Genomic DNA, 55,149 nt, shown 5'->3' with positions numbered 1-55,149 from the left:
CGGTTTCAATCGTGCCGCTTGAACGCCATTGCCGACGAGAAACTTGGCGACCGCATCAGCCCGGCTTTTCGACAGTTTATCGTTGTAGCTATCTGCCCCCTTGGAATCGGTGTGGCCGACAACTCGGACGGTAGAATCCGGCATGCTGTCGAGTATCTTTGCAATGTCGGTCAGCGTCGCCTTGGCTTTGCCGGTCAGTTTGGCGCTGTCGAAATCAAACAGAATATCGCTCGTCACGGAAAGGACGATGCTGTCATCGGTTTCCCGCATGGTGATGTTGCCGCTTTTCTCGACAATCTCCTGTGCTGCCCCCGACAGACCGCGGGCCTTGCCATCGGTACTGCCTGAGGCTGAAACAAGATCGCGAATCTCGGGCACGAGATCACGGATATAGGCGCTGTTGTCGGTACTTGTGTTCTGCGCGATCGCGATGGATGGCAGACAAAGCGCGGCAAGGCTGAATGCGATGCCGCCTATGATCTGATTGGTCATGGCCAGCCCCTATTCGGCGGGAACGGCGAACGGTCCGAGCGGCTCTACCCCTTTTATATAGAGCGTCACCTTCTGGCCTTTCGGTGGCGCCGGAAAGACGCCATGCCATACACCGACGACATGGCCCGTGCCGAAAAGGGAAACCGATGCCGGAGCAAGCGGCTTGCCTTCGGAATCTTTCAGCAGAAGGTATTTCTTGTCGCCCGCGAGGAGATAGTAGTCATTCTCGTAATCTTCGTCCGACAGCGCGGTGTAAAGCGTCGTGGAAACACTTCCGCCTTCCCTGGCGTTGATGAAGCGAACCTTGACCGTCAGCTTGTCGCCGTCGGCCACGACACCGCTTACCTCCGCAGTCGCCTGACCGCTGCTGTGATAGCCGGTTGCTATCGGCTGGCCGGTTGTTTCCTGTGCATTTGCAACGTGGGGAAGCGCACTCGCCGAAAGTAAGGCAGCGGCAAGAACCGTACGTGAGAGAAACGCCATGAGTATCGCTTTCATTTGTTGGATGACCTTGAGTATAGCGAAGCCAGACGGATAACATCGGGCATTACGGGAAGGCGGCGAAAACAAATAAGCGGAGCAGTTCAGGGGATATGAGCGTAAAGCGAACCACTCCAGATGCGGCGCAGAAACCTAACAGGCCGAAAACAAAATTCATGTAAACTTTAAAGACCTTCATTAACATTTGCGCGACCGAAAATTTTTCTCATCTGGGCGCCGATGATCGCGATCGTGATCACAACCAGCACTTAATTTGGTACTTTCGGGTTGAGCTTGGCTTCGGCGGCTGCTAATTCGCCCGCTCCGCGATTTCCTCCAAAAAGGTGCAGTGATGACGAAGGCTGGCCAGAGCCGTTTTGACGGCGTGACATTGGGCATCGATTTTGGCACGACCAATACAGTTATTTCTGTCGCATCGCCTGACGGCACGACAGCGGTTTTGAGTGTGCCGAAGGATGGGGTCGACATTACCGGCTACCGTTCGATCCTTTGTTTCTGGCAGGATCGTGAAACCGGGGAGCGCACTGTTGAAAGCGGACCTTGGGCGATGGACGCATTCGTCAACGCGCCGCATTCCACGCGCATGTTGCAATCGTTCAAGACATTTGCGGCATCAAAATCCTTCACCGATACGCCGGTTTTCGGCAAGCGGTTCAAGTTCGAGGATATTCTGACGACCTTCCTCGAAACGGTCGCCGCACGGCTGGGCGACCGCCTTCCACCGAAAGGTAACCGCGTGGTCATCGGCAGGCCGGTAATTTTTGCAGGCGCTTCACCGGACGAGGCGCTGGCCATGCAGCGCTATGAAAAAGCGTTCCGGGCGTTCGGCTTCACCGATATCCACTATGTCTACGAGCCTGTTGCTGCGGCATATTTCTATGCGCAGGAGCTGAAAGCCGCATCGACCGTTCTGGTCGCCGACTTTGGCGGCGGTACGAGCGACTTTTCAATCGTGCGGTTCGAAGTGGGCAAGGATGGTCTCAGCTTCATGCCCCTCAGCCAGACGGGTCTTGGCATTGCGGGGGATACATTCGACTATCGCATCATCGACAATGCCGTGTCGCCGCTGCTCGGGAAGGGTACGGAGTACCAGTCGTTTGGCAAGCGGCTGACGATACCGAACCATTATTATGCAAATTTTGCGCGCTGGAACACGCTGTTCCTGATGAACTCTCCGGCGACTATTCGCGATCTGGACGAACTGGCCCGGCAAGCGGTTGATCCGAAGCCGCTCGAACATTTCATCAATCTGATCGAGAACGATTACGGCTATGAAATCTATCGCGCTGTATCGGACCTGAAAGTGCGTCTTTCTTCGCAACGCATATGCGAATTACACTTCAAGGCGGACGATTTTGAAATCCGCTCTGACGTCACACGCAATGATTTCGAAAACTGGATCTTTGATGATGTGCGCCAGATCGAACAATCGGTCCAGCAGGCTGTGGACAAGGCGGGCCTTGAAACTTCGGCCATCGACCGCGTTTTCCTGACCGGCGGCACGTCTTTCGTGCCGGTTATCCGCACCGTGTTTGAGAACCGCTTCCCCGACGCCGCGGTGACCAGCTCCAACCAGTTCGATTCCATCGCCAACGGCCTCGCATTGATCGGACAGAGCGCCGATATCGAACGCTGGGCAGTAAAATAGTAAGCATTGGCTGAGTAGTTTCCGTTCAAAGAAATGGAGATCATCGTGTCAGACAATACCGTCGAAGCCTTCTCTGAACGCCTGCGGCAAAGCACCGAACCATTCTGGTCGCAGGCTGTCAGCCATCGCCTTGTCGGCGAAATCTATGCGGGCACAGTCGCGCCCGATGTCATGACGCGCTATCTGGTGCAGGACCATCGCTTTATCGACTGCTTTTTGTCGCTGCTGGGTGGAACGCTCGTCAATTGCGACAGGATGGAAGCCAAGCTGACCTTGGGCCGTTTCATCGGCATGATCAGCAGCGACGAGAATTCCTATTTCGAGCGCGCCTTTGCAAAGCTTGCAGTCGCTGACACCGAGCGTTTCGATACGCCCGATGCGGCGCCAACCGCCGCATTCAAGGAACTGATGCTGGAAGCTGCACGATCCGGCTCCTATGCGACCTGCCTGTCGGTGCTGACGGTTGCCGAATGGCTTTATTTCGACTGGGCGGGAAAAGCGCCGAAGCCTCTGCCCGACGATTTCATTTTCGCAGAATGGATCGTGCTGCACGACAATCCACATTTCGTGGAGTTCGTGGGTTTCCTGCGCTCGGAGCTCGACCGGGTTGGCCCGGCAGCGGCAGAACAATGCCAGCAGTTCTTCCGGCGTGCGGTCGAACTGGAAAAGGCATTCTTCGATGCGGCCTATGAGGGCCGTAGCTGATCGGTTGGTGCTGATCAGTTGCTGGCGGAGGGGAAGGGGCAGTTGCTGTCACCTTCCTCGCATTTCAGGTATTTTTTCAGATCGTTGACGCGCTCCGTCGTCAGGTCGGACAGGCAGATCGAATAGGCCATACCGGAGATGCTGCCGCCGCCAACTGTCTGCATGTCGCATTCGGCATTGCGGAAGGCGATCCAGGCTCGTTGCGACTGAACCAGTTTTTTCTTCAGGTTCGCATCGTCGGCGCGGTTCTGCAAGGTCTTGAAGACCTTGTTCAGTTCAGCATCCGATTTCTTGTAGGCTTTGCCATAACACTCATTGAGTGCGGCCTGCGAACTGGCGTTCTGGCAGTCATCCGCCTGCGCTGTGGCAATAACCGCAAAAGAACTGAAAACCACTCCAATAATCGCGAACTTCAATCCCCGCATAAGTTCCCTCCCCGAAGCTTTGAAGACCAATATCATTATCGCAAATAGAACGGCTGTCACGAAAGAAAAGGCGCTCTAATCCTTTGTTTTGAACCGCGCATCTTTTCCGAAAACCGTTTCACACTTTTCGGGATGCGCTCTATCTATTTGTTTTCACGCATTATCCGACGCAAAACCGCTTCGCACTTTTGCTGGAAATGCTCTAATCCTCAAAGCGGCTCGACCCATCGCGGTCACGCTCGTATCCTTTCATGCGGGGGAAAGGCGGCAACCAGGATTCGCGACGGATCGTCCAGAGTTCATAGGTCGGTTTGAACTGATCGGGCGCATCGAGCGAGCCGAGATTGACCTCGACTTCATCTGCACTGCGCCCGAAAACCGGAGAGCCACAACGCGGACAGAAAAACCGTCCCGCATAGTCGCGGGTTGCCCCCTCGACCGTAACCGCAGCTTCAGGGAATATCGCCGAAGCGTGAAACAGGGCTCCGTGGTGCTTGCGACAGTCAAGGCAATGGCAGATGCCGACCCGATAGGGTTGTCCCGAGGCTTCAAAGCGGACGTTGCCGCACCGGCATCCACCTGTGACCTTACCCATGACGCACCTCCCTCTCCATAGCTATCCGGCATTCGTGAAGCCGAATGAGCTTAAACCCTGCATTAACCATATTCGTTCATGGTTAATGCGCTGCTGATAATGACTGTATTAGCCAAAGCTGCAAGCGTGTCCTCCCTCGTTGGACAAGGTTAATACTCCGTTATCACCGGTGTCAGTTAAGTCAGTGTGAGTGGAGTGTGCGGTGCGTCTTGTATCTTTACGAGCGCTGTTTGGTCGAAGGAAGGCCGTTGTCGAGCCGGTGTGGCATTACCCTGTCACGGGCTATTGCCCGGAAGAGGGGCGCTATTACGCGGTGCGGGCAAAGCCACGCCAGACAGTTCATAAACCGCACCGTCTGGTGCCGTTGGTTCTGGCGGCGGTGACATATCTTTTCAACCCCAATGCGATTGCCTTTCAGGACATGGCGAGCCTGGTGCCGTCGGCAGATCTGGGATCGCATCGCTGGACTGCCTTTGTCGCCAAGGCACCGGTCGGCTCGGTGCATCAGGCTGAAATGCCGTTCGTGGATGCAACGACGGTAACCGGCAGCATCGCCACCAACGGCATCGAAGTGCCAGGTATCGGCAGGGTTGCACTCTCTGGCGGACGCAAGACGGCAAAGCTCGGCCCGGACGATCCGAACCCGGATGAAAACCGCATCAATCGTGCGGACAAGACGGGCCGTCTCGTCTCAGTCAAGCCCAAGGCACCTGCCAAGGCTTTTACCGCCGGCAGCATGTTCGACAAGATCAGCATGATCACGCGTCCGCCGGAAAAGACGGACGCGAAAATGGCCTTCTCCAGCAAGCTGGAAGGTAAGGAAGTCGCCATCACCATGGCGTTCCATGCGGTCAAGCCACCAAAGCCGCGCTCCGAGATGCCGACCCAACTTGCCAAGCTCATTACCAATGACCAGCCGGATGCGCTGGCCCTTGGTTATGCGCCTGCGACGCCGGACTATGGCAAGACATCGCCTTTCGAGAGCATTTTGAAGCCCCAGCCGGACGAAGGCCGCTTCGTGCCCCCCATCGGCGAGAAGGACCATGAATGGGCAGCAACACCTTTGCCGCCTTCCGCTTTCAGCAAGAGCGAGCAGAAGTGCCTTGCGGAAGCCGTCTATTATGAAGCGCGCGGCGAAACGGTGAAGGGGCAGGTTGCTGTCGCTCAGGTCGTCCTCAACCGCGTGCGCAACCCCGCCTATCCGGGTTCGATCTGCGGCGTGGTCTACCAGAATCGCGACTGGCTCAATGCCTGCCAGTTTTCCTTTGCCTGCGACGGCCAGAAGCACCGTGTAACCGAAATGCCGCAATGGCGTATGGCGCAGCAGGTGGCAAAGGCGGTATCCGCAGGTCAGATCTGGCTTCCGGAAGTGGGCTCCGCCACCCATTATCACGCGACCTATGTTCGCCCGTTCTGGGCGCCGACCATGAAGAAGGTCGCCAAGATTGGCCTCCACATTTTCTATCGGACCTATGGCGGCGGGTGGAGCTGATCCTTCCGGTTCTTCGGCATGGCAGGATCAGGTCGATTTCAAGTCACGTTTTTGTTAGCGGACTAAAAGGTCGAACAGGCGCATAAGCCCGACTTTCGCCTTGAGGCGAATATGGCGCGACCATCCAAAATCGATTCCGTTTTTTTAGCCAATAATGTGACCAATCTGATCCTTTGGTCGGAAAATGAGTCGCACGAATATCTAACATATTGATATTTATTGATAAAAAACCTTTTGGAGCAATGCCTGCACCGCCTTGACTAGCGGGCGGCGTGTCAATATGTTGCGCGCAACTTGGAAATGGGATTGAAATCCTCGTATTTCTTGAAAAAAGGAGCTGCCAATGGCGCGCGGGACTGAACCCGGAAAGCCATCCGGTACGATCAAGAATGCGAAGAACGAACCCGCTTCCGGGGAGCTGGATCAGCGTTTGAACCGCCTGGAGGCCGAACTGGCCAAGAAGGGTGTGCTCAAGCAACCGGCTTCCGAAGAGGAGCGATCGGCGACTGCAAGCTCGGTCGCGCAGGCCATGAAGATTTCCAGCGAGTTTATCGCGGGGGTTCTGGTCGGTGCGCTGATTGGCTGGTTCATCGATCGTGTCGCCGGTACATCGCCCTGGGGATTGATCGTCTTTCTCCTCCTGGGGTTCGGTGCTGGCGTCCTCAACGTGCTTCGTTCTGCTGGATATGTTGCCGAACAGGGTAACATTAAATCTAGCGCGGAAAAGAACGACAAGAAATAGGGCTTGACGGACTTCACGGTAAAGTTCGTTCAAGTGTAAGTGAATAAGCGGGCCTTGTGCCCGAGACTGAAACGCCTTCGGGCAGGCCAAATTGCCTTCGGGCAGGGAAGACAGGCGAGGTTAAGGTGGCGAACGATCCGATCCATCAGTTCCAGGTTTCCCGGTGGATTCCCATCGATGTAGGCGGCGTTGACCTGTCGTTTACGAATGTTTCGGCCTTCATGGTCGCAACCATCGTGGTCGCTTCGGGCTTCCTCTACCTGACGTCTTCGGGCCGTGGCCTGATCCCGACCCGTCTTCAGTCGGTGTCGGAAATGGCTTACGAGTTCGTGGCCACCAGTCTGAGAGATTCAGCAGGGTCGAAGGGCATGAAGTTCTTCCCGTTCGTCTTCTCGCTGTTCATGTTCGTGCTGGTTGCCAACTTCCTCGGTCTCTTTCCGTATTTCTATACGGTCACCAGCCAGATCATCGTGACCTTTGCGCTTGCCATCCTGGTTATCGGCACGGTCATCGTCTACGGTTTCTTCAAGCACGGTTTCGGCTTCCTCAAGCTCTTCGTGCCGAGCGGCGTTCCCGGCATCATCGTGCCGCTGGTTGTCGCCATCGAAATCATCTCGTTCCTGTCGCGTCCGATCAGCCTTTCAGTTCGTCTCTTTGCGAATATGCTTGCTGGCCACATCACGCTCAAGGTTTTTGCGGGCTTCGTCGTTTCGCTGGCCGCACTCGGGCCTATCGGCATCGGCGGTGCTGTTCTGCCGCTGATCATGACGGTCGCGATCACCGCACTCGAATTCCTCGTAGCCTTCCTGCAGGCCTACGTGTTTACCGTTCTCACCTGCATGTACATCAACGACGCTGTACATCCGGGACACTGAGTTCAAACCGGCGGGCGACCGCCAGAACTGAAATCCGCACTTATTTCAATCCAGAAGGAGCTTAACATGGAAGCGGAAGCAGCAAAGTACATCGGCGCCGGTCTCGCCTGTTTCGGTATGGCCGGTACGGCTCTCGGCCTCGGCAACATCTTCGGCCAATACCTCTCCGGCGCTCTGCGCAACCCGTCCGCTGCTGACAGCCAGTTCGGCCGTCTGGTGTTCGGTTTCGCCGTTACGGAAGCTCTGGGCATCTTCTCGCTGCTCATCGCGCTTCTGCTCCTCTTCGCCGTCTAATCAACGGTCGCAAGAAACGGGCTGGCCGCGAAGCAGCTTTGGGAACGTCGCCGCAAGGTCTTGTTCCATAAAGAAATGCAGACGCGGCTGGCCTTTGCATATGTCGTCTGAGTAAGGCATGATCCTTCTCCATCAGGATCAGATCGTGCTGGATTAAAGGGGAAATCTGGATGTTCGTGTCCACGGCGTTTGCCCAAACCGCCACAGAATCGCAACCGGCACCTGCTGCTGGTGAGCATGGCGCAGCCGATGCTGTGCACACCGAAACCGGGGTCGCTCACGATGCCGGACACGGCAGCGGCGTATTTCCGCCGTTTGATTCTACCCATTATGCATCGCAGGTTCTCTGGCTCGCGATCACCTTCGGGCTTTTCTATCTGTTCATGTCGCGCGTGGTTCTGCCGCGCATCGGCGGCGTGATCGAAACCCGCCGTGACCGCATTGCTCAGGATCTCGAGCAGGCAGCCCGCCTCAAGCAGGATGCCGACAATGCTATCGCTGCCTATGAGCAGGAACTGACCCAGGCCCGCACCAAGGCTGCTTCGATCGCTGAAGCTGCGCGTGAAAAGGGCAAGGGCGAAGCCGACGCAGAACGCGCTTCCGCCGAAGCTGTGCTGGAAGGCAAGCTCAAGGAAGCCGAAGAACGCATCGCCGCGATCAAGGCCAAGGCCATGAACGACGTCGGCAACATTGCCGAGGAAACCACGGCAGAGATCGTCGAACAGCTTCTGGGCACCAAGGCTGACAAGGCTTCGGTATCAGCAGCCGTCAAGGCCGCTAACGCCTGAGGAGAGGACAATGGACGCTACATTCTGGGCACTGGTTGGCCTCATTATCTTTCTGGCAATTCTGGCCTATCTGAAGGTTCCGGCCATGGTCGGTCGGTCGCTCGACGAGCGTGCCGACCGCATCAAGAACGAACTGGAAGAAGCCCGCACGCTTCGCGAAGAGGCCCAGCAGTTGCTGGCCGAATATCATCGCAAGCGCAAGGAAGCCGAAAAGGAAGCAAGCGACATCGTTGCTTCCGCCGAGCGTGAAGCCAAGGCGCTTCTCGAAGACGCCAAGCGCGCAACGGAAGAATATGTTGTACGCCGCAACAAGCTTGCCGAGCAGAAGATTGCAACGGCTGAAGTCGACGCCATCAACGCGGTTCGCGCTTCGGCAGTCGATCTGGCAGTCGCCGCCGCTGGCAAGATCGTTGCCGACAAGGTCGATGCGAAGGTCGCAGGCAGCCTGTTCAAAGATGCTCTGTCGCAGGTCAAGTCGAACCTGAACTAATCTCGACTCACAGAAGTTTTGACGAAAACGCCGCCTCGAAAGGGCGGCGTTTTTTGCTGGCCTGGGTTGGGAAATCGATTTCAATACAGTCCGATCAGAGGCTGGCTGCCATGCCGCCCAGTTTGTCAAACAACGGTCGATATTCCTCCAAAGCAAGATCATCCAATGAACAGGCTTCCTGTGGCGTGAACCATCTGAGTTTCGTGTGCTCCCGGTCGCGAATGGTAGGGCGGCCGTCCCAAGCGGTGACGGTATAGAGGTGGAATGACGCTGCCGGATCTGCCACCTTTATAGTGGCGAGAAACGAAAACGCGCGAAGCGTTAGTCCGAGCTCCTCCTGGATTTCCCGTTGGAGTGCGGTCTCCATGATCTCTCCTCCCTCGACATGTCCACCCGGAAAACTCCACCGGTTGGGATAGGCGCGACGATCGGGGCTGCGACGTCCGAGAAGAATACCTTTGGGACTTAAAAGAACGGCTTTGACGATATCCGGCACAATAGATTCTCCGGTGATATGATATGAGATTAGTCCTTGAGGTTTGCGTGCAGCGCAAGTGGCAGTTCTCCCTGTGACTTGACCGTCTGAATGGCGAAGTTGCTCCGAATGTCGATCACGCCAGGAAGTCGCAACAGCGTGCCGGATAGAAAGCGCTCATAGGCTGCGAGGTCGGCCACAACGACCTGCAACAGGAAATCGGATTCTCCTGACACGAGGTGGCAGGAAAAGACCTCCGGCAGGTTCTGCACGGAGGTTCGAAACGCCGTTGCAGTTTCCTCGTGATGACGCTCCACCCGGATACCGACGAAGACAGTCAATCCAAGCCCGACCGCATTACGATCCAGCGCTGCGTGATAGCCTTGAATGACACCAGCCGCCTCAAGTATTTTGACACGCCGCAGGCATGGCGAAGGCGATAAGCCGACTTTCTCCGCAAGCTGGACATTGGAGAGCCGAGCATCTTCCTGAAGCGCCAAAAGTATTTTGCGATCAATTACATCAAGCTTGAGTTTTGGCATGATCTGACATTCGACATTAGAATTGTGGCAGATTGTATCATAATTTCCTGATCCTGCGCCACAAATCGCAAGGACATGCGCATCCAATACCGGATAGTTTCGGACATTCTGCTGCTTCGCGATCAGGCGTTCATTTTTCGGACGTTTCGCGTCGCGGTCAGGCAAGTGTCATTTTGTGGGCGATATCAATGAGCGAGATGTGGTTATACGCAGGCGCACTGGCTGCCGCATTTCTTATTCCGGGACCTGATATGATTCTGCTGCTCCAGACCGGTGCGGCACAGGGCAGGGTTCATGCGCTGGCGGCTGCTGCCGGGCTCGCAATCGCGCGCGCGTGTCATGTGGCTCTTGCCGCTCTTGGTCTGGCGGCGCTTCTGCACGCCTTTCCCATGGCGTTCCATTTCGTCCGGATCGTCAGCGCCTGCTATCTGGTCTGGCTTGCTATTGGCATTCTGCGCCACCCCTTGCCGACAATGGATGCGGTTGGCGGCGTGCGCGAACGCCGTTCCTATTTGACTTCGGCGCGCAAGGGCCTCCTCACCAATCTGCTTAACCCGAAAGCGCTGCTTTTTTGTTCGGTCTTGCTGCCGCAGTTCGTCCACCCAGAGAATGGCAGCATTACGCTTCAGTTCGCGTTGCTGGGAGCTATCATGACGGTGGTAGGATTGTCGTTCGATGCGATTTACGCTTTCACGGGATCGTCGCTTGGCAACCTGTTCAAACGGTATCCCGCAATACAGACGATCCAGCGCTGGGGTTTTGCAGCCCTGCTTTTCGGGTTCGCGGCCAAGTTGGCCACTGTTTAAGCGCTATAACGGCCTTTGATGGGCGCAAAAGTGTAGCGGTGGATACCGGGAACAGGACCATCCGTTTCGATGGCGGCGCGATGCTTCACGGTCGCGTATCCCGCATGAACTTCCAACCCGTAGGGTGGATGAGCAGCACCCGCTCGGATCATCATACGGTCGCGTGTTACCTTGGCGATTATGGAGGCTGCGGCAATAGAAATGGACCGCTGATCGCCTTTGACGAGAGCTGAGCCGGGGCAGAGAAGTCCCGGCGGAATATCGCGCCCGTCGATCAGTGCGTGGCATGGTTGCAAGATCAAACCGTCAGAAGCACGACGCATCGCTTCAAGCGCAGCCTTCCTGATATCGCTTCCATCTATGCTGCGTGCGCTGAGGCTTGCAACTGAAACGGTGACGGCTTTCGCCAGAATTATGTCGTAGAGTGCTTCGCGTTTTACCGCCGTAAGCCGCTTGGAATCGTCCAGTCCGTCCGGAAGGTCATCGATGTCCAGGACGACAGCAGCAGCAACCACGGGACCGGCCAAGGGGCCGCGTCCGGCTTCATCGATGCCGACAATATGTTTCAGTCCACGCGAAAGCAGCCTTTTCTCTTCAGAAAAGTCAGGCGCGAGTGGGATATCAAAGAGGAGCGGAGAATCAGAAGCCGAGCGTTTCATTTGGCGGCGATGCTCGCATTGCTTCCGATTCTCCGCAAGGGCCCTGCTCGAGGACGGTAGATGAAAGCAGGTAGCCCTTCCGTCTGAAGGACAAATCAGACGGAAACTGAATTGACGACTGACAGGGTATGCAGTTTGAAAATCGGCACCAGCCCAAGGTTAAGTTCACCTTTTGCTGCTTGCTGCGTGTCTTTCCTAAAACAGCGAAAGCTGCTTGCCTCCCTTTTCGACCGGTTCAAACAGGTCGGTGCGCAACTGAAGGCGGCGTGCATTGAAGCCGAGCTTGCGCGCAGTAATTTCGAAACGACGTCCGATCTGCCATGCGTAGGGGCCTGTGCCGCGCATGCGTTTGCCCCATTCGGCATCATAATCCTTGCCGTCGCGCATGGAGCGCACAAGCGACATGACATGGCGATAGCGATCCGGATAATTGCGCAGTAGCCAATCCTTGAACAAAGGCGCGACTTCGAGCGGCAGGCGCAGCAGAACATAACCCGCCTCGCGCGCACCTTGCGCATAGGCGGCATCCAGAATGCGTTCGATCTCGTGATCGTTGATCCCCGGAATGACCGGGCCCATCATGACGGAAGCTGGAATGCCCGCGTCGGTCAACTTGCGGATGGCCTGAAGCCGTAGTGTCGGCGTCGAAGCGCGCGGTTCCATCGTGCGGGACAGATGGGCATCGAGCGTCGTGACAGACAGGGCGACCTTGGCCAGCCCCTTCTCCGCCATGCGGCTTAAAATATCGATGTCACGCACGACCAGGGCGGATTTCGTCACGATGCCGACCGGATGATTTGCGGCCTCCAGCACTTCAAGAATTTCGCGCATGATGCGCCATTTCTTCTCGACCGGCTGATAGGGGTCGGTATTGGTGCCGATAGCGATGGTTTTCGGCTGATAATTGGCCTTGGCCAGTTCGCGCTCCAGAAGGCGCGCGGCATCCGGCTTCGCAAACAGGCGGGATTCGAAATCGAGACCGGCTGAAAGCCCCATGTAACTATGGGTCGGTCGGGCAAAGCAATAGATGCAGCCATGCTCGCAACCGCGATAGGGATTGATGGAGCGATCGAAATTGATGTCGGGCGAGTCATTGCGGGTGATGATCGTTCGCGGTTTTTCGATCTGCACATCGGTCTTGAAGGGAGGCAGTTCTTCGAGCGTGGTCCAGCCATCATCGAAGTCATGGCGTGTCGCTGGCTCGAAACGTCCGGTCGGGTTGATGCCTGCGCCACGTCCGCGCCGCCGGGCGTGGTCGATGCGCAAGCCAGCCTCGCCGATCATCGCATTGGCGTGATCCGCGCGCCCGCTACCGAAGGCAGCCCTGTCGGCCTGCTTGATGATATCTGCCTGCTGGATCACTTCCATCTTCGTCTCCCTGAATGGAAACATCTGGCGTTGTACAGTCACGACGTAAGCAAACTGGGAAACAGGATACCCTTTCGGGGCTGAAAACTGTTTTGTCGTGCGTGCCGTGCTGCCATGCGACTCTGTTCTGATGAATCTATTCCTATCGCAAGGACTGGAACAAAGCAAGAACATATATGCAGCCGCTTTCCGTTCACGTGTTCTTGATATATGAAGCGCGCATGTTGTCTGTTGTCATCGAAACCTTGAATTCAGAAAGAGCGCTGGCCCACACGCTTTCAGCATTGGTGCCGGCTGTCGTGGAGGGTTTGCTGCGCCGTGTCACGGTTATCGACAGAGGATCGTCGGATGAAACCGCTCTCGTTGCGCTGGGCGCGGGCTGTGCCTTTTATGCCGAGATGGATATTGAGACAGCGCTCGATGAAATACGCACGCCGTGGGTTCTGCTTTTGAAGCCGGGAGCGATCCCACAGGAAGGATGGGAGGATATCCTCCGCCGCCACATGGAAAACGATGATGGCGCCGCGCGTTTTTCACTTCCTGAAGATGGCGGCTTTGGTCCGGTCCGGAAAATCTTCGGTCACAAGGCGACACTGGATGCCGGACTTCTGGTTCGCCTGGACGTCGTAAAGCCGCTGCTGCTCGACGGCGTAGCGTTTGACCAGCTTCCGCAGCGCTTGCGACCAACTCGCCTCAAACATCTCATTTTGCCGCCCGGCGAAGACTGACCAAACAAAAAGGCGAAGCTGGAAGCTTCGCCTTTTTCGTCAGACATGCCGACTGGATTAGTTCTGATAAGAGGAAGGCGAAGCATCGCCGAAGCGGTGAGCCGAACCATCCTGATAGACCGGAGTCTTGATAGAGGCAGGAGCCGTGTAGTCGAGCTTCTGGCTCTGCGTTGCAACCGGCGTACGGTCGTTTGCATAGAGATCGGCAGGTTCGCCTACATGTGGGTTTTCAGCGAAAGCAGCACCGGCGCTAAGAGCAACGGCAACGGCAGCAAGAGCAAACTTTTTCATTTTCGTAATCCTTCTGGAGCGTTTTGCAGCCAAATGGAAACATTTGGCGTCGCATAAACGCAGTGAACAAATCGCCCCTTCGGATGGCATAGAAGCCTTTCCGGGGCTCCCGGGTGGCACCATGCCATCCATCGGGGAGATAACTGGGGGAAGCTGGATGATTGGGAGGAATATCCAGCTTGGGAATTCATCGGGGCGTCATCGGCTGGGAGGCTTTTGACGACGCCCTGCACTCATTCAATGCTTAGTTCTGGCAATGCTTAGTTCTGGTAGCTCGAAGGCGATGCGTCACCGAAGCGATGAGCCGAGCCGTCCTGGAATGAGGACTGGCCGATCGAAGCGGGGGCGGTGTAGTCGACCTTCTGGGAAGCAACCGGCGTGCGGTCGTTTGCATAAAGATCGGCAGGTTCGCCAACGCGTGGGTTTTCAGCAAAGGCAGCACCGGCGCTAAGAGCGAGGGCAGCGGCAGCAAGAACAATCTTTTTCATTTTCCTATCTCCTTGGAAAGTGGAGCGGCGTTTTGTTCGTCGTTCCGATGCACCTGAAATGGGTGACAGTGGGCAAAAGTTCCAGTCACGAAAATGTTTTCTTAATCACACATTTGTGCAGCCAATTTTTTGGATAATAGAAACTTCTTTTAAAATAAATAAATATAATCAATATGTTGGTTTATATATCAGCCTTCACAAAACTGTTGTAGAGGGCCTTTTGTTCAAAAAGCGCGAACAGTCTGTCCCAATATATTGTCCAATGAGAGTGAACAATAGGGCGATTTTTCGGGCTTTCGGATGGGAAGTCGTTCAGAATCTATTCTTGAGAGGAAACCGTGCGGGTTGCGATTGCAAACCAGTCCGGTCTTTTGGCGGAAACAATTGCCGCTGCCCGCTCTGTAGCGGCCATGTCTTCGAAGATCGCATAACAGGTTGCGCCTGAGCCCGACATCTGTGCGTAAAGCGAACCGCATGCACGAAGCAGATCGAGTTTATCGCCGATCCGGGGGGCGAGTTTCAGCGCGGGAGGCAGAAGGTCGTTGCGGGTTGTGTGCAGATAAGCACATAGGTGGCCGATATCTGCATGGGAAGTAAGCCTCAAGGCCGGATGATCGCGTTTGTCGAGCGCGCGAAAAACATCCGGTGTCGCCATAGCGGTTCCGTCATTGACGAGCAGCATGGGCAAGGCTGGAAGTCCGGTAACGGGGGTCAGGTCTTCGCCGATCCCGCGTGCGGCCAATGGTGTGCCCTTTGATGCGCCATGCAGGCACATGGGCAGGTCGGCACCAAGGCCAAGGCCCATCTTGGCGAGTTGCTCGAAACCGAGATCAAGTCGCCACAAAGCATCAAGCGCCAGCAGCGTTGCGGCGGCATCGCTCGATCCACCGCCTATGCCGGATGCAATGGGAAGGTTCTTTTCCAGATGGATGGCGACAGGCGGCAGAGCCCTTTGCACATGATCGCGCAATGCGTTGCGCGCCTTGAGAACCAGATTGCTGCCATCGAGCGGGATACGGGTTGCGAAAGGGCCGCCGATCGTGAAACTGTCCTTTTCGGCAAGTTCTATACGAATGATGTCGCCATAGCGCGCAAAGACCACCAGCATATCGAGCAGATGGTAGCCATCGTCGCGACGCCCCGTCACATGCAGCGCGAGATTGATCTTGGCTGGAGCCAGACGCGTCACCGCACTTGCAAACCCGGTATTCACGGGTGTTTCGGTTTTGGGGAAAATGGTCATTTCTGGTTACGGACCGGGAATAGAGCATTTCCAGCAAAAGTGTGAAACGGTTTTGCGCAGGAAAATGCGATGAAACAATAGTTAGAGCGGTTCCGACAATTCTGTAAAATCGACACCGCTTGAGAGAAAACATGGCGTTCGTGCTGCGGCGAGCGACCGCGCCGCTTCGTCGGCAACCTCTCTTGAAAGAAAGGTCAGTCCTTCTTGACGTAGTATTCGCCGGTTTTCGGGTCCTGTACGAGTGTACCGTGAGCCCGGTTCTGAGTTTCCTTTTCCGCCTGACGCACACGTTGGGACACGCGCGCGGCTTCACGCTTGAACGAGCGGTAGCCGTACCAGGCGGCGGCGATGATCAGCAGCAGAAAAATGAGCTGGGGCATGGCCTCAAGTCCTTAAGGGTTGCATCGCGGATTGCCGGATCGCAAAGGCCGAAATGCCGGATGTTCATGAAGGGGCGGGAAGCGGCCCGCCCCACGTTCTGATAGCATATCACGGTGAAACGAAGGAATTCAAAGCATTGGTTCGAAAATCGCCGCTGATTTTCGTTGGTATCGTCTTTTTAAAGGCCGTAGCGGCCCCAAAGCGCCTTCTCTTCGGCTACCAAAAGCAGCCCGTCGCCGAGATGTGCGGCAATGGAAGCCGGTTCAAGATTGCTCAATGCCATATTCATGGCCATATCCACGCCCGGCATCTTGCGTCCCAGAAGGCCGCGCTTTTGTTCGACCAGCTTGAGCTTGACCTTGTCGCCATAGGTCTTGCGCAGGACGCTGCGCATGTCGCCAAGCCCGTCAATCAAGCCAAGCTGTTGCGCCTTGATGCCGGTCCAGAACAATCCCGTAAACAGGTCTTTGTCCTCTACGAGCTTGCTGCCGCGCCGTTCTTTCACCATGTCGATGAAGGTTTCGTGGATTTCAAGCTGCAGAGATTTCAGCCGCTCGATATCGGCCTTCTTTTCCGGCTGGAACGGATCGAGTGTCACCTTGTTGGAACCCGCCGTATAGACACGGCGCTCGACACCGATCTTCTTCAGAAGTTCGGGGAAACCGAATGACGCCGATACCACGCCAATAGAACCGACGATGGATGACGGATCGGCGATGATCTCATCGCCGGCAAGTGCAATCATATAGCCACCCGAGGCAGCGACATCTTCGACGAAGATGAAAACCTTCTTTTGATGTTCGGCGGCAAGATCGCGGATACGCCGATAGATCAGCCGTGACTGTACAGGCGAACCACCGGGCGAGTTGAGCGAAATGGCGACGGCAGGCGCTTCCTTGTCGGTGAATGCCTTTTCAAGGACTGCTGCCGTCGACGCCAATGAAAGCATCGGACGGAACGCAGACCCACCGGACATGATGGCGCCATGCAGTCGCACGACAGGTATCTCGATGGAAACCGGGCGGAAGCGGCGCGGGACGAGGCGCGTCAATAAACCGGGCAAGGCAAACTCCTGAATATAGAAATAATTCCAGCCAAATGTAGGAAGCAATATGGGAAACACAAAGAAAACCGCCCGGAATTTTTGTTTTCCGGGCGGTGGTGTCGTTTCTGTCAGGCGTTTTTCGGCTTCGTAACCAGCCGCAGCAGAATATAGCCGCAAATGGCCGACAGGCCCGAACCGGCCAGCACGCCGATCTTGGTTTCCGCTTGCATGAGTTCGGACGGGAAGGAGAGGAGGCCGATGAAGATGCTCATCGTAAAACCGATTCCGCACAGGACCGCCACGCCGTAAAGCTGGATCCATGTCGCGCCAAGCGGCTTTTGCGCCAGCCCCGTCTTGATCGCGAGCCAGGCCGCGCCAAAAACGCCTAGCTGCTTACCGATGAAAAGGCCAAGCATGATGCCAAGCGTGAGGGTGTCCCGCATCACCGAGGCGTCGAGACCGGCAAACGATATGCCTGCATTGGCAAAACCAAAAACCGGCACGATGATGAACGCGACGGGCTTGGCCAGCGCATGTTCCAGCATATGCAGCGGCGAAGTCATATCGTCGGGCTTGCCGGGAGCGGCCTTCAGCGGAATCATCAGTGCGGTCACCACGCCGGCAACCGTCGCATGAACGCCGGAATTCAGCACGAAAAACCAGAGCGCTGCACCGCCGATTAGGTAGGGCAGGAGCTTCATCACACCCATCCGGTTCATGATGAACAGAACCATAGCCGAGGCGAAAGCTCCGCCGAGATAGGGCATGGAGATTTCAGCCGTATAGAAAATGGCAATGATAACCACGGCTGCGAGATCGTCCAGGATAGCGAGCGTCGCCAGAAACACCTTGAGGCTCGAGGGAACCCGCGAACCCAGAAGTGACAGCACACCGAGCGCAAAGGCGATGTCGGTGGCAGATGGCACAGCCCAACCCCGCACTTTGGCCGGGTCATGCCAGTTGAACGCAGTGAAGATGAGAGCTGGCAGGATGACGCCGCCCGCAGCGGCGATGCCGGGCAACATGCGGTTTGGCCAGCTTGCCAGTTGTCCATCGAGAAATTCACGTTTGATTTCCAGACCTACAAGCAGGAAGAACATCGCCATCAAGGCATCGTTGATCCAGTCTGTCAGGCTCAGCGGACCGATATGCGTGTGCAGTATATCGAAATAGGCCTGCGAGAACGGAGAGTTCGCCACGATGAGAGCGAGCGCTGCCGCCGCCATGAGGCTTACGCCTCCGGCAGATTCGCTATCCAGAAAGCGCCGCATGATCGATACCGGGCGGCTTGTGTTTGGGCTGTGGTTCATTGGTTCCCGTTGCCTGTTCTTGTCGTTTTGTTGTTTGCGCTTTTTCGGAAAAGGGCGGCGGGGAGCCGCAGAACGAAAATTGCAGCTCTAGGAATATTGGCTCGAATATGGGGTTTCAATCAAAATCACCCGCTTGGACTGAAATCAGCAGGTCTGGACCATCGGAACTTCTGAATTGCTGCCGTGTTATCCGATCCGGGAGGACACCGCGATGGTGCTCACAGCTATTTTCGCCCAGCTCAATTGTTCCGACCTTGAACGCAGCACGGAGTGGTTCGCCAAGATTTTCGATCGCAATCCCGATGCGCGACCGATGCAAGGGCTGGCGGAATGGCATCACGGGTCAAGTGCAGGCTTCCAGCTTTACCAGAACCCTGTTGAAGCAGGGCATGGCACGCTGACACTCATCGTCCGCGATGTGAGGGCCGAACATGCACGTCTGTCGTTCGACGGCATTCGTCCCGGAAACGTCGAGACAGCCGACTATACGACGATTCTGAGATTACACGACCCGGACCGCAATCTCGTCGTGCTGGCACAGCCTAAATACTAGAGCATTTCCAGCAAAAGTGCGAAGCGGTTTTGCGTAGGATAATGCGACAAAACAAATAGTTAGAGGGCATCGAGCCCGTTATTGATGCCGTCGGCACGGGGCGTGAAACCATGTCCCTCGCTGCCATGAAGTACGAGCGCCGGCATCAGGGACAGGCCCGCACGGCTCCCGGATGTCCCTGTCACGACGATGCGGATCGCCGCCGCATCGGGGCGCGGCTGGACGGGAATGATCTTCAGGCCGCCAAATCGTCCTGACAGTGCTTCGAGGATGGGAGAAATGGAGCCTGGCCGGGCAATAATGGCAATGCCGCCGCCGGGTTTCACAATGGCTGCCGCAGTGCGCACCCATTGCTCGAACATGCCTTCGGGCATGACATGCGCTTCCGCCTTCAACGGATCGGGCGTGCTGCGGTCGCGCGCTTCGTTGAAGGGCGGATTCATGATGGCGAAATCGAAGCTGTTGTCGACAAGCCCCGCGGCAATGCGTGCCTTGCCTCTTAATGCGACGTCGGCCTCGATCACGCCAATCCGGCCTGCCAGAGCTGAATTGAGTGGATGCGCAATGCTTCTGCGGGCAAAACCGGCCATGAAATGGGAACGTTCGAACAGGGTGATGCTGGCGTCAGGGCAGCGAGAGGCGACGGCAAACCCCGCAGCACCTGCTCCGCTGCCAAGATCGGCGACGCGTCCGGCAAAACCGTTTGGAACGGCACTTGCCAGAATCATTGCATCCACACCGGAACGATGACCTTTCAGTGCGGGCTGGACGAGGTGAAACGCACCACGATGAAACACATCCAGTGTTTCTCCCGCTTCCTCTCCGGTTTCAAAGCTCGCTTCCGAATTCATTGATCGCGCAGTTCGTGTTCAATCTCGGCATCGACCAGAATCTGCCGTGCTTCTTCAAGCTGCTCTTCGCTGACCAGAAGGCGACGCGGCAGCACACCCAAAGAGCCTTCGATGATGCTCATATTGGTGTCGGCAATGAAATAAACGATCCCGGCCTCTTTCATCAATGCCTCGGCAAAGGACAGCAGAACGGAATCATTCGTACGGATAAGTTCGATCATTTGGACAGTTTGTAGCGAATGCACCGCATTGACAACAGCTTCCTTCAATGGTGAACAGGCGTCGAACGTTTATGCCCAAGAGAGCACTTTGGGGGCGCTTTGGGGGCAGTTGCGACTTGAGCAATCCGGTCCGTTTCAATAATGTGGCCGGACAGCTAGGAGAAATGGCATTGGGTGTGGTTCTGAATCTGGACGGTAAAAAGAAGCAGGAAGGATCGGTTCAGCCGCTTGTCGATCTGACAAAGGCCGATATGGCGCGGGTGAACGAGATGATCCTTTCCCGGGCCGGGTCCGATGTCGAAATGATACCGGAAGTCGCCAATCATCTGATCTCCTCCGGCGGCAAGCGCCTGCGTCCCATGATGACGCTCGCGGCAGCTCGTATGTTCGGCTACGAAGGCGATGGCCATGTGCGTCTTGCGACCGCCGTCGAGTTCATGCACACGGCCACGCTCTTGCATGATGATGTGGTCGATGAAAGCGATCTGCGGCGCGGAAAAAGCACGGCGCGCATGATCTGGGGCAATCAGGCCAGCGTTCTCGTCGGCGATTTCCTTTTGGGACAGGCTTTCAAGATGATGGTCGATGTCGGTTCGCTCGATGCGCTCGACGTTCTGGCCACCTCGGCTTCGGTAATCGCCGAAGGGGAAGTGATGCAGCTTGCCGCTGCCAAGAATATGGAAACCACTGAAGACGAATATCTGGCGGTCATCAAGGCCAAGACTGCAGCGCTGTTCTCGGCTGCCGGTGAAGTCGGTCCGATCATTGCCGGTGCACAACGTTCGGATCGTGCGGCGCTGCGCGACTACGGCCTCAACCTCGGTCTTGCCTTCCAGCTTGTCGATGACGCGCTTGATTATGGTGGCTCTGCAGCCGATCTCGGCAAGAATACCGGCGACGATTTTCGCGAAGGCAAGATCACGCTTCCGGTGATTCTGAGCTATCGCCGCGGCACTGACGATGAACGCGCTTTCTGGAAGCACGCGATCGAAGACGGTGCGAGCGATGACGCCTCGCTTGAAAAAGCCATCGGCCTGATGACGAAGCACGGCGCGATTGCCGACACGGTGCAGCGCGCGCGGCATTTCGGCGAAATTGCCCGCGATGCTCTGGCACCTCTGAAAGCAACACCTCAGAAGGACGCGCTGATCGAAGTCATCGATTTCTGCATCAGCCGCGTGAACTGACCGGCAACAGTTGCAAACTCCGGCCAGCATTTCTTGCGGGCCAACAATACGCAAGAAAAGCACCCCATCACGGATGCTTTTCTTGCCCCGCCATCCCAAAAAGGCCATGCTTGGGGTGCCTTTTCCGGCAAAGAGACAGCGTGCCCGGCTTTTTCAAGCCACTTGGGGTTTGCTTGCCGGTATCTGCCACAGGGATTTGAGAAGAGGATAGGGCTTTATGCGGCAAGGATCGAAATACCGCCCGCTTTATGGTTTGCTGCTCTCGCTTCTGGCGGGAATTGCGATCCCCGCAAGCGGTGCTTTCGCCAAAGCGACAACCGATCCTGCATCGCCTCCTGTCCGCGCCGGTTCGTTTGCCGGGGCCTATCTTGCCGGACGTACCGCCGAATCCGACAATAATCTCGCCACCGCCGTTGATTTCTATCGTCAGGCCATGGCGTTCGATCCGGGCAATGCGCAGATCAAGCAGGATTTGCTGCTGGTTTTGCTGACGGAAGGCCGGTTCAAGGACGCGCTGCCTCTGGCGGAAGAGCTGAAGAACGTCCCGGATATCGAGCGTTTCTCGCGGACGGCGCTGGCCATCGACGCCATTGACCGCAAACAATATCGCAAGGTCGGACCGCTTCTGATGCTGTCGCTGCAATCCGATATGGATCGCCTTGCGACCGGCTTCATGAATGCATGGGTGAAGGTCGGGCAGGGCAATCCCAAACAGGCGCTCGCCGACATCCAGAAAATGCAGGGACCGGAATGGTACGGTTTGTTCCGCACCTATAATTCCGCACTGATAGCCGATCTTGCCGGCCAGAAGCAGGAAGCGCGTGATTTCTATCAGCAGGCTATCGATGATCGACCGGGCGGAAGCGCTGCGCCCGACACGTATGAACGCATCGTGATGGCCTATGCCTCCTTCAAGCTTCGTCAGGGCGACAAGGAAGGTGCGATCAAGACATTGAACGACGCAGCCGAGCTTCTGAACGGTCGCATGACGATCACCGAAATGCGCGAAAAGATCGAGGCTGGCGAGAAATATGGCCGCCTCATCAAAACCGCTCAGGAAGGTACCGCCGAAGCGCTCTATACGCTTGGCACGGCGATCAACCGCAGCGGCGCGGAAGCTTTTGCAAAGCTTTATCTGCAGATGTCATTGCCGCTGCGTCCGGACAATGATGCAACGCTTTATCAGCTCGGCGATATTTCCGCCAAATTGCGCCAGCCGGAAAAGGCCATCGACTATTATGGCCGCGTGCCGGAGAAATCGCCTTATCGCCGCGATGCGGAAATGCAGCGCGCGCTCAATCTGGCTGAAAACGACCAGTCGGCGGAAGCCGTCAAGCAGCTAAAGATTCTGCTTGGCCGTGACAGGACCGACATGCGCACCTATCTGGCGCTCGGTGGCGTTTACGCGCAGGACAAGAATTTTGCCGATGCGGCAAAGATTTATGATGCCGCAGTGGAACAGATCAAGACGCCGGAACGCAAGGATTGGCCAGTCTTTTATCAGCGCGGCATTGCCTATGAGCGCCTGAAGCAATGGGACAAGGCCGAGCCCAATTTCCGCAAGGCTCTGGAGCTTTATCCCGACCAGCCACAGGTGCTGAATTATCTTGGTTATTCCTGGGTCGACCGGGGTGAAAATCTCGATGAAGCGCTGGGCATGATCAAGAAAGCGGTCGAGCTGCGCCCGCAGGACGGCTATATCGTCGATTCGCTTGGTTGGGCCTATTACATGCTGGGCCGATATGACGAGGCGGTGGTCGAACTGGAAAAGGCGGTCAAGCTTCGTCCGGAAGATCCGACGATCAACGACCATATGGGCGATGCCTATTGGCGCGTCGGGCGTCTTCTGGAAGCGACGTTCCAGTGGAACCATGCCATTGCAGGCAAGCCGGAGCCGGAAGATCTCGTCAAGATCGAGGAAAAGCTGAAGAAGGGTCTGCCGGATATTCCGGGACAGTCTGCTGCTGATGCAGCAAAGCCCGCTGAGAAAAAGCCGGAAGCTCCCGCGCCATCGCCTGCGCCTGCTGCACCTTCCGACACGGCTCCTGAAAAGCCGACAACGGACTAAGAGCTTCAGGCTGCGGGTTTCAAGGTGGTGTGACACCGAAACTGGCAGCCCGTGCTTGACCCTGCGTTACGGACAAATTAGACCGGGCCATCATTTCAATTACAAGGCCCGACCCCGTGTCCAGTACGTTGCCAGCACATATGCATCCCACCCGTTCCTTTCAGGGTTTGATCCTGACGCTCCATAACTATTGGGCGGAACACGGTTGCGCCATTCTGCAGCCCTATGACATGGAAGTGGGCGCTGGTACGTTTCACCCGGCAACGACGCTGCGCTCGCTGGGGCCGAAGCCGTGGAAAGCGGCTTATGTGCAGCCGTCACGTCGTCCGAAGGATGGCCGTTATGGTGAAAACCCGAACCGCCTCCAGCACTATTACCAGTATCAGGTCATCATCAAGCCATCGCCACCGAACCTTCAGGACCTCTATCTCGGTTCGCTGCGCGCTATCGGTCTCGATCCGACCCTGCATGACGTGCGCTTCGTGGAAGATGACTGGGAAAGCCCGACGCTCGGCGCATGGGGACTCGGCTGGGAATGCTGGTGCGACGGCATGGAAGTCTCCCAGTTCACCTATTTCCAGCAGGTCTGCGGCATTGAATGCTCGCCGGTTTCCGGCGAACTGACCTATGGTCTCGAGCGCCTCGCCATGTATGTGCAGGGCGTGGACAATGTCTATGACCTCAACTTCAACGGCCTCGAAGGCGACGAGAAGGTCACCTATGGCGATGTGTTCCTGCAGGCCGAGCAGGAATATTCCCGCTACAACTTTGAAATGGCCAATACCGAGGCTTTGCATCAGCATTTCATTGATGCCGAGCGCGAATGCGAGGCTATTCTGAAGGCCGGTGCGCCTGCTCCTGACGCCAATCATAAAATGCATAAGAGCGTTTTCCCGGCCTATGACCAGTGCATTAAGGCATCCCACGTGTTCAATCTGATGGATGCGCGCGGCGTGATCTCGGTCACCGAACGCCAGAGCTACATTCTGCGTGTACGCAATCTCGCGCGCCAGTGCGGCGAGGCGTTCCTTTTGACGGATGCTGGTGGTTTCAATTTCAAGCGCGAGGGCGAGTAATGCCTGACCTACTTCTTGAGCTTTTTTCGGAAGAGATTCCAGCCCGCATGCAGCGCAAGGCTGCCGGTGATCTGAAGAAGATGATTACCGATGGTCTGGTGGAAGCTGGCCTTACTTATGAAGCTGCGACCGCCTATTGGACGCCGCGTCGTCTGACGCTCGATATTCGCGGCCTCACTGTGCGTTCCAAGGACGTCCATGAGGATATCAAGGGCCCGTCGGTCACCGCGCCGGAACAGGCCATTCAGGGCTTTTTGCGCAAGGCGGGCCTGACGGATGTTAGCCAAGCCCATGTGCATTCCGATCCGAAGAAAGGCGATTTCTATGTCGCCCATCTGACAAAGCCGGGCCGCGCGGCGGAAGAGATCGTCGCCGAGCTGGTGCCGCAGACGATCCGCAGTTTCCCGTGGCCGAAATCCATGCGCTGGGGTGCAGCTTCTGCCAAACCGGGCTCGCTTCGTTGGGTGCGCCCGCTGCAATCGATCCTCTGCACCTTCGGTCCTGAAACCGAGGAAACAGTGGTCATCGATTTCGATGTCGACGGTATCAAGTCGGGCAATGTCACCTACGGCCATCGTTTCCTGAGCGACGGTCAGGCAATCAAGGTGCGCCGTTTCGAGGATTATGTCGAAAAACTCGAAAAGGCTTTCGTGGTTCTCGACGCCGAACGCCGCAAGGAAATCATTTCGCAAGACGCGCATAATCTCGCCTTCGCTTCCGGCCTTGAGCTGGTCGAAGACGATGGGCTTCTGGAAGAGGTGTCCGGTCTGGTCGAATGGCCGGTTGTGCTGATGGGCGAGTTCGAGGAAGAATTCCTGGCCATTCCGCCGGAAGTCATCCGCCTCACCATCCGTGCCAACCAGAAGTGCTTCGTCACCCGTCCTTCGATACGCCCCTTCGGGGCTACTCAGGATGAGGGGCGTACCCCATCTCCTCACCCTGAGGAGGCGCGTAGCGCCGTCTCGAAGGGCGAGGAGATGCAGGCGCTTTCCAACAAGTTTATTCTGGTGTCGAATATTGCGGCCCGCGATGGCGGCACGGAAATCGCCTATGGCAATGGCAAGGTCGTGCGTGCACGCCTGTCGGATGCGCTCTATTTCTGGCACACCGATCAGCATGATCTGCCCGACCTCGACAAGCTGGCCGCTTCGGCGGAAAAGTTCGGTCTTGATCTGAAGAAGCCGCTCGATCAGCGCATGGCGCGTCTGGATGCACTGAATGTGACCTTCCATGCCAAGCTTGGCACGCAAGGTGCGCGCGTTGAGCGCATTCGCGAACTGGCTGCGCAGATTGCGCCGCTGGTCGGCGCTGATCCGAAGCTCGCTGCGCGTGCGGCTGTTCTGGCCAAGGCCGATCTGACCACAGAAGTCGTGGGCGAGTTCCCTGAGCTTCAGGGCGCAATGGGTCGCAAATATGCGTTGCTTCAGGGTGAAGACGAAGCCGTCGCCGCTGCAATTGAAGAACACTACAAGCCGCAAGGCCCGTCCGACGTGGTGCCGAAGAACCCGGTTTCGGTTGCCGTTGCGCTGGCCGACAAGCTCGACACGCTGGTTGGCTTCTGGGCGATCGACGAGAAGCCGACAGGTTCGAAAGACCCGTTTGCACTGCGTCGCGCAGCATTGGGCGTGATCCGGTTGCTGCTGTCGCAGGAGTGGAAATTCCCGCTTCTGCCGCTCTTTCGTTCAGCGTTTGCAGCGCTGAAAGAAGGTCAGGTTCAGCGCAAGCTGCGTGAATTTGAAGCCAAACTTGCTGCTGAAAATTCAGGCGATGTCGATGGCGAACAGGATGTTGACAACGCATTGGCCAGCTATGAAAAGCAGGCTCGCGCCGAGGCGGAGGCATCGTCCGAGCCAGTATTGGCCGATCTCCTGTCCTTCCTTCATGACCGTTTCAAGGTGCATCTGAAGGAAGAAGGCGCACGCTACGACGCCATCGACGCAGTGCTTTCACCGGAAGCCGACAATCTGCTGCTGGTCGCGCGTCGTCTGGAAGCGCTGATCGTCTTCATCAATGAGGAAGATGGCAAGAACCTGCTGGCAGGCACCAAGCGCGCCGCCAACATTCTCGCTGCCGAGGAAAAGAAGGGCACCAAGGTTGCAGAGAGCGTAAGCGCTTCCCTTCTCCGTGAAGCGGAAGAAAAGGCGCTGTTCGAAGCGGTTACCCAGGCTTCGCAAGATGCCGAGGCTGCAATTGCCCGTGAAGATTTCAACGGTGCGATGCTGGCACTCGCCAAGCTGCGCGGTCCGGTCGATACATTCTTCGAAAAGGTGCTTGTGAACGACGAGGACGAAAATGTCCGCGCCAATCGTTTGGCATTGCTCGACCAGATTCGTGCGGCAACCGGCAAGGTGGCGGATTTCTCGAAAATCGCTGGCTGATAATCAGCCGCATGCGGCTCCTTTTTCCCTCACCCTGAGGAGCCTCCCTGAGCTTGTCGAAGGGAGGCGTCTCGAAGGGCTGAGGGAAAACGCACAGCGCTTGTCGCGCCTTTCTATTTTGGCTTCTCGATCCTTCGAGACGGGCCCCTACGGGCTTCCTCAGGATGAGGGGCGAGCGGTTGGCACCATTTTTGTTTATTTCAAACTGGGTCTGAGTTCGAGCGAACTGAGGTCGATTTCGTCGGATGCTCCGGCCCAGGGATCGCCGACGACCCGCACCGGATTGGCGGGGTCAAAATCCTCAACCGGCGTAGCGGCAGGCTCAAGCAGATCGTCCGGGACTGGCTGGCCCTGCATACGCGCCATATAGGCACGGGCGCGCTTGCGGCGGGCCTCGATTTCCTTCTGTGCGTCCGTCTCGGCAACCTGCTTTTGCACGCAGGGACCGCAGACCGGCAGGCCATTGGCGCCGATCTTGTCATAGCCGATATAATCTATGGAACCGACCTGATAGGTTGATGGCGTGCGCTCACCTCCGTTTGCGGAAGCAATTGCGGGCAGTCCGATGGCCGTCAGCGAAATAGCGATAAATCGCGATAACATTATTCACCTCACGCATGAATAATATCATCTTGCCCTGAAAAACCTAACAAAACGCAATTTTTCATGCGCAATCATGATCGACTTGCCGCGATTGTGCCCGGATATGGTCCAAGCTTGCTTGCACAGGCGCTTGAGCTTGTGTAGGCAGAACGGGCTTAGAGCGCATTTCGATCTGATTGAGTCAGATCGGCGCTCTAACTGTTTGTTTTGACGCGCATCTTATCCGAAAACCGTTTCACACTTTTCGGGATGCGCTCTAACTTGGGACGCCCGAGAGGCGGAAAACCAGTGACCGATAGTGTCAAATTCGATGATGAGGCAGTCCAGCGCGCAGTAGAAGTGCTGCGGCGCGGCGGTCTTGTCGCCATTCCGACCGAAACAGTCTATGGCCTTGCCGCCGACGCTTCCAACGGCGAGGGTGTGGCCGGTATTTTCGCGGCAAAGGGACGGCCTCAGTTCAACCCACTGATTGCGCATGTGAGCGGCATTGCCATGGCCGAGCGCTATGTCACCTTCGATGCGTTGTCGCGCAAGCTGGCGGAAATGTTCTGGCCCGGCCCGCTGACCATCGTGCTGCCACTGAAGAATAGACAGAATACGGATCGGCCCATCCATCCTCTTGTGACCGCAGGGCTGCAAACCCTTGCCATCCGTATGCCGCTCGGCCGCGTGCGCGATATCATCACGGAACTCGATAGTCCGGTGGCAGCGCCAAGCGCCAACACGTCGGGACGCATCAGCCCGACAAGCGCTCGTGCCGTTGCAGATGATCTGGGCGACAAGCTTGATCTGATCCTCGATGCCGGTCCTTGCGGCGTTGGTGTTGAATCCACCATCGTCAAGGTTGATGGCGATAAAGTGCATCTGCTCCGTCCGGGCGGACTGGCTGCGGAAGAAATCGAGGCAGTCATCGACGAGAAGCTCGTGCGCGCCGACCACACTTCCGCAATTCAGGCACCGGGCATGATGGCGTCGCACTATGCGCCTGATGCTGCGATGCGGCTTGATGTCGGCTCAGTGCAGCCGGGCGAGGCTCTGCTTGCCTTTGGCCCGCAGCGCGTGGCCGGTTCAGATGCGGCAAAGGCGATCATGAACCTGAGCGCTGATGGTAATTTGCGCGAAGCAGCGGCCAATCTGTTCGACTTCATGCGCAGGCTGGACGCGGCAGGTGCCGCCACCATCGCTGTCGAACCTATTCCTTTCGAGGGCCTCGGCGAGGCCATCAATGACCGTCTTAAACGCGCGGCGGCCCCGCGCTAACATCCTCCTATGTAAGAGACAGACTATGCTGGACACCGCTCTGATCGAACGTTTCTCCGCCATCGTGGGCGAAAAGAATGCGCTCACCGCGCCGGAAGATCTCGCCGCTTATCTCATTGAGCAGCGCGATCTCTATCATGGTCGTACGCCGCTTGTTCTTCGTCCGGGTTCGACAGAAGAAGTCGCGGCCATAATGAAACTTGCCAGCGAGACGAAAACGCCTGTGGTGCCGCAGGGTGGCAATACCGGCCTCGTCGGCGGGCAGCAGCCCGACGAAAGCGGCGCGGCCATCATTTTGTCGCTGGGTCGCATGAACCGCATCCGTAATCTCGATACGGTCGGCAATCTGGTAACGCTTGAAGCCGGTGTGATCCTGAAGAACCTTCAGGAAGCTGCTGAAAAAGCCGGTCGCCTGTTTCCGCTGTCACTGGGTGCAGAAGGTTCATGTCAGATCGGCGGTAATCTCGGCTCCAACGCTGGCGGTACGGCAGTGCTTGCCTATGGCAATATGCGTGAGCTTTGCCTTGGCCTCGAAGTCGTGCTGCCAACGGGCGAGATTCTCAACGATCTGCGCTACGTGAAGAAGGACAATACTGGTTACGACCTGAAAGACCTTTTCGTTGGCTCGGAAGGCACGCTTGGAATCATCACGGCAGCCGTGCTGAAAATCTTCCCGCAGCCGAAGGGCAAGGGTGTGGCCTATGCGGGCCTGCGCAATCCGGAAGACGTGCTGAGCCTGTTCCAGCTTGCAACGGAACATGCGGGCCCATCGCTGACCGGCTTCGAATTGATGCCGCGCGTCGGCGTAGAATTCACCGTGCGTCACGTTGATGGCGTGCGCGATCCGCTTGAAAGCCCGCATGACTGGTATGTGCTGATCGATATTTCCTCGTCCCGCTCGGAAGAAGACGCACGCACGACGCTGGAAATGATTCTCACCGAAGCCTTCGAGAACGACATTATTCAGGATGCAGCCATCGCCGAAAGCGTGGCGCAGGCACAGTCCTTCTGGAAAATGCGCGAGGAAATGTCCTGGGCGCAGAAGCCGGAAGGTGGCTCGATCAAGCATGATATTTCCGTGCCGGTTGCTTCCATCCCCGCCTTCATCCACGAAGCCAATGCTGCGACGCTTGAAATGATCCCCGGTGCGCGTATCGTCTGCTTCGGCCATATCGGCGACGGCAATCTGCATTATAACGTTTCGCAGCCTGTCGGCGCTGACAAGGAAGCCTTCCTTGCACGTTGGCACGAACTGAACCACCGTATTCACACGATCGTCGCGAGCTATACGGGGTCGATCTCGGCGGAACATGGCATTGGTCAGCTCAAGCGCGAAGAACTGGCCTTCTTCAAGCAGGATGTTGCGCTCGACCTGATGCGCCGCATCAAGTCGGCCTTCGATCCGGCAGGCATCATGAACCCCGGCAAGGTTCTGTAAAAGTCAGGTTATTCCACGAAGTAAGACGGGCGGTGTTAGAGCGCAGATCTGATTGAATCAGATCTGCGCTCTAACTGTTTTTTTAACGCGCATCTTGTCCGAAAACCGTTTCACACTTTTCGGGATGCGCTTTAACCGCCCGTTTGTTTTAGTAAACGCTTCTTCATAAGAATTTCCGAATTCTTACACCTGGTTGCAATCTGCTAACCAAAGGAAAAGGCAGGAAAAAGTTAACTTAACTCATTAAGCTCATCGGTAATAAACCGCGCCTATTCTCCATCTCAACGAAGAGCAAAAAGCTCGACAAAGGGAAGTCGGAATAACCGGCTCTCAAAAATAAAAAGACAGAGAGACAGAGGCGTCGAAAATGATGAGCAAGGGACTGAAGCCCGATTGGGCAGGACGGGAATTGCGGCTCGATCCGTTTCATTTTCCGCAGGTTGTGAGCTATGCGACCCACGACGGGAGCACCGACGTTACCTTCACCATCAACGAGCGCGGCGCGGTGATCCGGCAGGTTCTACCTTCAAGCGGCCTGCCGATGTCCATCGCCCTCCCGGCCAACGCATTTGTGGGCGTTGCCGCCCGCGCGGTGGAAGATGAGTTCGGCGAAATCACGGTGACGCTGGAGCTGATGCATGAAGATCCACAGCTCTCCGTTCCGTTGCTTGTCGCACATGATCTGACTGACGTTGCCGCCGACTGGCGCGCATGGGCCGCAAGCTTCAATCTGCCGATGATGCTGGTTGAGGAAGACGGTGTCGCCCGCCCGCTTTACGAAAGTACAGGTGCGGTCCGCACCAGCCAGCCGCAAGCTCGTCGTCAGGGACAGGAGCCGCGTCGTCGTCGTCCGCGTTTTCTCGCTCGCCGCAAGACAGGTACGCTTGGCGTCCGTCTGGTGATCTCCGGCAAGGAAATTATCGCAAGGAATTAAATTAGAAAGGGGCGCTTGAGAAAAGCGCCCCCTTCAAAAACTTTGGCTGACCTCCAAAAAGCCCCCGAACGTCTTGGGGCGCATCCCGAAAAGTGGAAACCGGTTTTCGGAAAAGATGCGCCCGCAAAAGAAGACGTTCGGGTTTATTTTTTTCGGCTGAGAAATGCCATGACGGCCTCGCGAGCTTCATCCGAGGTAAGCCGTTCAGCAAAATGTTTGGCCTCACGTGCAATACGTTCGGAAACTTTTTCAGCCGGCATGCGCATCAGCGCACGAGCGATCTGCATGGCCTGCGGCGGCTTGGCAGCGATTTCTTCTGCCGCCTTCATCACTTCCGTTTCCAACGCATCGTCAGCAACGATCTGATAGACAATACCGGCTTCCTGCGCGGCTTCCGCGGTAAATCCATGACCGAGCGCCAGCAGTGCAAATGCTTTCTGATGCCCCATCAACGGTGGTGCCAGCAGGCTGGAAGCTGCTTCCGGCACCAGGCCGAGATCAACGAACGGCGTGCGGAACAAGGCACGCGAGGTTGCAAATGTCAGATCGCAATGCAAGTGGATGGTCGTGCCGATGCCGATGGCAAGGCCATCGACGCCGGAAATGATAGGTTTCTTTGCGCCGGAAAGAGCGCCCAGAAAATCCAGAATGTCATTGCCGAGATTGCCGCCCGACGCAGCAGCCATGAAATCCTGCATGTCATTGCCGGATGAGAATGCACCCGGACTCCCAAGAAACACATGCACACGCACCGCGTCATCGGCATCGCCGTCCGCAAGCGCCTTTGCCATGGTCGCATACATGGCGCGGGTGATGGCGTTCTTCTTGTCGGCACGGTTGAAGCGGATGATCTGGATCGCGCCTTTGCGTTCGATCAGGATATGCTCGCTCATGCTCACGCCTCCAGCGCGGATTTGGCGGCGGCAAGGCTGGCGGCGCCGGTGATGACGGTGTCCTTCAGAGAGGATACTTCGGCGAGTATGTTTTCCGCGAAGAAGCGGCTCAGCACCGCGCGGCTGTTATCGTCGTCGGCAAGTGCCGCACGCGCGAGATAAGCGCCGCCGGAAACGAGCGACAAAAGCCGCTGATAAGGCGTGGCTCCGGCAAGTGCCGCTTCAAGCTGTCCTTCCGCAACCGCCTTTTGCAGCCAATTGGTGGCTTCGCGAGCCTCGGTAATAGCCTTGGAAAGGCGCACGCCGGTTTCGCCGAGTTCCGGGCGATTGGATGCGGTGGCCTTGTCGGCGTCTTCCTGTAATTCTGCAAGGAAACCCTTGATATGTTCACCGTTCCCGAGGGGAAGCTTGCGCGCCACAAGGTCGATGGCCTGAATGCCGTTGGTACCTTCGTAGATCGGGGTGATGCGGGCATCGCGCAGCAATTGCGCAGCACCTGTCTCTTCGATGAAGCCCATGCCGCCGTGAATCTGGATGCCGAGCGAAGCGACATCCACACCTGCGTCGGTCGCAAAACTCTTGGCGAGCGGCGTCAGCAGACCGGCGCGATCCGACCAGAACTGCTGGTCTGCACCGTCCGTCGCATGGCTCATGTCGATGGCATGAGCGCAGGAATAGGTGATCGAACGGGCAACCTGCGTCAGCGCCTTCATGGTCAACAACATGCGCTGCACGTCCGGGTGCTCGATGATCGGGCTCATGCCGTCTTTCGGGTCAGCACCGACGGCGCGGCCCTGCTTGCGTTCCTTGGCATAGGCAAGGGCCTGCTGATAGGCGGCTTCGGCAACGCCGACACCCTGAATGCCGACAAGAAGACGGGCATTGTTCATCATGGTGAACATGCAGGCCAGACCGCGATTTTCCTCGCCGATCAGATAGCCGACTGCCCCCTGTTCCTCACCTTTCACGAAACCATCGCCATAGATCATGGTGCAGGTTGGCGAGGCATGGATGCCCATCTTGTGTTCGAGGCCGGAGCAGAAAAGATCGTTTCTGCGGCCAAGCGAGCCGTCGTTGTTGACAAGGAATTTCGGTACCAGAAATAGCGAAATGCCCTTCGTTCCGGCTGGGGCATCGGGCAGGCGGGCCAGTACCAGATGCACGATGTTGTCGGTCAGGTCATGCTCGCCATAAGTGATGAATATCTTCTGGCCGAAGATGCGGTAGCTGCCGTCATCGGCGCGTTCCGCACGGGTGCGAAGGACACCAAGATCGGAGCCGGCGTGTGGTTCGGTCAGGTTCATCGTGCCCATCCACTCGCCGCTGATGAGCTTTTCGAGATAGATGTCCTTCAATTCCTTGGAGGCGTGTTTTTCGACCGCTTCGACGGCACCCATGGTCAGCGTCGGGGCGATGGCGAAGGCCAGTGTGCCGGAATTCCACATTTCGCTCACTGCCACCGACATCATCGTGGGCAGGCCCTGGCCGCCATAGTCCGGCGTGCCGGTCAGCGAGTTCCAGCCGCCTTCGATCCAGTCGCGGTAAAGTTCTTTCCAGCCCGGCGCGGTCGTAACGACACCGTCCTTGACGGTGGCGCCGTGCTTGTCGCCGGTGATGCGCAGCGGTTCGATCCGCTCGGAAGCAAACTTGCCGGCTTCTTCCAGAATGGCGGCGGCAAGATCGGCGGAAAATTCAGGGAAGCGATTGTCGTCGAGGGCTTTCTCCAACCCTGCAACCTTCATCAGCGTATGGGAAATTTCAGAAACCGGCGCGCGATACATCTTTCCTCCGAGTATGTTTCGCGGACTTCTCCTCGGAAGTCCGCCCTGCGCCGGTGCTTCATGCAATCCGGCAGGAGCCATTTTGGCTGTTCAATACAAGAGCTATCGGCTTATTACGTAAACGTCAATATTATGCAGCGGCTTCACAGCCATTTGTATGGAGGTGAACAAACCAGGCATTATCCGCCTGTGAGGACCGAAACTTGGCCGTTGCAGATTGCTGTCGAGGCTATTTCTTGTCGGCTGGGGTTTCCCGTTCCACGGCGCGCCAGCCGATATCAGAGCGGTAAAAGCCTTCCGGCCAGTCGATGAGCTTCACGGCTTCATAAGCGCGCGCCTGTGCCTCGGCGACCGTTTCGGCAATGGCGGTGATGTTGAGCACGCGGCCTCCGCTGGCGACGATGTTGCCATCCTTCTCCGCCGTTCCCGCGTGGAAAAGCTTGACGCCATCAATGCCTTCGAGCTTGTCGAGATCGCGGATGACGCTGCCCTTCTTCACATTGGATGGATAGCCTTCTGCAGCCATCACCACCGTCAGCGCGGGCTGGTCTTTCCAGTCGAGCGAAACCTGATCCAGCGTGCCATCCACGGCGGCATTGATGAGCGTGAGCAGGTCGCTGTTGAGGCGCATCATCAGCACCTGGCATTCCGGATCACCGAAACGGGTGTTGTATTCGATGAGCTTCGGACCGTCCTTGCCGATCATCAGGCCGAGGAACAGGATGCCGGAGAATGGCGCGCCGATTTCAGCCATGCCGCGCATGGTGGGTTCGATCAGTTCGCGCATGGTGCGTTCGACAATTTCAGGCGTCATCACCGGAGCCGGAGCATAAGCACCCATACCGCCGGTGTTCGGGCCGGTATCGCCGTCGCCGACGCGCTTGTGGTCCTGCGCCGAGCCGAGCGGCAAGGCGGTCTTGCCATCGCAGATGCAGAAGAAGCTTGCTTCTTCACCGTCCAGAAACTCTTCGACCACCACCTCGGCACCGGCGGAACCGAATGCGCCCTCGAAACAGGCATCCACGGCGTCGAGCGCTTCATCGAGCGTCATCGCAACAACCACGCCCTTGCCTGCGGCAAGCCCGTCGGCCTTCACGACGATGGGCGCGCCTTGCTGGCGGATATAGGCCTTAGCCTTGGGCGCATTGTTGAAACGGCCATAAGCGCCCGTTGGAATATCGAAGCGTGCACAAAGATCCTTCGTGAAGCCCTTCGACCCTTCAAGCTGTGCCGCCGCCTTGGAAGGGCCGAACACGCGGATACCTTCGGCGCGCATTTCATCGGCAAGCCCGGCGACAAGTGGCGCTTCCGGCCCAACCACGACGAGATCGATCTTCTTGTCCGTGGCGAAGGCGATCAGTGCCTGATGGTCATCGACGCTGATGTCTACCAGTTCCGCAACCGTTGCAATGCCCGGATTGCCGGGAGCGCAATAGAGTTTCGTCAATGACGGAGAAGCGGACAGTTTCCAGGCAAGAGCATGTTCACGACCGCCAGAACCGATTAAAAGAACTCTCATTGCTTGCTCCGTCTTCGTCGGGGTTATAGTGATGGCTGCATATATCAAGGATTTTGCCATGTCACAGCCCGAACTACACGGATCGATTCAGTCACGCAATGCGCAAGGGCGCGTAAAGGACGCTCCGTCGGGCCATTGGGTCTATAAGTTGCTGCCGCATTGGCTCTGGCCCTATGCACAGCTTGCGCGCTGGGATCGTCCTATCGGATGGCAACTATTGCTCTGGCCATGCTGGTGGTCCGCAGCGCTGGTGGCGGGTGCGGGCGCCAAGCCGGGCGACGGTGCCTGGGCCGTTATGCCTTCGATCTGGCATCTCGTTCTGTTTCTGGTCGGCGCCATTGCCATGCGCGGTGCCGGTTGCACCTATAACGATCTTGTCGATCAGGATATTGACGACAAGGTGGATCGCACGCGTTCAAGGCCGCTGCCCTCGGGGCAGGTGACACGCGGTCAGGCCAAGCTGTTTCTGGTCTTGCAGGCGCTGGTTGGCCTTGGTGTGGTGCTGCAGTTCAACTGGTTTTCCATCGGGCTTGGCATTTTCTCACTTCTGATCGTTGCCGCCTATCCTTTCATGAAGCGCATTACCAACTGGCCGCAATTCGTGCTTGGTCTTGCTTTCTCATGGGGCGCACTCATGGGCTGGGCCGCGGTGGAAGGCTCGCTCAGTCTCGCGCCGGTGTTGCTCTATATCGGCGCGATCCTGTGGACGATTGGCTATGACACGATCTATGCGCATCAGGACAAGGAAGACGATGCGCTGGTGGGCGTGCGCTCCACGGCGCGTCTGTTCGGCAAGCACACCAAGACGGCGCTGATGATCCTTTATGGTGGCGCTATCGGCTTCTTCGCAGCGGCTTTCGCCGTGGCTGAGGTGCCGATGCCAGCACTGGCCGGATTGCTTGCTGCGGGCGTGCATCTCTATCGCCAGATCATCGTGCTCGATATCGACAATCCCGATCAGTGCCTGAAACTGTTCAAATCCAACAATATTGTGGGCTGGCTGATTTTCCTCGGGCTTGTTCTGGGAAGCCTCTGGGTGGCGGTCAAGCCGCTGGTATAAAGAAGAAGGCCACCGTTTCCGGTGGCCTTTTTGTTGGCGGGTTACGGATAGAGCCGTTCCTTGTTCCAGTCGCCCTCCGGTGTCGGGCGTGTAAACAGCACCCGGTCATGCAGGCGGAAGGCTCTGTCATGCCAGAATTCAATCGAAACCGGGCGAATACGGAATCCCGACCAGTAGGACGGGCGAGGAATATCGCCGATGGCATATTTTGCGGTATATTCCGCAACTGCCTTTTCCAGCGCGAACCGGCTTTCCAGCGGGCGTGATTGCTTGGACGCCCAGGCACCGATGCGGCTGCCACGCGGGCGGGAAGCGTAATAGGCATCGGCCTCGGCATCGCTGACTTTCTCCACCGCGCCGCGCACGCGCACTTGACGGCGCAGCGTCTTCCAATGGAAGCACATCGCGGCCTTTTCCGCCGACAGAATTTCCTTGCCTTTGGTGCTTTCATAATTGGTGTAGAAAACGAACCCCTGTTCGTCGAAATCCTTCAGCAGCACCATGCGCACATTGGGCAAGCCATCGGGATCGACGGTTGCCAGTGCGACCGCGTTGGGATCGTTCGGTTCGCTTTCTTTGGCATCGACCAGCCAATCGGCAAAGAGTTTGAATGGTTGGGAGGATTCGGTGAAGTCGTCGCTTGCGTTTGTCATTTTGGGTAATTCAACAGCCTGTCGGAAAATCGCGGCTCATCCCGCAAAGGAATCCCCGCCAAAGAAACCCCAATGGGGCGTGTCGGGAGGGAGCTTCTTCGATAACCGGCATTTTGTCCATGACTTTACCGGGATGCGTCGTCGCAGGAGCCAATCCAGCTTTACTTAGCAGGCAACTTCTTGTAGGGCGCCGATCAAGGTAGGGGCCATGCCAAAACTCGATTTCCTGACGCTTTATATTGTAATCTTCTTAAATTCGCTGACGGTTTGCATAATCTGGACCGCCATCGCTTTATCTTATCGTAAATTCCGGCCTGCAAGGATCTGGCTTCTCTCGACCGCGCTCATGCTGGTCGGAGGCTTCGTTCTGTCACTGCAAGGAAATGAAGGCGCGTTCTGGCCCGCGGTCATCGGCAATACGATCATCATCTACGGCTTCTGCCTTGCCTTTGTCGGAACGCGTTACTTTTACGGCGAAAAAGGCGGCTGGTGGATGGCGATGGGAATATCGCTCGCAAGTTTCTCAGTCATGGCGGCGTTTTATGCAAGCTGGCAGGGACGCAATATCGTCTATGCAGTGGGACAGTCGGTGCCCATGGCGATGACGGTTTATTATCTGGCCCGGCAGAAGCGCATCGGTCTCGGTGGCCAGATTGCGATCGTTGCGTTTGCGCTTGGCATTATCGGACACGCCATCGAGACGGCCTTGAATATTGCCGCATGGGCCGGAGAGTTCGATCAGGCGCTGTACTTTACCATCGAAAGCTACGCGCTTGTCTGTGTGATCTATAGTGGCGTGGTCTGGAATTTCGGTTTCATCGTTATGGCGATGAATCGTCTGCACGGCGACATGGCCAAAGTCGCGGAGACGGATGAACTGACGGGGCTTCCGAACCGTCGCCATTTCATGAAAAGGCTGACGAGGGCTGAACTGGCCTTCAGCGAAGACGGCACAGCCTATAGCGTCCTGCTGATCGATATCGATAATTTCAAGCAATGGAACGACACATACGGCCATGCGCTGGGCGATCAGGCACTTGCACATTTTGCCGATGTTGCAGCCGACATACTGGATCGACGTGGCGTACTGGCACGCCTTGGGGGCGACGAATTTTCGGTTCTGCTTTCCAAGATGCACGAGCGGGAAGCGACCGGGATCGCGCGCGAAATTGTTGCCGCAATCAACGACGCACCGCTTGTATTCAACGGTCAGAAGCTCGCCATGACCGTCAGCATCGGCATAGCAGGCGAGGAAGCTGGCAGTGAGACGAGTGACCTCGACGTTTTCGCCCGGGCCGATCTTGCGCTTTACAAGGTCAAGCAGGCGGGCCGAAACGGCTATGCAACCCGCACAACAACAGTGAATGCGCCCCTTTCTCTTTCTCGCGGAGACAGCCGGGGGCACAGAAAACCGGGAGCATCGTTTGACGGCTGAATAAAGTGGGGAGTTGGGCGTTGTGCTCTGATTCCGATTTGTTTACCTTCCCGGCACACTGCTTGTTAACTCAAGCTCATCCATAATCCCTGCATCTTTAGCGTGTAGAAATAAGGGAATAACGTTGGCTGTCGCGACGGTTCGCCACAAAGACAATCTCTGGAGCCTGAGTTGTGGCACAAATGCGCTGCGCAAGGCCGCGATTGGCATCTGCGTCTTTTCGCTTGCCGGTTGCGCCATGGGTGGTGTGAGCATCGAAAAAGCTGCTCCCGATTCTTCCACGATCACCGGATCAGTAATGCAGCCGCAGCCGGTGGAAACCGATACCGGCAAGCTTTCCGATCAATCCGCTATAAAGAACGTTGTTTCCGCGCTCAATTTCATGGAATGGGGCAAAAAGCCTGTACCATGGGCCAACCCCGAAACGGGCAGCCAGGGCACGATCACGACGATTGCCGAGAACAGCAAGAACAATCAGCTTTGCCGTGAGTTCGAAACCTCGCGTGAAGCTTTCGACGGTGTTTCCATTTATCGCGGCGAGACTTGCATGCAGCGTGGCGGTCAATGGACGGTGACTTCTTTCGCTCCGATCTGAATGTCAGATCCGAAAACCGCCTGTCCTCCTGCCGCTTTTTGATCTGGACACGGAAAAGAAAAGCTCGGCCTGACTGGAACTTTTCCGGCCGGATGCGCATATTATGGGCAACGAATCCTATGTATCTCACAGTATTTTCCTGAAAGAGGAACTATATGCGCGATCCCTATACCGTGCTGGGCGTCGCCAAAACGGCGAAGCCCGAGGAAATAAAATCGGCTTTTCGCAAACTGGCCAAAAAGCACCATCCGGATCAGAACAAGGACGATCCGAAGGCGCAGGAGCACTTTGCAGAACTGAACCAGGCCTATGAAATTCTGGGTGACAAAGACAAGCGCGGACAATTCGACCGTGGCGAAATCGATGCCGAAGGCAAGCCCGCGTTTCAGGGTTTCACCGGCGGGCAAGGTTTCGGCGGCAGTCACGGCGACCCGTTTGCCGGTTTCAGGCAAGGTGGCGGCGGCAATGGCCATTTCGAATTTCGTTCCGGGCCCGGTGGCTCTCAGCAAGGCGGCTTCGGCGGTGCGGAAGATATTCTGAACGATCTTTTCGGCGGCGCTTTTGGTGGAGGCGCCCGCGCTGGCGGTGCGCGCCAGCGTGGCCCGGCCAAGGGAGCCGACCTTTCGGCATCAATCGATATTACGCTGGAACAGGCGGTCGGTGCGGAAAAGGTCGAGGCGATCTTTCCGAATGGCAAGCATCTGAAGATCAAACTGCCGAAATTCATCGAAGACGGGCAGACCATCCGCCTGAAAGGGCAGGGCGAACCGTCGATGGGCGGGACGGCGGGTGATGCGCTCGTTACGATTCACTTCAAGGCGCATCCGCGGTTTCGACTGGAAGGACGCGACGTTCATATAGATCTGCCGGTTGAACTTGCCGACGCCGTTCTTGGTGGCAAGCAGGAAGTCGAAACACTCGATGGACGGATTGCAGTGAAAATACCGGCCTGGTCGAGTTCTGATCGCGTGCTGCGCCTGAAAGAAAAAGGCCTTCCGCTGAAAGCTGGCGGGCGCGGTGACCTGTACGTGCATGTGCGGATCATGCTGCCGGAAGGCGGCGACAAGGAACTGGAGGAATTCCTGCAAAAGCGCAAAGTTGCCTAACTTCATATTCAATCGGTTCAAGCCGGGTGTTGTCTCTTTGCGGCAGTAAAGTGACAATGCCCGGCTTTTTCACTGCAATTGCTTGAAGGAGAGCCGAGCCTGTGCGATAGGGCAAGAAGTTAATTGTTTCAATGAGGACCCCTAATGACCGCACAGTCAGGTTTGTTGCAGGGCAAGCGTGGATTGATTCTGGGCGTCGCCAACAACCGCTCCATTGCATGGGGTATTGCCAAGGCCGCTCGCGATGCAGGCGCAGAGCTCGCATTCACCTATCAGGGCGATGCATTGAAGAAGCGGGTCGAACCGCTGGCTGAAGAACTTGGCGCATTCGTTGCCGGACATTGCGATGTGGCTGATGCTGCCAGCATCGATGCTGTTTTCGAAACGCTTGAAAAGAAGTGGGGCAAGCTCGACTTCGTCGTGCACGCCATCGGCTTTTCCGACAAGGATGAGCTGACGGGCCGTTATGTCGATACGTCGGAAGCCAATTTCACCAATACGATGCTGATCTCGGTCTACTCGCTGACGGCGATTTCTCGCCGTGCGGAAAAGCTGATGGCTGATGGCGGTTCTATCCTGACGCTGACTTATTACGGCGCCGAGAAGGTCATGCCGAACTATAATGTCATGGGTGTGGCCAAGGCTGCTCTCGAAGCAAGCGTGAAATACCTGGCCGTTGACCTTGGCCCGCAGAACATTCGCGTTAATGCAATCTCGGCTGGTCCGATCAAGACGCTTGCCGCTTCGGGCATTGGTGATTTCCGCTACATCCTCAAGTGGAACGAGTACAACGCGCCGCTGCGTCGTACCGTCACCATCGAGGAAGTGGGCGATGTCGGCCTCTATTTCCTTTCCGACCTGTCCCGTTCGGTGACCGGCGAAGTCCACCACGCGGATAGCGGCTATCATGTCATCGGCATGAAGGCGGTTGACGCTCCGGATATTTCGGTCGTGAAAGACTGAAGCAGCGAATACAAAATCCCGAAAAGTTGACCGGCTTTTCGGGATTTTTCTTTGTCCTTTCCGATGCGGAAAGTTATCCAGATTATTCATTGACGACAGATAGAGGTAGGGCTGTGGCTCGGGAGATCATCTACTTTTCGCGTCACGGTGAGACGGACTGGAATGTTTCGCAGCGCATTCAGGGACAGCTCGATATCGATATCAACGATAATGGGCGCAGCCAGGCCGACCGTAACGGCGACATGCTGAAATCGCTGATCGGTGACGGCGCAGGCTTTGACTTCGTTGCAAGCCCGCTACGCCGCACCCGCGAGACGATGGAGCGCATTCGTCTGCGCATGGGGCTCGATCCTTACGATTACCGTACTGACCCGCAACTGATGGAAGTCAATTTCGGCGACTGGCAGGGCTTCATGATGGAAGACATTGCCAAGGAGCGGGAGGATCTTCTGGAAGCACGCGCCCGCGACAAGTGGAATTTCGTGCCGCCGGGTACAACCGCCGAAAGCTATATGGGCCTCTCGCGCCGTATCGGGCGCTGGGTGGAAGCTGTGGAATGGCCGACTGTCTGCGTGACGCATGGCGGCTGCATTCGCACGCTGTTTTACCTTTACGGCGATATGGATGGCCATACCGCTGCCAATCTTTCCATCCCGCAGGACAAGATTCTGAAGTTCGAAAACGGCAAGCTTGAGTGGGTTTGAATGCGGAAATGAACTGAGCGGCTCAAGTGCCGCTCTTTCTTCTTCCGGGATAAGGCTCTGAGCTTACGGCGCTTCCTGAATGTCGGTGATGAAGCGCGTGCTGTCGACCATATCGTAGATGATGAGGACTTTCATGCCCTTGTTGATCGCACTGTAATCGAACTCGCCGGGCAGCTTGTATGTCTGGCCGTCATCCAGCGTTATGGTTTCGCTGTCCTTGTTGATACCGGTGATCTTGCCTTCGGCATCGTCTGCCATCGCCACTGTCGAGAAGAGCGACGCCACGATGAGAATTAATCCGACCAGATAATGCATGACTTTCCGTTCCTTTGGTTGTGCCTCGGGTTGGGTTGTCGCCTGACCGATTCGACACGATTGTCGCTACGAAGTGTTTCAGCGCCTTGCGCCCTGTATCCCACAGTGTAGCGTGCGGAATGTGTCAAAAAAAATGCCGGATATCGATCTTCAGAAGGAAATTTTACGTCACCAAAGAGCTTGATTTGACCGGCGTCAAAAAGCTCAATAAAACCGGCCCGTAAAGTAGCTGCTCTCTCCTTGACCTGCTGCGGACAAGGACAATTTATTCAGGCGTCGCGCATGTCTCACAATAGTTTCGGTCATCTGTTCCGCGTAACCACCTGGGGCGAAAGCCACGGTCTGGCGCTCGGTTGCGTTGTTGACGGCTGCCCGCCCGGCATCACGTTTACGGAAGCCGAAATTCAGGCCTATCTCGACAAGCGCAAACCCGGCCAGTCCAAATATACGACGCAGCGCCGTGAGCCGGATCAGGTTCGCGTGCTTTCCGGTGTTCTTCTCGGCGACGACGGCGTCACCATGACGACGACCGGTACGCCGATCTCGATGATGATCGAGAACACCGATCAGCGCTCGAAGGATTATGGCGAGATTGCCCGCCAGTATCGTCCGGGCCATGCCGATTATACTTATGACGTCAAATACGGCATTCGCGACTATCGCGGCGGCGGGCGTTCGTCGGCGCGCGAAACGGCGGCCCGTGTTGCAGCAGGCGCCATCGCCCGCAAGATCGTGCCGGGGCTGGAAGTCAAGGGCGCGCTGGTCGCCATGGGTGTGCATGGTATCGACCGCCGCCGCTGGAACTGGTCCGAAGTGGACAACAATCCTTTCTTCTCGCCGGATGCAGGTTCGGTCGAGCTGTTTGCGGATTATCTCGATGGTATCCGCAAGAGCGGATCGTCGGTTGGCGCGGTCATCGAGATCGTTGCTGAAGGTGTGCCTGCTGGTATCGGAGCGCCGATCTACGGCAAGCTCGATCAGGATATTGCAAGCCTGCTGATGTCGATCAACGCCGTGAAGGGTGTGGAAATCGGCAACGGTTTCGAGGCTGCCCGTCTCACCGGTGAAGAAAACGCTGACGAAATGCGTATGGGTAATGACGGCAAGCCGCTGTTTTTGTCCAATCATGCCGGCGGCATCCTGGGCGGTATTGCGACAGGCGCGCCGGTGGTGGCGCGTTTCGCGGTTAAGCCAACCTCGTCGATCCTGACGCCGCGCCGCTCCATCGACAAGGATGGCAAGGAAGTGGATGTGATGACCAAGGGCCGTCACGATCCATGTGTGGGTATTCGCGCCGTGCCGATCGGTGAGGCGATGGTGGCATGCGCAATTGCCGATCATTATCTGCGTCACCGCGGCCAAACTGGCCGCGTCTGAATAACTTGGGGCCAAACTGGCCGCGTTTGATTGAATTAGGCCAGACTGGCCATATCTGACCGACGATTGGGCCCGTTGGTTGCCTGACATATAGAGGTCGAAATGAGCTATAATCAGAAACAGGTCGTGGATGCGCTTCGCGCTTTTGAACGCGGCGAAATCGTTGTGGTCATGGATGATGACGGGCGCGAGAACGAAGGCGACCTGATCGTTGCCGCCGTGCATTGCACCCCGGAAAAGATGGCCTTCATCGTCCGCCACACGTCCGGTATCGTGTGCACGCCGATGACCCGCGACGAAGCCAAGCGCCTCAACCTCGCACCGATGGTTGCCGAAAATGAATCCGCTCACACGACGGCGTTCACTGTAACGGTTGATTATCGCCATGGCACGACGACCGGCATTTCGGCGGAAGATCGCACATTGACGGTGCGCAATCTGGCGAACCCAAATGCTGGTGCTTCGGACTTTGTGCGTCCCGGCCATATTTTCCCGCTGGTTGCCCGCGAAGGCGGCGTTTTGATGCGCTCCGGCCATACGGAAGCCGCTGTCGATCTCTGCAAGCTCGCGAATCTGCCGCCCATCGGCGTCATCTGCGAGCTGGTCAACGATGACGGTTCCGTCATGCGCGGTCCGGATGTGAAGGCCTTTGCCGAAAAGCACACGCTGCATCGGGTCACGGTTGCCGACCTCATCGCCTATCGCCAGCGTAAGGAAACTTTGGTCAAGCGCGTTGGCGACGCGCCGGTCAAGACCTGTGCAGGTGCGGCCCATGCCTACACTTACGAACTGCCATGGGAACCCATGCAGCACGTGGCTGTTGTGTTTGGCGATATTCGTGACGGCGAGGAAGTGCCGGTCCGTCTGCATCGCGAAGATGTGCTGAACGATGTCTTCGGCAAGGGTGGCAGCAATCTCGATGCCATCATGGAAAAGATGGGCAAGGAAGGCCGGGGCGTGCTGGTTTATCTGCGCGAAGGCTCTGTCGGCGTACGCTCGGATCACCACGACACTCGCGCTCGCGATGTGATCCAGAGCGACCATGAAAGCCATGCCGAAGCGGTTGCCCGCGAGGAAGAGTGGCGTCAGATCGGCCTCGGAGCGCAGATATTGAAGGATCTCGGCATTACGTCGATTGTGCTTCTGGCGTCGCGCGAGCGTCATTATGTTGGCCTTGAAGGTTTCGGCATCAACATCGCCCGCACCGAAATCATCTAACTTCGTATCAGACAGATTGGGCACATGGTCGTCATGGCCATGTGCCGGTGAGATGCTATAGTGAATCTATGACGACACGGCTTTACTGGCATCCGATCTATCTTGAACACCTGACCCCGCCCGGCCATCCCGAGCGCCCGGATCGTATCCGGGCGTTGATGAGTGAACTGGAGGGGCCGGATTTCTATCGACTCGATCGGGTGGAAGCGCCACGCGCCGACGAGGCGGCCGTGCTTCTTGCGCATCCTGAAAAACATCTGGAAGCCATACGCGCCGGAATACCGAAACCGCCCTCGGACGAGGAAGCTCCGCCGCCGGTGGTGAAGCTCGACGGCGACACCTATGTCAGTCCGAAAAGCATGGATGCCGCACTGACGGCCATCGGTGCTGCGACGGCGGCGGTTGACGATGTATTTTCCGGCGCGGCGAACAATGCGTTCGTTGCTGCCCGTCCGCCGGGACATCATGCCGAGCGTTCCACCGCGATGGGCTTTTGCCTGTTCAACAATATTGCGATTGCAGCCCGCCATGCGCAGAGCCATCATGGCGCTGAACGCGTTGCAATCGTGGATTGGGATGTCCATCACGGCAACGGGACGCAGGATATTTTCAAGGACGATCCAAGCGTCCTGTTCTGTTCGACGCATCAATTTCCCCTTTATCCCGGCACAGGGGCGAAGGATGAAACCGGCGTCGGCAACATTTTCAATGCGCCGCTTTCGCCCGATACGGGGAGCCGTGAATTCCGCGAGGCATTTAATAGTCGTGTATTGCCCGCTTTGGACAATTTCCGGCCAGATTTGATCCTTATTTCGGCGGGCTTCGATGCTCATTTTCGTGACCCGCTGGCCGAGCTCAATCTCGACGAAGCGGATTTTGACTGGGCGACAGGCAAACTCATGGAACGGGCGGAAAGGTTCTGCGATCACCGGCTAGTGAGTGTGCTTGAAGGTGGATATGATCTAGAGGGCTTGTCGCAGTCCGCGTCTACGCATATTACGCGGCTGTTGAAAGGATGAATCATGGTGACCGAACCGTCCAACCCCGATATTGCAGTGATGAGCTTCGAGGATGCGTTAAAGCAGCTCGAGAAGATCGTCGACGATCTGGAGCGGGGCGATGTGCCGCTGGAGGAATCCATTCGTATCTATGAACGCGGCGAAGCCCTGAAGAAGCATTGCGATACGCTTTTGAAATCGGCCGAGGACAAGGTGGAGAAGATTCGCATTGGCCGCGACGGTCAGCCGGTCGGAACCGAACCGCTTGATCCCGAATAAAATCAATTAAATTAATGATTTGAGCTGCGTGACATAAGGCGCCAGAACGCCGCTCAGCATGTAGGGGCCAAGGCCCCAGGCCAGCGTCCACCCTGCGGCGCCGATCATATTGGCTGCCAGAAAATGCAGCGGGTTCATTTTCATTGAACCCGCGACGATGCCGTTGAGCTGCCGCAACAGCACGACAAAACGCGCAGTCGCCACAACATAAATTCCCTTGCTATCGAAGAGTTTCTCGAACTGCTCCAGCCGTTCCGGCGTGAGCTTCACGAGATGCCCATATCTGAGAAGCAGGCGGCGCCCGCCAAAACGGCCGATCAGATATCCCGTACAATCGCCAAGCACCGCGCCAACAAAGACCGCCAGAAGCACGACTTCGATGTTCAGTGTTCCATGCAGGGCAAGCAACGAGCTTGCTATCAGGGCGCTTTCACCCGGTAACGGTGCGCCGAAAGACTCAAAATACACGATGAAGAAAAGCGCCAGCGCGCCATAGGCGGCGATATAGGGTTCCAGAAAACTCATTAGAGCATTTCCTGTTTTTCATGAATCATTGGAAATGCTCTATCTATTTGTTTTCACGCGCACCTTATCCGAAAACCGTTTCACACTTTTCGGGATGCGCTCTAATTGGCGGTCTTTCCACAACAGAATTAAAAAGGCTCCGGACCAGCCGGAGCCTGAATTTCATGATATAATATCAGCCGATGGAACGTTTGCCTGAGATGGCATGGTAGATCCACAACACGACGACAGCGCCGATGACGGAAACGATCAGGCTGTATATGTTGAGGCCGGTGACGCCCTGTGCGCCGAAGAAAGTGAAAATGACGCCGCCGATGATGGCGCCGACAATGCCGAGAGCAATATCCAGAAACATGCCCTGGCCACTTTTATTGACAATCTTGCTGCCGATGAAGCCGGCAATCAAGCCTAGTATTATCCAGCTTATAACAGACATCTAATATCTCCCGATGCGTAAATACACTTTTGCATCACGCACTTAGGAAATTTTCACACTGCTACAAAATTTGCAAGGTATAATGCTTGTCAAATTGGGAAACCTATTTAACTTTAACTTACCGAATGCACCGTTGGCATCGGATAACAGGGAGTATCGTGTGATGGGAAGTTATGACGACAACTCGGGCAATTCGCCGATTCCTGGCGGCAGCCTCGCGAAACCGGTTCTGATTGCGCTCGGCGCCCTGCTGATCGGTAAGATGCTGAAGGGTGGCAGTGATGATACGGCGGCTACGCAGGCACAGCCTGTGCCTGTGCCGGATCAGTCGCAGGCAGGCGGTGGCCTGCTCGGCGGTATCCTTGGCGGACTCGGTGGTCTGCTTGGCGGCGCGGCGGCTGGCAATGCCTCTGCGGCTCCCTCCGCTCCGGGTTCTCTTGGCGGAGGACTTGGTGGTCTCCTTGATCAACTGAAACAGGCTGGCCTTGGCGATAAAGTGGATTCCTGGGTCGGTCAGGGCGATAATCACCAGATCGAGCCGGGTCAGCTCGGCGATGCGCTTGGCCAGAAAACGCTGAGCGAAATCGCCCAGCATGCCGGTATCGACCAGCAGGAACTTCTCAACCAGCTTTCGCAGGTTCTGCCGGGACTGGTGGACAAGCTGACCGCAAACGGGCAAGTTCCCGATGCCAGCACGCTTTCGAAGCTGTTGCAGGGACGCTGACGAGATTTACATCATGATTGAACCGCACCGCTCGTCGGTGCGGTTTTGTTTTGGGGATAGTTTCGATAAAGTGAAACCACCGCTTATATAAGCACCGTAGATCAACGGCTGGAGTTGCGTTTCATGAGTTTCTTTCCGTGTCCTGATCCGGTTCTTGGCGACAAGACCTCGGTTGACAGCATCGAAACGCTGGTCATTCCCCGCACGAGTGACATTGGCGGGCTGGAAGTGCGGCGAGCCTTGCCGACGGTACGTCGCCGTCTGGTGGGCCCGTTCATTTTCTTCGATCGCATGGGACCGGCTGTTCTGCGGGATGGTGATGCACTGGATGTGCGCCCGCATCCGCATATCGGTCTTTCGACGGTGACCTATCTGTTTGACGGGCATATTCGTCACAGAGACAGCCTTGGCACTGAAATGGTTATCCGTCCCGGTGACGTGAACCTGATGACCGCAGGCCGCGGCATTGTGCATTGCGAGCGGTCTCCGGAAGAGGAACGCAACGGACCATTATCAATTTCCGGTATCCAGACCTGGCTCGCACTCCCCGATGCGCTGGAAGAAATCAGCCCTGAGTTTTTTCACACCAATGCGCCGGATTTGCCGGTGATGGAGGACCGTGATTTCTCCGGTCGGCTGATCATGGGTTCCATGCTTGGTGTGAAGTCTCCCGTGATTCAGCACGCCGATACGCTTTATGCGGATATTCGCATAGCGCCGAACGGGCGCTTTCCGATCCCGCCCGTGGCCGAAGAACGCGCTATCTATACGCTGCAGGGAAATGTCGGCATTGGCGGCGAAGTGTTTCCACCGGATCGCTTGCTGGCGTTTCGTCTCGGTGACGATATTATCGTGCAGGCCGGGCCGGAAGGCGCGCATATCATGCTTTTTGGCGGCGCGGCGCTTGGTTCGAAGCGCTATGTATGGTGGAATTTCGTATCCTCTTCGCGGGAGAGGATAGAGCAGGCCAAGGAAGAATGGCGCACCGGGCGTTTTGATATCGTGCCCGGTGACGAGAAGGATTTCATACCTTTGCCTGAATGAAGATAACAAGCTGGACCATAGGACACGATGTCCCGCCCTGCTTGATCCCGTCGCGTTGCTGTTATACCGACAACAAAGCCTAACCAGAAACAGGTTGTTTTAATGTCCCGACCTATGACCCCATTGCTTGACAAGGCGCCGACCCCGGAAGCCCTGCGTGCATTGCCGGAATCCGATCTGCCACAACTCACGCAGGAATTGCGTGCAGAGTTGATTGACGTGGTTTCGACCACCGGCGGGCATCTAGGCGCGGGACTGGGTGTGGTGGAGCTGACGGTGGCATTGCATCACGTCTTCAACACGCCGCATGACCGCATCATCTGGGACGTTGGCCATCAGGCCTATCCGCACAAGATTCTGACCGGGCGCCGCGACCGTATCCGCACATTGCGCCAGACCGGTGGCCTGTCGGGTTTCACCAAGCGCAATGAAAGTGAATATGATCCTTTCGGCGCGGCGCATTCATCGACATCGATTTCCGCCGGTCTCGGCATGGCGGTCGCTTCCGATCTTTCGGGCGAAAAGCGCAATGTGATTGCAGTCATCGGCGATGGGTCGATGTCGGCAGGCATGGCCTATGAGGCGATGAACAATGCCGGAGCGCTTGATGCCCGCCTTGTCGTCATCCTGAACGATAACGACATGTCGATTGCGCCGCCAACCGGCGCCATGAGCGCCTATCTGGCACGTCTCGTCTCCGGCAAGACCTATCGCAGCGTTCGCGAGGCCGCCAAACAGGTCGCCAAGAAACTACCGAAGTTCCTGCAGGACAAAGCCCGCAAATCGGAAGAATATGCGCGTGCCTTCTTCACCGGCGGCACCCTGTTCGAGGAGCTGGGCTTCTATTATGTCGGTCCCATCGACGGACATAATCTGGATCATCTGCTGCCGATCCTGAAAAATGTGCGCGATACGCAGGAAGGCCCGGTGCTCATTCATGTGGTGACGCAGAAGGGCAAGGGCTATGCGCCTGCGGAAGCTGCTGCCGACAAGTATCACGGCGTCAACAAATTCGACGTCATTACGGGCAAGCAGTCGAAGCCACCTGCAAATGCGCCGAGCTACACCAAGATTTTCGGCACGAGCCTGATCGAAGAAGCCCGTCATGACGACAGAATAGTGGCGATCACTGCCGCCATGCCATCGGGAACCGGGCTTGATCTCTTCGGTGAAGTGTTTCCGCAGCGCACATTCGATGTCGGTATTGCCGAACAACACGCGGTGACTTTCGCCGCCGGTCTCGCCAGTGAGGGTTTCAAGCCGTTCTGCGCGATCTATTCCACCTTCCTGCAGCGTGGCTACGATCAGGTCGTGCATGACGTATCGATCCAGAATCTGCCCGTGCGCTTCCCCATCGATCGCGCCGGTCTGGTTGGAGCCGATGGCCCGACCCATGCAGGTTCCTTCGACACTGGTTTCCTCGCAGCGCTCCCCGGTTTCGTGGTGATGGCTGCTTCGGACGAAGCCGAGCTGCGCCATATGGTGCGCACGGCCGCTGAATATGATGAAGGCCCGATCTCTTTCCGCTATCCGCGTGGCGACGGTGTGGGTGTGGACCTGCCGGAACGCGGACAATTGCTCGAAATCGGCAAGGGCCGCATCGTGCGCGAAGGTACGAAGGTCGCGCTGCTATCCTTCGGAACGCGTTTGCAGGAATGCCTTGCTGCCGCTGATGAGCTGGGTGCTGCCGGTCTTTCGACCACGGTTGCCGATGCGCGCTTTGCCAAGCCGCTCGATCACGATCTGATCCGCCGTCTGGCTCGCGAGCATGAAGTGCTGGTGATGGTGGAGGAGGGCGCTGTCGGCGGTTTTGCCTCCCATGTGCTGCAATTCCTCGCCACTGACGGCCTTCTTGATCGTGGGCTCAAGGTGCGTGCCTTGACCTTGCCGGATACCTATCAGGATCACGGCAAGCCGGATGCCATGTATGCCGAGGCCGGTCTTGACCGGACAGGCATTGTGCATGCGGTGTTTGCAGCTCTTGGCCGCGAGGCGGTTGCAGCGCCATTTAGCGCCTGACCGATGGGTGGGGAAACGAGCGACAAGAACCTGCGGCTCGATCAGCTACTGGTGGAGCTTGGGTTGTTTGCAACGCGTTCGCGGGCGCGCGATGCGATCCAGCGCGGTACGGTCAAGGTGGACGGCAAGCCTGTCACCAAGCCGGGCCAGACGGTTCTGCGCACCGTAAAGATCGCCGTGGATGATCCGGCAAGCGCCTATGTTTCCCGCGCTGCCCTGAAGCTTATCGCGGCGCTCGACCATTTCGATCTTGATGTGAAAGGGTGCACGGCGCTCGATATTGGGGCCTCGACAGGCGGCTTTTGCCAAGTTCTGCTGGAGCGCGGCGCGAACCATGTTCTTGCCATTGATGTCGGCCACGACCAGTTGCACGAGACCCTGCGCACCGATCCCCGCGTCACGAATAAGGAAGGGATCAACGCTCGTGCGCTGGAACTTATCCATCTGGATGGACGCGAAATCGATTGCGTGGTTTCGGATGTGAGTTTCATTTCGCTGAAACTCGCCTTGCCTCCGGCATTGGCCTTTGCGCAAAAAGGTGCTATCTGCGCGCTTCTCGTAAAGCCGCAGTTTGAAGCGGGCCGCGAGGCTATCGGCAAGGGCGGCATTCTGCGTGATCCGAAAGATGGCGAACGCATAGCAGAAGAACTGAGATCATGGCTGGAGACGCAAGCTGGCTGGCGCGCGCTCGGCCTTTGCCCATCGCCCATTGAAGGTGGCGATGGCAATCGTGAATATCTCCTGGCAGGAAAGAAAGATCGATGACAACCCAGACAATGGGGCAAATCACAATCCGCTCGATTGGTGCGGGCGGCGATGGCGTCGCCAACCTTCCTGATGGCCAGATTTATGTGCCTTTCACGCTGCCGGGCGAAGTGGCCAATGTTGCGCGCGACAAGAATCGGGCGACGGTCATGGCACTCCTCGAAACATCGCCTGAGCGGCAGGCGCCTGCCTGCCAGCATTTCGAGGATTGCGGTGGCTGCGCGCTGCAACACTGGCAGGATGAACCCTATCGTCTGTGGAAGCGCGAACTGGTTGTCTCCGCGCTCAAGGGCAGGGGGATCGACACGGAGGTGGCTCCTCTGGTGGCTTGCCAGCCGCGCACACGCCGTCGCGCTGTTTTTGCGGCACGCAAGACGGAGAAGGGCGTGTTGCTCGGCTTCAACCGTCACCTTAGTCATGAAATCATCGATATCGTCGAATGTGCGGTAACCGTTCCGGAGATCATTGCGCGACTTGATGATCTGCGTGAAGTCGGGGCCTTGATTGCACCCGGTTCCAAGCCGTTCAAGCTGGCTGCGACACTAACGGAATCCGGCCTCGATCTTGCGGCAAGCGGTTGCGGCACGCTGAGTGACGATCAACGGCGCGCACTGACCGCGCTTGTCATGAAAAAGAGCTTTGCTCGCCTTTCGCATGAGGGCGAAATCATCGTTGAGCCGAAAAAGCCGCTCATCCATTTCGGCAAGGTGCCGGTTCCGGTTCCGCCCGGTTGCTTCTTGCAGGCAACGGTTGATGCCGAGGAGGCAATGGTGCGGCTGGTGCTGGATCATGTCGGCAAGGCCAAGCGTGTCGCGGACCTGTTCTGCGGTGTTGGCACATTTGCGCTGCGGATTGCGGAAAAGAGCGCGGTCCATGCCGTTGAAAACGACGCGCTGGCCTTGGCGGCTCTTGATCGTGGCGTGCGGCATGTGCAGGGCTTGAAGCCCGTTTCGGTCGAACGCCGCGACTTGTTCCGCCGGCCGCTGATGCCGAAGGAACTGCTGCCTTATAACGCCGTCGTTTTCGATCCGCCGCGTGCGGGTGCTGAAGAACAGGCGCTTGAACTGGCAAAATCCAAGGTGGAGAAGGTTGTCGCGGTTTCGTGCAATCCGGTGACCTTGGTCCGCGATCTGGCCATTCTGGTGAAGGGCGGCTATCGCGTCACACGCGTCACGCCGATTGACCAGTTCCTCTGGTCGCCACATGTTGAAGCCGTGGCGACGCTGGTGAAGAGGTAAGGCAGTAGGGCAGTAAGGGAATAAGGCAGTATGTTTGGGTTGTAGATGGCCGCGACGGCTGTAACTTCCTACTGCCCTACTGCCCTAAACTCACATCTTTTCGATGATCTTCTGGTCGCCTTCATGCGCCTTTCCGTTGGCCGCGATGATGGCGGGAACGATATCTTCCGCCTTGTCGATGACGAGTGGCTTCATCTGATGGGCGGAGTGGATAAAACCTTCCGCCGCCATATGCTCGAGAAGCGTGAGCATCGGCTGCCAGAAATTGTTGATGTTTGCGAACACCATCGGCTTGCGATGCTTGCCGAGCTGCGCCCAGGTCATCATTTCCACGATTTCCTCAACCGTGCCGATGCCACCGGGAAGCGTGACGAATGCATCCGATTTCTGGAACATGAGGTGCTTGCGCTCATGCATGTCGCCGACGACGATGAGTTCGGTTAGCTGCTCGGCCTTTTCAAGGCTTGCTTCCTTGTCGAGCAGGAAGGTCGGGATGATGCCGGTGACTTCGCCGCCGGCTTCCATCACGCCTTGCGCAACCGCGCCCATGATGCCGCGCGTGCCGCCGCCATAGACAAGGCGCAGGCCGTGTTCGGCAATGGACCGGCCAAGCGTAACGCCCGCTTCACGATAGATGGGATTCAGGCCCGTAGACGAGCCGCAATAAACACAGATGGATCGAATCTCAGACATGATTTCTTGTGCGCTTTTGACCTTTCAGCGTCAAGCGTCTGTGCTTTCATTTTGCGGTGAAGATCGCCGCCAGGGCGACGTGCAAGCCAGGTTCCGGGTGGACATTCACAGCAATTGTTATATCTCAATCGGTATGTACTCCAGATTGAGAAGTGGATTGGATATGAAGAATTGGGTTGTGTTTCTCGGGCTCACCTTTGCCGCATCATCCGCATCGGCTGGCGAAATAAACATCAAGCTGCCGGACGACACTGAAGTTACGACCAACGCTGTTCTGTATAAGTGCGGTGAAAAAAATGTCTCGGTAACTTACTACAATGCCGGTGATATTTCGCTTGCCGAACTGGAGCTCGAAGACGAAACTGTCGTTGCTTCCAACGTCATTTCAGGGTCTGGTGCCAAATATGCTGGCGGTGTCTATATCTGGTGGACCAAGGGCGATACGGCCGATCTTTATAACCTTATGGATGATCCGGACCAATCAAAGCCGACAAACTGTGTAGAACAGTAACCTTGCTAATAAAAAGCCTCGTACCTTTTGCTGTTTCGGTGCAGATTTCTTGTGGGGGGAAGCCAAAAGCTATAAACCCGCTATTATAGTCTCTGGCGTGGATTTCGAAACGAAATGCAAAAGAACAGTTTAGGATTGCTCGGTATCGGGCTCGTCGCAATCGTTGTCGGGCTCGGCCTTTATTGGAATGCAACACGATCCCGCGTGGAGGCTCCGCAATCCGATGTCGCCGCGCCAGCGTCGAACAATGCACAAACGCCGTCCGAGACCAAAGCGCCGGAGACGACCAAGCCTGCGGACGAAACTGCTGTAAACGATGCGAAGCCACAGGGCACTCAATCCGAAGAACCGGCCAAGCAGGCTGATGCTGCGCCCGCAGAGCAGGCCAGCAAGACGCCGGTTTTCGACCTTCTGCGCGTCGAGCCTGACGGTTCGGTCGTGATCGCAGGCAAGGCGCTTCCCAATGCAGATGTCGAGGTTGTGGCAGGTGCAACGGTTGTGGGCAAGGCCAAGGTTGGAGCCAATGGCGATTTCGCCATTGTTCTGGATGAACCTTTGAAGGCCGGGGATCATCAGCTCGTCTTGCGTTCAACTGGTGCGGATAACAATGTTGCCACTTCCGCGCAGACGGCCATCGTATCGGTGCCTGAAACCAAGTCGGGACAAGTGCTGGCGCTGGTGGAGGAGCCGGGACAGGCGAGCCGCCTGATCACGAAGCCGGAGACGGCTCCTGCACCGCCGGAAAGTACGGAAGCTACTTCCGAAGCTGCGGCCAAGGCTGACAAGCCGGAAACCAAGCCTGCTCAGGATTTGCCGATTGCAATTGAAGCGGTGGAAATTGAAGGCCAGTCAGTCTTCGTGGCGGGTAAAGCCAAGGGCGGCAATCGCGTGATTGTTCACGCCAACGATACATTGCTCGGTGCAAGTCTCATTTCGCCAGATGGTCGTTTCCTCGTGCAGAGCAAGCAGCCGCTGAGCGTCGGCGATTATATCATTCGCGCCGATCTGCTCGACAATGCCAATCAGGTCTTGGCGACGGCCCGCGTTCCGTTCCGTCGCGAAGCTGGCGAGAATCTCTCTGCTGTTGCTTCCGACACGGACGGTCAGACGACAGCTCCGTCGGAAGCCAATAGTGGTGACGCCGCTTCGTCGGCGACCCCACTGCAGAAAGTCGAAGGTTCCGTCATCATTCGGCGCGGGGACAATCTCTGGACGATATCCAAGCGCACCTATGGCAAAGGCACGCGATACACGACGATCTATCTCGCCAATCGCGAACAGATCCGTAATCCCGATCTGATCTGGCCGGGTCAGGTATTCAATATGCCCAAGGAACCTTTGGGTGA

60 protein-coding genes (2 of these 60 only partly in view) are annotated in these 55,149 nt (G+C 56.9%); 35 read left to right on the top strand and 25 right to left on the bottom strand.

Annotated elements, in window-relative coordinates:
* Positions 1-492 carry the 5' portion of an OmpA family protein gene (locus FIB18_RS07415; protein ID WP_140020087.1) on the bottom strand. The gene continues 111 nt to the left of window position 1, outside the view, so the window shows 492 of its 603 coding nt (coding positions 1-492); it begins with the start codon at positions 490-492; the stop codon falls past the left edge of the window.
* Between the two features lie 9 nt (positions 493-501).
* Positions 502-990, bottom strand: a complete 489-nt coding sequence (locus FIB18_RS07410) for a hypothetical protein (RefSeq protein ID WP_140020086.1) — start codon at positions 988-990, stop codon at positions 502-504.
* 334 nt (positions 991-1,324) lie between these two features.
* On the opposite strand from FIB18_RS07410, the gene FIB18_RS07405 reads away from it, so the two are divergent.
* The gene (locus FIB18_RS07405) at positions 1,325-2,641 is read left to right on the top strand and encodes an Hsp70 family protein (protein WP_140020085.1); all 1,317 of its coding nucleotides are present in this window, start codon (positions 1,325-1,327) and stop codon (positions 2,639-2,641) included.
* A 33-nt stretch (positions 2,642-2,674) separates the two neighbouring features.
* A complete protein-coding gene (locus tag FIB18_RS07400; RefSeq protein WP_140020084.1) occupies positions 2,675-3,346 on the top strand; it encodes a TenA family protein in 672 nt (223 codons plus the stop codon).
* A 14-nt stretch (positions 3,347-3,360) separates the two neighbouring features.
* On the opposite strand, the gene FIB18_RS07395 is transcribed toward FIB18_RS07400, so the two are convergent.
* Positions 3,361-3,771: a lysozyme inhibitor LprI family protein gene (locus FIB18_RS07395; protein WP_140020083.1), complete on the bottom strand. Its 411-nt coding sequence runs from the start codon at positions 3,769-3,771 to the stop codon at positions 3,361-3,363.
* Positions 3,772-3,973: 202 nt separating this feature from the next.
* Entirely contained in the window at positions 3,974-4,366 is a 393-nt protein-coding gene (locus FIB18_RS07390) for a GFA family protein (protein WP_140020082.1), read from the bottom strand.
* Between the two features lie 202 nt (positions 4,367-4,568).
* Between FIB18_RS07390 and FIB18_RS07385 the strand changes: the two genes are divergently transcribed.
* The 6 genes from FIB18_RS07385 to FIB18_RS07360 all read left to right on the top strand — a co-directional run bounded on the left by FIB18_RS07385 (position 4,569) and on the right by FIB18_RS07360 (position 9,047).
* Positions 4,569-5,858, top strand: coding sequence for a cell wall hydrolase (locus tag FIB18_RS07385; protein ID WP_140020081.1), 1,290 nt, complete (start codon positions 4,569-4,571; stop codon positions 5,856-5,858).
* Positions 5,859-6,201: 343 nt separating this feature from the next.
* Positions 6,202-6,600 (top strand): AtpZ/AtpI family protein, encoded by a 399-nt coding sequence (locus FIB18_RS07380; RefSeq protein ID WP_140020080.1) that lies wholly within the window; start codon positions 6,202-6,204, stop codon positions 6,598-6,600.
* 125 nt (positions 6,601-6,725) lie between these two features.
* Positions 6,726-7,475, top strand: a complete 750-nt coding sequence (locus FIB18_RS07375; protein WP_140020079.1) for a F0F1 ATP synthase subunit A — start codon at positions 6,726-6,728, stop codon at positions 7,473-7,475.
* A 66-nt stretch (positions 7,476-7,541) separates the two neighbouring features.
* Complete coding sequence (locus tag FIB18_RS07370; protein WP_002963544.1) at positions 7,542-7,769, top strand: F0F1 ATP synthase subunit C; 228 nt, start codon at positions 7,542-7,544, stop codon at positions 7,767-7,769.
* A gap of 170 nt (positions 7,770-7,939) precedes the next feature.
* Positions 7,940-8,557, top strand: coding sequence for a F0F1 ATP synthase subunit B (locus tag FIB18_RS07365; RefSeq protein WP_140020078.1), 618 nt, complete (start codon positions 7,940-7,942; stop codon positions 8,555-8,557).
* 10 nt (positions 8,558-8,567) lie between these two features.
* Entirely contained in the window at positions 8,568-9,047 is a 480-nt protein-coding gene (locus FIB18_RS07360) for a F0F1 ATP synthase subunit B (RefSeq protein ID WP_140020077.1), read from the top strand.
* A gap of 94 nt (positions 9,048-9,141) precedes the next feature.
* On the opposite strand, the gene FIB18_RS07355 is transcribed toward FIB18_RS07360, so the two are convergent.
* Both FIB18_RS07355 and FIB18_RS07350 read right to left on the bottom strand, forming a co-directional pair.
* On the bottom strand, positions 9,142-9,543 hold the full coding sequence (locus FIB18_RS07355; protein ID WP_140020076.1) for an NUDIX domain-containing protein: 402 nt from the start codon (positions 9,541-9,543) through the stop codon (positions 9,142-9,144).
* A 29-nt stretch (positions 9,544-9,572) separates the two neighbouring features.
* Entirely contained in the window at positions 9,573-10,064 is a 492-nt protein-coding gene (locus FIB18_RS07350; protein WP_140020075.1) for an Lrp/AsnC family transcriptional regulator, read from the bottom strand.
* A 188-nt stretch (positions 10,065-10,252) separates the two neighbouring features.
* On the opposite strand from FIB18_RS07350, the gene FIB18_RS07345 reads away from it, so the two are divergent.
* Positions 10,253-10,870, top strand: a complete 618-nt coding sequence (locus FIB18_RS07345; RefSeq protein ID WP_140020074.1) for a LysE family translocator — start codon at positions 10,253-10,255, stop codon at positions 10,868-10,870.
* Here FIB18_RS07345 and FIB18_RS07340 read toward each other — a convergent pair.
* Entirely contained in the window at positions 10,867-11,529 is a 663-nt protein-coding gene (locus FIB18_RS07340) for a ribonuclease HII (protein ID WP_140020073.1), read from the bottom strand. The genes FIB18_RS07345 and FIB18_RS07340 overlap by 4 nt on opposite strands.
* Before the next feature lie 195 nt (positions 11,530-11,724).
* On the bottom strand, positions 11,725-12,897 hold the full coding sequence (locus FIB18_RS07335) for a PA0069 family radical SAM protein (RefSeq protein ID WP_140020072.1): 1,173 nt from the start codon (positions 12,895-12,897) through the stop codon (positions 11,725-11,727).
* Between the two features lie 221 nt (positions 12,898-13,118).
* Between FIB18_RS07335 and FIB18_RS07330 the strand changes: the two genes are divergently transcribed.
* Positions 13,119-13,625 carry a glycosyltransferase family protein gene (locus FIB18_RS07330; protein WP_140020071.1) on the top strand — a complete coding sequence of 169 codons (507 nt, stop codon included), beginning with the start codon at positions 13,119-13,121 and terminating at the stop codon, positions 13,623-13,625.
* Between the two features lie 57 nt (positions 13,626-13,682).
* Here FIB18_RS07330 and FIB18_RS07325 read toward each other — a convergent pair whose 3' ends face one another.
* From FIB18_RS07325 to nhaA, 6 genes are all read right to left on the bottom strand, one after another.
* A complete protein-coding gene (locus FIB18_RS07325; protein WP_140020070.1) occupies positions 13,683-13,916 on the bottom strand; it encodes a hypothetical protein in 234 nt (77 codons plus the stop codon).
* A 260-nt stretch (positions 13,917-14,176) separates the two neighbouring features.
* A complete protein-coding gene (locus FIB18_RS07320; RefSeq protein WP_105541146.1) occupies positions 14,177-14,404 on the bottom strand; it encodes a hypothetical protein in 228 nt (75 codons plus the stop codon).
* A gap of 319 nt (positions 14,405-14,723) precedes the next feature.
* Positions 14,724-15,647, bottom strand: a complete 924-nt coding sequence (locus FIB18_RS07310; protein ID WP_140020069.1) for a 4-(cytidine 5'-diphospho)-2-C-methyl-D-erythritol kinase — start codon at positions 15,645-15,647, stop codon at positions 14,724-14,726.
* Positions 15,648-15,841: 194 nt separating this feature from the next.
* Positions 15,842-16,027: a hypothetical protein gene (locus tag FIB18_RS07305; protein WP_140020068.1), complete on the bottom strand. Its 186-nt coding sequence runs from the start codon at positions 16,025-16,027 to the stop codon at positions 15,842-15,844.
* A gap of 179 nt (positions 16,028-16,206) precedes the next feature.
* Positions 16,207-17,091, bottom strand: coding sequence for a S49 family peptidase (locus tag FIB18_RS07300; protein ID WP_140020067.1), 885 nt, complete (start codon positions 17,089-17,091; stop codon positions 16,207-16,209).
* Between the two features lie 110 nt (positions 17,092-17,201).
* Positions 17,202-18,383 carry a Na+/H+ antiporter NhaA gene (gene nhaA, locus FIB18_RS07295; RefSeq protein ID WP_140020066.1) on the bottom strand — a complete coding sequence of 394 codons (1,182 nt, stop codon included), beginning with the start codon at positions 18,381-18,383 and terminating at the stop codon, positions 17,202-17,204.
* 211 nt (positions 18,384-18,594) lie between these two features.
* Between nhaA and FIB18_RS07290 the strand changes: the two genes are divergently transcribed.
* Positions 18,595-18,936, top strand: coding sequence for a VOC family protein (locus FIB18_RS07290; protein WP_140020065.1), 342 nt, complete (start codon positions 18,595-18,597; stop codon positions 18,934-18,936).
* A gap of 59 nt (positions 18,937-18,995) precedes the next feature.
* On the opposite strand, the gene FIB18_RS07285 is transcribed toward FIB18_RS07290, so the two are convergent.
* Both FIB18_RS07285 and FIB18_RS07280 read right to left on the bottom strand, forming a co-directional pair.
* Positions 18,996-19,787, bottom strand: a complete 792-nt coding sequence (locus FIB18_RS07285) for a tRNA1(Val) (adenine(37)-N6)-methyltransferase (protein WP_140020064.1) — start codon at positions 19,785-19,787, stop codon at positions 18,996-18,998.
* Entirely contained in the window at positions 19,784-20,008 is a 225-nt protein-coding gene (locus FIB18_RS07280) for a putative signal transducing protein (RefSeq protein WP_105543145.1), read from the bottom strand. The genes FIB18_RS07285 and FIB18_RS07280 overlap by 4 nt, the downstream gene beginning before the upstream one ends.
* A 170-nt stretch (positions 20,009-20,178) precedes the next feature.
* Between FIB18_RS07280 and FIB18_RS07275 the strand changes: the two genes are divergently transcribed.
* The 4 genes from FIB18_RS07275 to glyS all read left to right on the top strand — a co-directional run bounded on the left by FIB18_RS07275 (position 20,179) and on the right by glyS (position 26,717).
* Positions 20,179-21,195, top strand: a complete 1,017-nt coding sequence (locus tag FIB18_RS07275) for a polyprenyl synthetase family protein (RefSeq protein ID WP_010658340.1) — start codon at positions 20,179-20,181, stop codon at positions 21,193-21,195.
* A 217-nt stretch (positions 21,196-21,412) separates the two neighbouring features.
* Positions 21,413-23,263 (top strand): tetratricopeptide repeat protein, encoded by a 1,851-nt coding sequence (locus tag FIB18_RS07270; protein ID WP_140020063.1) that lies wholly within the window; start codon positions 21,413-21,415, stop codon positions 23,261-23,263.
* Positions 23,264-23,403: 140 nt separating this feature from the next.
* Positions 23,404-24,339, top strand: coding sequence for a glycine--tRNA ligase subunit alpha (locus FIB18_RS07265; RefSeq protein WP_140020361.1), 936 nt, complete (start codon positions 23,404-23,406; stop codon positions 24,337-24,339).
* Positions 24,339-26,717: a glycine--tRNA ligase subunit beta gene (gene glyS, locus FIB18_RS07260; RefSeq protein ID WP_140020062.1), complete on the top strand. Its 2,379-nt coding sequence runs from the start codon at positions 24,339-24,341 to the stop codon at positions 26,715-26,717. The genes FIB18_RS07265 and glyS overlap by 1 nt, the downstream gene beginning before the upstream one ends.
* 195 nt (positions 26,718-26,912) lie before the next feature.
* Here glyS and FIB18_RS07255 read toward each other — a convergent pair whose 3' ends face one another.
* Entirely contained in the window at positions 26,913-27,320 is a 408-nt protein-coding gene (locus FIB18_RS07255) for a hypothetical protein (protein ID WP_140020061.1), read from the bottom strand.
* A gap of 288 nt (positions 27,321-27,608) precedes the next feature.
* Here FIB18_RS07255 and FIB18_RS07250 point away from each other — a divergent pair, with 288 nt between their 5' ends.
* The 3 genes from FIB18_RS07250 (at position 27,609) to FIB18_RS07235 (ending at position 30,952) form a co-directional block, all read left to right on the top strand.
* Entirely contained in the window at positions 27,609-28,580 is a 972-nt protein-coding gene (locus FIB18_RS07250; RefSeq protein WP_140020060.1) for an L-threonylcarbamoyladenylate synthase, read from the top strand.
* 25 nt (positions 28,581-28,605) lie between these two features.
* Entirely contained in the window at positions 28,606-30,018 is a 1,413-nt protein-coding gene (locus tag FIB18_RS07245; RefSeq protein ID WP_140020059.1) for an FAD-binding oxidoreductase, read from the top strand.
* Positions 30,019-30,385: 367 nt separating this feature from the next.
* A complete protein-coding gene (locus FIB18_RS07235; protein ID WP_140020058.1) occupies positions 30,386-30,952 on the top strand; it encodes a DUF6101 family protein in 567 nt (188 codons plus the stop codon).
* A 143-nt stretch (positions 30,953-31,095) separates the two neighbouring features.
* On the opposite strand, the gene FIB18_RS07230 is transcribed toward FIB18_RS07235, so the two are convergent.
* The 3 genes from FIB18_RS07230 to purD all read right to left on the bottom strand — a co-directional run bounded on the left by FIB18_RS07230 (position 31,096) and on the right by purD (position 35,145).
* On the bottom strand, positions 31,096-31,845 hold the full coding sequence (locus FIB18_RS07230; protein WP_140020057.1) for a crotonase/enoyl-CoA hydratase family protein: 750 nt from the start codon (positions 31,843-31,845) through the stop codon (positions 31,096-31,098).
* A gap of 2 nt (positions 31,846-31,847) precedes the next feature.
* Positions 31,848-33,626, bottom strand: coding sequence for an acyl-CoA dehydrogenase (locus tag FIB18_RS07225; RefSeq protein WP_140020056.1), 1,779 nt, complete (start codon positions 33,624-33,626; stop codon positions 31,848-31,850).
* 229 nt (positions 33,627-33,855) lie between these two features.
* Positions 33,856-35,145 (bottom strand): phosphoribosylamine--glycine ligase, encoded by a 1,290-nt coding sequence (gene purD, locus FIB18_RS07220; RefSeq protein WP_140020055.1) that lies wholly within the window; start codon positions 35,143-35,145, stop codon positions 33,856-33,858.
* Between the two features lie 58 nt (positions 35,146-35,203).
* Between purD and ubiA the strand changes: the two genes are divergently transcribed.
* On the top strand, positions 35,204-36,205 hold the full coding sequence (ubiA, locus tag FIB18_RS07215; protein WP_140020360.1) for a 4-hydroxybenzoate octaprenyltransferase: 1,002 nt from the start codon (positions 35,204-35,206) through the stop codon (positions 36,203-36,205).
* A gap of 41 nt (positions 36,206-36,246) precedes the next feature.
* Here ubiA and pdxH read toward each other — a convergent pair whose 3' ends face one another.
* Positions 36,247-36,858 (bottom strand): pyridoxamine 5'-phosphate oxidase, encoded by a 612-nt coding sequence (pdxH, locus tag FIB18_RS07210; RefSeq protein WP_140020054.1) that lies wholly within the window; start codon positions 36,856-36,858, stop codon positions 36,247-36,249.
* 208 nt (positions 36,859-37,066) lie between these two features.
* On the opposite strand from pdxH, the gene FIB18_RS07205 reads away from it, so the two are divergent.
* The 5 genes from FIB18_RS07205 (at position 37,067) to FIB18_RS07180 (ending at position 41,661) form a co-directional block, all read left to right on the top strand.
* Positions 37,067-38,293: a GGDEF domain-containing protein gene (locus FIB18_RS07205; RefSeq protein ID WP_140020053.1), complete on the top strand. Its 1,227-nt coding sequence runs from the start codon at positions 37,067-37,069 to the stop codon at positions 38,291-38,293.
* Between the two features lie 166 nt (positions 38,294-38,459).
* Positions 38,460-38,888 carry an RT0821/Lpp0805 family surface protein gene (locus FIB18_RS07200; protein WP_235894860.1) on the top strand — a complete coding sequence of 143 codons (429 nt, stop codon included), beginning with the start codon at positions 38,460-38,462 and terminating at the stop codon, positions 38,886-38,888.
* 155 nt (positions 38,889-39,043) lie between these two features.
* Entirely contained in the window at positions 39,044-39,994 is a 951-nt protein-coding gene (locus FIB18_RS07195; RefSeq protein WP_140020052.1) for a DnaJ C-terminal domain-containing protein, read from the top strand.
* Between the two features lie 144 nt (positions 39,995-40,138).
* Positions 40,139-40,957, top strand: coding sequence for an enoyl-ACP reductase FabI (gene fabI, locus FIB18_RS07185; RefSeq protein WP_006466187.1), 819 nt, complete (start codon positions 40,139-40,141; stop codon positions 40,955-40,957).
* A gap of 113 nt (positions 40,958-41,070) precedes the next feature.
* Positions 41,071-41,661 carry a histidine phosphatase family protein gene (locus FIB18_RS07180; protein ID WP_140020050.1) on the top strand — a complete coding sequence of 197 codons (591 nt, stop codon included), beginning with the start codon at positions 41,071-41,073 and terminating at the stop codon, positions 41,659-41,661.
* A gap of 63 nt (positions 41,662-41,724) precedes the next feature.
* Here FIB18_RS07180 and FIB18_RS07175 read toward each other — a convergent pair whose 3' ends face one another.
* Complete coding sequence (locus tag FIB18_RS07175) at positions 41,725-41,976, bottom strand: DUF1344 domain-containing protein (protein ID WP_010658359.1); 252 nt, start codon at positions 41,974-41,976, stop codon at positions 41,725-41,727.
* A 282-nt stretch (positions 41,977-42,258) separates the two neighbouring features.
* Between FIB18_RS07175 and aroC the strand changes: the two genes are divergently transcribed.
* The 4 genes from aroC to FIB18_RS07155 all read left to right on the top strand — a co-directional run bounded on the left by aroC (position 42,259) and on the right by FIB18_RS07155 (position 45,848).
* Positions 42,259-43,353 carry a chorismate synthase gene (gene aroC / locus FIB18_RS07170; protein ID WP_061345114.1) on the top strand — a complete coding sequence of 365 codons (1,095 nt, stop codon included), beginning with the start codon at positions 42,259-42,261 and terminating at the stop codon, positions 43,351-43,353.
* A gap of 102 nt (positions 43,354-43,455) precedes the next feature.
* Complete coding sequence (gene ribB, locus FIB18_RS07165) at positions 43,456-44,571, top strand: 3,4-dihydroxy-2-butanone-4-phosphate synthase (RefSeq protein WP_140020049.1); 1,116 nt, start codon at positions 43,456-43,458, stop codon at positions 44,569-44,571.
* A 68-nt stretch (positions 44,572-44,639) separates the two neighbouring features.
* Positions 44,640-45,590: a histone deacetylase family protein gene (locus FIB18_RS07160; protein WP_140020048.1), complete on the top strand. Its 951-nt coding sequence runs from the start codon at positions 44,640-44,642 to the stop codon at positions 45,588-45,590.
* Between the two features lie 3 nt (positions 45,591-45,593).
* Positions 45,594-45,848, top strand: a complete 255-nt coding sequence (locus tag FIB18_RS07155; protein WP_105541172.1) for an exodeoxyribonuclease VII small subunit — start codon at positions 45,594-45,596, stop codon at positions 45,846-45,848.
* A gap of 6 nt (positions 45,849-45,854) precedes the next feature.
* Here FIB18_RS07155 and FIB18_RS07150 read toward each other — a convergent pair whose 3' ends face one another.
* Both FIB18_RS07150 and FIB18_RS07145 read right to left on the bottom strand, forming a co-directional pair.
* On the bottom strand, positions 45,855-46,373 hold the full coding sequence (locus tag FIB18_RS07150; RefSeq protein WP_140020047.1) for a DedA family protein: 519 nt from the start codon (positions 46,371-46,373) through the stop codon (positions 45,855-45,857).
* 175 nt (positions 46,374-46,548) lie between these two features.
* Positions 46,549-46,809, bottom strand: coding sequence for a GlsB/YeaQ/YmgE family stress response membrane protein (locus FIB18_RS07145; protein WP_140020046.1), 261 nt, complete (start codon positions 46,807-46,809; stop codon positions 46,549-46,551).
* Positions 46,810-46,972: 163 nt separating this feature from the next.
* Here FIB18_RS07145 and FIB18_RS07140 point away from each other — a divergent pair, with 163 nt between their 5' ends.
* The 5 genes from FIB18_RS07140 to FIB18_RS07120 all read left to right on the top strand — a co-directional run bounded on the left by FIB18_RS07140 (position 46,973) and on the right by FIB18_RS07120 (position 52,599).
* On the top strand, positions 46,973-47,533 hold the full coding sequence (locus FIB18_RS07140; protein WP_140020045.1) for a YidB family protein: 561 nt from the start codon (positions 46,973-46,975) through the stop codon (positions 47,531-47,533).
* Positions 47,534-47,656: 123 nt separating this feature from the next.
* Complete coding sequence (locus tag FIB18_RS07135; protein ID WP_140020044.1) at positions 47,657-48,577, top strand: pirin family protein; 921 nt, start codon at positions 47,657-47,659, stop codon at positions 48,575-48,577.
* 102 nt (positions 48,578-48,679) lie between these two features.
* Entirely contained in the window at positions 48,680-50,596 is a 1,917-nt protein-coding gene (gene dxs / locus FIB18_RS07130) for a 1-deoxy-D-xylulose-5-phosphate synthase (RefSeq protein ID WP_140020043.1), read from the top strand.
* A 3-nt stretch (positions 50,597-50,599) separates the two neighbouring features.
* Positions 50,600-51,361 (top strand): TlyA family RNA methyltransferase, encoded by a 762-nt coding sequence (locus FIB18_RS07125; protein WP_140020042.1) that lies wholly within the window; start codon positions 50,600-50,602, stop codon positions 51,359-51,361.
* On the top strand, positions 51,358-52,599 hold the full coding sequence (locus FIB18_RS07120) for a class I SAM-dependent RNA methyltransferase (protein WP_140020041.1): 1,242 nt from the start codon (positions 51,358-51,360) through the stop codon (positions 52,597-52,599). The genes FIB18_RS07125 and FIB18_RS07120 overlap by 4 nt, the downstream gene beginning before the upstream one ends.
* Before the next feature lie 90 nt (positions 52,600-52,689).
* Here the strand turns inward: FIB18_RS07120 and FIB18_RS07115 are convergent, their stop codons facing one another.
* Entirely contained in the window at positions 52,690-53,292 is a 603-nt protein-coding gene (locus FIB18_RS07115; RefSeq protein WP_140020040.1) for an LOG family protein, read from the bottom strand.
* A gap of 163 nt (positions 53,293-53,455) precedes the next feature.
* On the opposite strand from FIB18_RS07115, the gene FIB18_RS07110 reads away from it, so the two are divergent.
* Positions 53,456-53,803: an MliC family protein gene (locus tag FIB18_RS07110; RefSeq protein ID WP_140020039.1), complete on the top strand. Its 348-nt coding sequence runs from the start codon at positions 53,456-53,458 to the stop codon at positions 53,801-53,803.
* A 114-nt stretch (positions 53,804-53,917) separates the two neighbouring features.
* Positions 53,918-55,149 carry the 5' portion of an Ig-like domain-containing protein gene (locus tag FIB18_RS07105; protein WP_140020038.1) on the top strand. Its footprint extends 40 nt past the window's final position, so the window shows 1,232 of its 1,272 coding nt (coding positions 1-1,232); its start codon is at positions 53,918-53,920; its stop codon lies beyond the right edge, outside the window.

It is taken from the genome of Brucella pecoris (assembly GCF_006376675.1).
GTDB classification, from domain to species: domain Bacteria; phylum Pseudomonadota; class Alphaproteobacteria; order Rhizobiales; family Rhizobiaceae; genus Brucella; species Brucella pecoris.
Note: the sequence above shows the minus strand (reverse complement) of the source record. Positions and strands in the feature narration are given on the sequence as shown.

What these genes read in the sequence shown, in the direction of transcription:
- FIB18_RS07405 (WP_140020085.1), top strand. Translation starts at nt 1,325, where the DNA reads ATGACGAAGGCTGGCCAGAGCCGTTTTGACGGCGTGACATTGGGCATC.
- FIB18_RS07195 (WP_140020052.1), top strand. Translation starts at nt 39,044, where the DNA reads ATGCGCGATCCCTATACCGTGCTGGGCGTCGCCAAAACGGCGAAGCCC.
- FIB18_RS07380 (WP_140020080.1), top strand. Translation starts at nt 6,202, where the DNA reads ATGGCGCGCGGGACTGAACCCGGAAAGCCATCCGGTACGATCAAGAAT.
- FIB18_RS07175 (WP_010658359.1), bottom strand. Translation starts at nt 41,976, where the DNA reads ATGCATTATCTGGTCGGATTAATTCTCATCGTGGCGTCGCTCTTCTCG.
- FIB18_RS07350 (WP_140020075.1), bottom strand. Translation starts at nt 10,064, where the DNA reads ATGCCAAAACTCAAGCTTGATGTAATTGATCGCAAAATACTTTTGGCG.
- FIB18_RS07390 (WP_140020082.1), bottom strand. Translation starts at nt 4,366, where the DNA reads ATGGGTAAGGTCACAGGTGGATGCCGGTGCGGCAACGTCCGCTTTGAA.
- FIB18_RS07230 (WP_140020057.1), bottom strand. Translation starts at nt 31,845, where the DNA reads ATGAGCGAGCATATCCTGATCGAACGCAAAGGCGCGATCCAGATCATC.
- FIB18_RS07145 (WP_140020046.1), bottom strand. Translation starts at nt 46,809, where the DNA reads ATGTCTGTTATAAGCTGGATAATACTAGGCTTGATTGCCGGCTTCATC.
- ubiA (WP_140020360.1), top strand. Translation starts at nt 35,204, where the DNA reads ATGTCACAGCCCGAACTACACGGATCGATTCAGTCACGCAATGCGCAA.
- FIB18_RS07285 (WP_140020064.1), bottom strand. Translation starts at nt 19,787, where the DNA reads ATGAATTCGGAAGCGAGCTTTGAAACCGGAGAGGAAGCGGGAGAAACA.
- fabI (WP_006466187.1), top strand. Translation starts at nt 40,139, where the DNA reads ATGACCGCACAGTCAGGTTTGTTGCAGGGCAAGCGTGGATTGATTCTG.
- FIB18_RS07155 (WP_105541172.1), top strand. Translation starts at nt 45,594, where the DNA reads ATGGTGACCGAACCGTCCAACCCCGATATTGCAGTGATGAGCTTCGAG.
- FIB18_RS07125 (WP_140020042.1), top strand. Translation starts at nt 50,600, where the DNA reads ATGGGTGGGGAAACGAGCGACAAGAACCTGCGGCTCGATCAGCTACTG.
- FIB18_RS07290 (WP_140020065.1), top strand. Translation starts at nt 18,595, where the DNA reads ATGGTGCTCACAGCTATTTTCGCCCAGCTCAATTGTTCCGACCTTGAA.
- FIB18_RS07245 (WP_140020059.1), top strand. Translation starts at nt 28,606, where the DNA reads ATGCTGGACACCGCTCTGATCGAACGTTTCTCCGCCATCGTGGGCGAA.
- glyS (WP_140020062.1), top strand. Translation starts at nt 24,339, where the DNA reads ATGCCTGACCTACTTCTTGAGCTTTTTTCGGAAGAGATTCCAGCCCGC.
- purD (WP_140020055.1), bottom strand. Translation starts at nt 35,145, where the DNA reads ATGAGAGTTCTTTTAATCGGTTCTGGCGGTCGTGAACATGCTCTTGCC.
- FIB18_RS07140 (WP_140020045.1), top strand. Translation starts at nt 46,973, where the DNA reads ATGGGAAGTTATGACGACAACTCGGGCAATTCGCCGATTCCTGGCGGC.
- pdxH (WP_140020054.1), bottom strand. Translation starts at nt 36,858, where the DNA reads ATGACAAACGCAAGCGACGACTTCACCGAATCCTCCCAACCATTCAAA.
- FIB18_RS07325 (WP_140020070.1), bottom strand. Translation starts at nt 13,916, where the DNA reads ATGAAAAAGTTTGCTCTTGCTGCCGTTGCCGTTGCTCTTAGCGCCGGT.
- FIB18_RS07135 (WP_140020044.1), top strand. Translation starts at nt 47,657, where the DNA reads ATGAGTTTCTTTCCGTGTCCTGATCCGGTTCTTGGCGACAAGACCTCG.
- FIB18_RS07330 (WP_140020071.1), top strand. Translation starts at nt 13,119, where the DNA reads ATGTTGTCTGTTGTCATCGAAACCTTGAATTCAGAAAGAGCGCTGGCC.
- FIB18_RS07365 (WP_140020078.1), top strand. Translation starts at nt 7,940, where the DNA reads ATGTTCGTGTCCACGGCGTTTGCCCAAACCGCCACAGAATCGCAACCG.
- FIB18_RS07205 (WP_140020053.1), top strand. Translation starts at nt 37,067, where the DNA reads ATGCCAAAACTCGATTTCCTGACGCTTTATATTGTAATCTTCTTAAAT.
- dxs (WP_140020043.1), top strand. Translation starts at nt 48,680, where the DNA reads ATGTCCCGACCTATGACCCCATTGCTTGACAAGGCGCCGACCCCGGAA.
- FIB18_RS07235 (WP_140020058.1), top strand. Translation starts at nt 30,386, where the DNA reads ATGATGAGCAAGGGACTGAAGCCCGATTGGGCAGGACGGGAATTGCGG.
- FIB18_RS07110 (WP_140020039.1), top strand. Translation starts at nt 53,456, where the DNA reads ATGAAGAATTGGGTTGTGTTTCTCGGGCTCACCTTTGCCGCATCATCC.
- FIB18_RS07400 (WP_140020084.1), top strand. Translation starts at nt 2,675, where the DNA reads ATGGAGATCATCGTGTCAGACAATACCGTCGAAGCCTTCTCTGAACGC.
- aroC (WP_061345114.1), top strand. Translation starts at nt 42,259, where the DNA reads ATGTCTCACAATAGTTTCGGTCATCTGTTCCGCGTAACCACCTGGGGC.
- FIB18_RS07150 (WP_140020047.1), bottom strand. Translation starts at nt 46,373, where the DNA reads ATGAGTTTTCTGGAACCCTATATCGCCGCCTATGGCGCGCTGGCGCTT.
- FIB18_RS07120 (WP_140020041.1), top strand. Translation starts at nt 51,358, where the DNA reads ATGACAACCCAGACAATGGGGCAAATCACAATCCGCTCGATTGGTGCG.
- FIB18_RS07115 (WP_140020040.1), bottom strand. Translation starts at nt 53,292, where the DNA reads ATGTCTGAGATTCGATCCATCTGTGTTTATTGCGGCTCGTCTACGGGC.
- FIB18_RS07310 (WP_140020069.1), bottom strand. Translation starts at nt 15,647, where the DNA reads ATGACCATTTTCCCCAAAACCGAAACACCCGTGAATACCGGGTTTGCA.
- nhaA (WP_140020066.1), bottom strand. Translation starts at nt 18,383, where the DNA reads ATGAACCACAGCCCAAACACAAGCCGCCCGGTATCGATCATGCGGCGC.
- FIB18_RS07360 (WP_140020077.1), top strand. Translation starts at nt 8,568, where the DNA reads ATGGACGCTACATTCTGGGCACTGGTTGGCCTCATTATCTTTCTGGCA.
- FIB18_RS07345 (WP_140020074.1), top strand. Translation starts at nt 10,253, where the DNA reads ATGAGCGAGATGTGGTTATACGCAGGCGCACTGGCTGCCGCATTTCTT.
- FIB18_RS07265 (WP_140020361.1), top strand. Translation starts at nt 23,404, where the DNA reads ATGCATCCCACCCGTTCCTTTCAGGGTTTGATCCTGACGCTCCATAAC.
- ribB (WP_140020049.1), top strand. Translation starts at nt 43,456, where the DNA reads ATGAGCTATAATCAGAAACAGGTCGTGGATGCGCTTCGCGCTTTTGAA.
- FIB18_RS07225 (WP_140020056.1), bottom strand. Translation starts at nt 33,626, where the DNA reads ATGTATCGCGCGCCGGTTTCTGAAATTTCCCATACGCTGATGAAGGTT.
- FIB18_RS07160 (WP_140020048.1), top strand. Translation starts at nt 44,640, where the DNA reads ATGACGACACGGCTTTACTGGCATCCGATCTATCTTGAACACCTGACC.
- FIB18_RS07340 (WP_140020073.1), bottom strand. Translation starts at nt 11,529, where the DNA reads ATGAAACGCTCGGCTTCTGATTCTCCGCTCCTCTTTGATATCCCACTC.
- FIB18_RS07395 (WP_140020083.1), bottom strand. Translation starts at nt 3,771, where the DNA reads ATGCGGGGATTGAAGTTCGCGATTATTGGAGTGGTTTTCAGTTCTTTT.
- FIB18_RS07255 (WP_140020061.1), bottom strand. Translation starts at nt 27,320, where the DNA reads ATGTTATCGCGATTTATCGCTATTTCGCTGACGGCCATCGGACTGCCC.
- FIB18_RS07270 (WP_140020063.1), top strand. Translation starts at nt 21,413, where the DNA reads ATGCGGCAAGGATCGAAATACCGCCCGCTTTATGGTTTGCTGCTCTCG.
- FIB18_RS07410 (WP_140020086.1), bottom strand. Translation starts at nt 990, where the DNA reads ATGAAAGCGATACTCATGGCGTTTCTCTCACGTACGGTTCTTGCCGCT.
- FIB18_RS07305 (WP_140020068.1), bottom strand. Translation starts at nt 16,027, where the DNA reads ATGCCCCAGCTCATTTTTCTGCTGCTGATCATCGCCGCCGCCTGGTAC.
- FIB18_RS07370 (WP_002963544.1), top strand. Translation starts at nt 7,542, where the DNA reads ATGGAAGCGGAAGCAGCAAAGTACATCGGCGCCGGTCTCGCCTGTTTC.
- FIB18_RS07280 (WP_105543145.1), bottom strand. Translation starts at nt 20,008, where the DNA reads ATGATCGAACTTATCCGTACGAATGATTCCGTTCTGCTGTCCTTTGCC.
- FIB18_RS07335 (WP_140020072.1), bottom strand. Translation starts at nt 12,897, where the DNA reads ATGGAAGTGATCCAGCAGGCAGATATCATCAAGCAGGCCGACAGGGCT.
- FIB18_RS07320 (WP_105541146.1), bottom strand. Translation starts at nt 14,404, where the DNA reads ATGAAAAAGATTGTTCTTGCTGCCGCTGCCCTCGCTCTTAGCGCCGGT.